Annotated in this window: 50 protein-coding genes, 1 tRNA gene and 1 pseudogene (2 of these 52 cut by a window edge); 19 read left to right on the top strand and 33 right to left on the bottom strand. The window is 72.5% G+C overall.

Annotation, left to right across the window (positions count from 1 at the left end; genetic code table 11):
- A protein-coding gene (locus CFRA_RS01425; RefSeq protein ID WP_075663140.1) for a UDP-N-acetylmuramate dehydrogenase crosses the window boundary here: on the bottom strand, positions 1-640 show its 5' portion. Its footprint begins 482 nt before the window's first position; 640 of the gene's 1,122 nt are visible here — the first part of the coding sequence; its start codon is at positions 638-640; the stop codon falls past the left edge of the window.
- A gap of 39 nt (positions 641-679) precedes the next feature.
- Between CFRA_RS01425 and CFRA_RS01420 the strand changes: the two genes are divergently transcribed.
- Complete coding sequence (locus CFRA_RS01420) at positions 680-1,183, top strand: DUF2505 domain-containing protein (protein ID WP_075663139.1); 504 nt, start codon at positions 680-682, stop codon at positions 1,181-1,183.
- A gap of 152 nt (positions 1,184-1,335) precedes the next feature.
- On the top strand, positions 1,336-2,262 hold the full coding sequence (locus tag CFRA_RS01415; RefSeq protein WP_075663138.1) for an LmeA family phospholipid-binding protein: 927 nt from the start codon (positions 1,336-1,338) through the stop codon (positions 2,260-2,262).
- A 236-nt stretch (positions 2,263-2,498) separates the two neighbouring features.
- On the opposite strand, the gene CFRA_RS01410 is transcribed toward CFRA_RS01415, so the two are convergent.
- The 8 genes from CFRA_RS01410 to CFRA_RS01375 all read right to left on the bottom strand — a co-directional run bounded on the left by CFRA_RS01410 (position 2,499) and on the right by CFRA_RS01375 (position 9,968).
- Positions 2,499-3,182, bottom strand: coding sequence for a beta/alpha barrel domain-containing protein (locus CFRA_RS01410; protein WP_075663137.1), 684 nt, complete (start codon positions 3,180-3,182; stop codon positions 2,499-2,501).
- Positions 3,179-3,469 (bottom strand): DUF2516 family protein, encoded by a 291-nt coding sequence (locus CFRA_RS01405; protein WP_415684513.1) that lies wholly within the window; start codon positions 3,467-3,469, stop codon positions 3,179-3,181. Before CFRA_RS01405 ends, CFRA_RS01410 begins: the two co-directional genes overlap by 4 nt.
- A 34-nt stretch (positions 3,470-3,503) precedes the next feature.
- Positions 3,504-4,142 carry a CGLAU_01105 family protein gene (locus CFRA_RS01400; RefSeq protein WP_075663135.1) on the bottom strand — a complete coding sequence of 213 codons (639 nt, stop codon included), beginning with the start codon at positions 4,140-4,142 and terminating at the stop codon, positions 3,504-3,506.
- Positions 4,143-4,243: 101 nt separating this feature from the next.
- Positions 4,244-5,650 (bottom strand): DUF445 domain-containing protein, encoded by a 1,407-nt coding sequence (locus CFRA_RS01395; protein WP_083666765.1) that lies wholly within the window; start codon positions 5,648-5,650, stop codon positions 4,244-4,246.
- A 333-nt stretch (positions 5,651-5,983) separates the two neighbouring features.
- The gene (locus tag CFRA_RS01390; protein ID WP_075663134.1) at positions 5,984-6,343 is read right to left on the bottom strand and encodes a hypothetical protein; all 360 of its coding nucleotides are present in this window, start codon (positions 6,341-6,343) and stop codon (positions 5,984-5,986) included.
- A gap of 44 nt (positions 6,344-6,387) precedes the next feature.
- Positions 6,388-7,137, bottom strand: a complete 750-nt coding sequence (locus CFRA_RS01385; protein WP_075663133.1) for a succinate dehydrogenase/fumarate reductase iron-sulfur subunit — start codon at positions 7,135-7,137, stop codon at positions 6,388-6,390.
- Positions 7,137-9,149, bottom strand: coding sequence for a fumarate reductase/succinate dehydrogenase flavoprotein subunit (locus CFRA_RS01380; RefSeq protein ID WP_075663132.1), 2,013 nt, complete (start codon positions 9,147-9,149; stop codon positions 7,137-7,139). Before CFRA_RS01380 ends, CFRA_RS01385 begins: the two co-directional genes overlap by 1 nt.
- Before the next feature lie 48 nt (positions 9,150-9,197).
- Entirely contained in the window at positions 9,198-9,968 is a 771-nt protein-coding gene (locus CFRA_RS01375) for a succinate dehydrogenase cytochrome b subunit (protein ID WP_075663131.1), read from the bottom strand.
- A 409-nt stretch (positions 9,969-10,377) separates the two neighbouring features.
- Between CFRA_RS01375 and ramB the strand changes: the two genes are divergently transcribed.
- Positions 10,378-11,838 carry an acetate metabolism transcriptional regulator RamB gene (gene ramB, locus CFRA_RS01370; protein ID WP_075663130.1) on the top strand — a complete coding sequence of 487 codons (1,461 nt, stop codon included), beginning with the start codon at positions 10,378-10,380 and terminating at the stop codon, positions 11,836-11,838.
- Between the two features lie 176 nt (positions 11,839-12,014).
- Here ramB and ybaK read toward each other — a convergent pair whose 3' ends face one another.
- The 3 genes from ybaK to lpdA all read right to left on the bottom strand — a co-directional run bounded on the left by ybaK (position 12,015) and on the right by lpdA (position 15,229).
- Entirely contained in the window at positions 12,015-12,533 is a 519-nt protein-coding gene (gene ybaK / locus CFRA_RS01365; RefSeq protein WP_075663129.1) for a Cys-tRNA(Pro) deacylase, read from the bottom strand.
- A 14-nt stretch (positions 12,534-12,547) separates the two neighbouring features.
- Positions 12,548-13,699 carry a hypothetical protein gene (locus tag CFRA_RS01360; protein ID WP_075663128.1) on the bottom strand — a complete coding sequence of 384 codons (1,152 nt, stop codon included), beginning with the start codon at positions 13,697-13,699 and terminating at the stop codon, positions 12,548-12,550.
- A 120-nt stretch (positions 13,700-13,819) separates the two neighbouring features.
- Positions 13,820-15,229 (bottom strand): dihydrolipoyl dehydrogenase, encoded by a 1,410-nt coding sequence (lpdA, locus tag CFRA_RS01355; RefSeq protein ID WP_075663127.1) that lies wholly within the window; start codon positions 15,227-15,229, stop codon positions 13,820-13,822.
- A gap of 556 nt (positions 15,230-15,785) precedes the next feature.
- Here lpdA and CFRA_RS01350 point away from each other — a divergent pair.
- From CFRA_RS01350 to CFRA_RS01320, 7 genes and pseudogenes are all read left to right on the top strand, one after another.
- The gene (locus CFRA_RS01350; RefSeq protein ID WP_075663126.1) at positions 15,786-16,916 is read left to right on the top strand and encodes an alpha/beta hydrolase; all 1,131 of its coding nucleotides are present in this window, start codon (positions 15,786-15,788) and stop codon (positions 16,914-16,916) included.
- Between the two features lie 203 nt (positions 16,917-17,119).
- Entirely contained in the window at positions 17,120-19,282 is a 2,163-nt protein-coding gene (locus CFRA_RS01345) for a prolyl oligopeptidase family serine peptidase (RefSeq protein ID WP_075663125.1), read from the top strand.
- 106 nt (positions 19,283-19,388) lie between these two features.
- Positions 19,389-20,648, top strand: a complete 1,260-nt coding sequence (locus CFRA_RS01340; protein ID WP_075663124.1) for a hypothetical protein — start codon at positions 19,389-19,391, stop codon at positions 20,646-20,648.
- Between the two features lie 10 nt (positions 20,649-20,658).
- The gene (locus tag CFRA_RS01335; protein WP_075663123.1) at positions 20,659-21,543 is read left to right on the top strand and encodes a glycosyltransferase; all 885 of its coding nucleotides are present in this window, start codon (positions 20,659-20,661) and stop codon (positions 21,541-21,543) included.
- A 14-nt stretch (positions 21,544-21,557) separates the two neighbouring features.
- Positions 21,558-22,271 carry a glycosyltransferase family 2 protein gene (locus tag CFRA_RS01330; protein ID WP_075663122.1) on the top strand — a complete coding sequence of 238 codons (714 nt, stop codon included), beginning with the start codon at positions 21,558-21,560 and terminating at the stop codon, positions 22,269-22,271.
- 8 nt (positions 22,272-22,279) lie between these two features.
- A pseudogene (locus tag CFRA_RS01325) lies at positions 22,280-22,603 on the top strand (DUF2304 domain-containing protein); the annotation flags it as partial.
- 140 nt (positions 22,604-22,743) lie between these two features.
- Positions 22,744-23,661, top strand: coding sequence for a DsbA family protein (locus CFRA_RS01320; protein ID WP_415684528.1), 918 nt, complete (start codon positions 22,744-22,746; stop codon positions 23,659-23,661).
- Positions 23,662-23,697: 36 nt separating this feature from the next.
- Here the strand turns inward: CFRA_RS01320 and CFRA_RS01315 are convergent, their stop codons facing one another.
- The 7 genes from CFRA_RS01315 to CFRA_RS01285 form a co-directional block, all read right to left on the bottom strand.
- On the bottom strand, positions 23,698-24,636 hold the full coding sequence (locus CFRA_RS01315; protein ID WP_075663121.1) for an NAD-dependent epimerase/dehydratase family protein: 939 nt from the start codon (positions 24,634-24,636) through the stop codon (positions 23,698-23,700).
- A gap of 26 nt (positions 24,637-24,662) precedes the next feature.
- Entirely contained in the window at positions 24,663-26,045 is a 1,383-nt protein-coding gene (locus tag CFRA_RS01310) for an MFS transporter (RefSeq protein ID WP_245797624.1), read from the bottom strand.
- A 176-nt stretch (positions 26,046-26,221) separates the two neighbouring features.
- Positions 26,222-26,857 (bottom strand): MBL fold metallo-hydrolase, encoded by a 636-nt coding sequence (locus CFRA_RS01305; RefSeq protein ID WP_075663120.1) that lies wholly within the window; start codon positions 26,855-26,857, stop codon positions 26,222-26,224.
- Complete coding sequence (locus CFRA_RS01300) at positions 26,857-27,951, bottom strand: S-(hydroxymethyl)mycothiol dehydrogenase (RefSeq protein WP_075663119.1); 1,095 nt, start codon at positions 27,949-27,951, stop codon at positions 26,857-26,859. Before CFRA_RS01300 ends, CFRA_RS01305 begins: the two co-directional genes overlap by 1 nt.
- A 204-nt stretch (positions 27,952-28,155) precedes the next feature.
- Positions 28,156-30,189: a glycoside hydrolase family 3 protein gene (locus tag CFRA_RS01295; protein ID WP_083666763.1), complete on the bottom strand. Its 2,034-nt coding sequence runs from the start codon at positions 30,187-30,189 to the stop codon at positions 28,156-28,158.
- Positions 30,190-30,421: 232 nt separating this feature from the next.
- A tRNA-Thr gene (locus CFRA_RS01290) sits at positions 30,422-30,497 on the bottom strand.
- A gap of 164 nt (positions 30,498-30,661) precedes the next feature.
- Positions 30,662-31,897 carry a DNA polymerase III subunit delta' gene (locus CFRA_RS01285; protein WP_245797622.1) on the bottom strand — a complete coding sequence of 412 codons (1,236 nt, stop codon included), beginning with the start codon at positions 31,895-31,897 and terminating at the stop codon, positions 30,662-30,664.
- A gap of 151 nt (positions 31,898-32,048) precedes the next feature.
- Here CFRA_RS01285 and CFRA_RS01280 point away from each other — a divergent pair, with 151 nt between their 5' ends.
- Positions 32,049-33,575: an adenylate/guanylate cyclase domain-containing protein gene (locus CFRA_RS01280; protein WP_075663118.1), complete on the top strand. Its 1,527-nt coding sequence runs from the start codon at positions 32,049-32,051 to the stop codon at positions 33,573-33,575.
- Positions 33,576-33,654: 79 nt separating this feature from the next.
- On the top strand, positions 33,655-34,251 hold the full coding sequence (locus CFRA_RS01275; RefSeq protein WP_083666761.1) for a methylated-DNA--[protein]-cysteine S-methyltransferase: 597 nt from the start codon (positions 33,655-33,657) through the stop codon (positions 34,249-34,251).
- Between the two features lie 129 nt (positions 34,252-34,380).
- Here CFRA_RS01275 and CFRA_RS01270 read toward each other — a convergent pair whose 3' ends face one another.
- Together CFRA_RS01270 and topA are read right to left on the bottom strand one after the other, a co-directional pair.
- Positions 34,381-35,493 (bottom strand): hypothetical protein, encoded by a 1,113-nt coding sequence (locus CFRA_RS01270; RefSeq protein WP_075663117.1) that lies wholly within the window; start codon positions 35,491-35,493, stop codon positions 34,381-34,383.
- A 70-nt stretch (positions 35,494-35,563) separates the two neighbouring features.
- Positions 35,564-38,575 carry a type I DNA topoisomerase gene (gene topA / locus CFRA_RS01265; protein ID WP_075663116.1) on the bottom strand — a complete coding sequence of 1,004 codons (3,012 nt, stop codon included), beginning with the start codon at positions 38,573-38,575 and terminating at the stop codon, positions 35,564-35,566.
- A 247-nt stretch (positions 38,576-38,822) separates the two neighbouring features.
- On the opposite strand from topA, the gene CFRA_RS01260 reads away from it, so the two are divergent.
- Positions 38,823-39,449, top strand: coding sequence for a DedA family protein (locus tag CFRA_RS01260; protein ID WP_075663115.1), 627 nt, complete (start codon positions 38,823-38,825; stop codon positions 39,447-39,449).
- A 186-nt stretch (positions 39,450-39,635) separates the two neighbouring features.
- On the opposite strand, the gene CFRA_RS01255 is transcribed toward CFRA_RS01260, so the two are convergent.
- Complete coding sequence (locus CFRA_RS01255; RefSeq protein WP_075663114.1) at positions 39,636-39,839, bottom strand: cold-shock protein; 204 nt, start codon at positions 39,837-39,839, stop codon at positions 39,636-39,638.
- 416 nt (positions 39,840-40,255) lie between these two features.
- Between CFRA_RS01255 and CFRA_RS01250 the strand changes: the two genes are divergently transcribed.
- Positions 40,256-42,592: a DEAD/DEAH box helicase gene (locus CFRA_RS01250; RefSeq protein WP_075664787.1), complete on the top strand. Its 2,337-nt coding sequence runs from the start codon at positions 40,256-40,258 to the stop codon at positions 42,590-42,592.
- Between the two features lie 56 nt (positions 42,593-42,648).
- On the opposite strand, the gene CFRA_RS01245 is transcribed toward CFRA_RS01250, so the two are convergent.
- The 7 genes from CFRA_RS01245 to ssd all read right to left on the bottom strand — a co-directional run bounded on the left by CFRA_RS01245 (position 42,649) and on the right by ssd (position 47,971).
- Positions 42,649-42,963, bottom strand: a complete 315-nt coding sequence (locus tag CFRA_RS01245; RefSeq protein ID WP_075663113.1) for an Rv3654c family TadE-like protein — start codon at positions 42,961-42,963, stop codon at positions 42,649-42,651.
- A 101-nt stretch (positions 42,964-43,064) separates the two neighbouring features.
- Positions 43,065-43,400 carry a hypothetical protein gene (locus CFRA_RS01240; RefSeq protein ID WP_245797620.1) on the bottom strand — a complete coding sequence of 112 codons (336 nt, stop codon included), beginning with the start codon at positions 43,398-43,400 and terminating at the stop codon, positions 43,065-43,067.
- Positions 43,401-43,497: 97 nt separating this feature from the next.
- Positions 43,498-43,692 (bottom strand): DUF4244 domain-containing protein, encoded by a 195-nt coding sequence (locus CFRA_RS01235; protein WP_075664785.1) that lies wholly within the window; start codon positions 43,690-43,692, stop codon positions 43,498-43,500.
- A gap of 286 nt (positions 43,693-43,978) precedes the next feature.
- Positions 43,979-44,656: a type II secretion system F family protein gene (locus CFRA_RS01230; RefSeq protein ID WP_075663112.1), complete on the bottom strand. Its 678-nt coding sequence runs from the start codon at positions 44,654-44,656 to the stop codon at positions 43,979-43,981.
- Positions 44,653-45,477: a hypothetical protein gene (locus tag CFRA_RS01225; RefSeq protein WP_075663111.1), complete on the bottom strand. Its 825-nt coding sequence runs from the start codon at positions 45,475-45,477 to the stop codon at positions 44,653-44,655. Before CFRA_RS01225 ends, CFRA_RS01230 begins: the two co-directional genes overlap by 4 nt.
- A complete protein-coding gene (locus CFRA_RS01220) occupies positions 45,474-46,718 on the bottom strand; it encodes a TadA family conjugal transfer-associated ATPase (RefSeq protein WP_083666759.1) in 1,245 nt (414 codons plus the stop codon). The genes CFRA_RS01225 and CFRA_RS01220 overlap by 4 nt, the downstream gene beginning before the upstream one ends.
- A complete protein-coding gene (gene ssd / locus CFRA_RS01215; protein ID WP_075663109.1) occupies positions 46,715-47,971 on the bottom strand; it encodes a septum site-determining protein Ssd in 1,257 nt (418 codons plus the stop codon). Before ssd ends, CFRA_RS01220 begins: the two co-directional genes overlap by 4 nt.
- Positions 47,972-48,556: 585 nt before the next feature.
- Here ssd and CFRA_RS01210 point away from each other — a divergent pair.
- From CFRA_RS01210 to CFRA_RS01200, 3 genes are all read left to right on the top strand, one after another.
- Positions 48,557-49,387, top strand: coding sequence for an HAD family hydrolase (locus tag CFRA_RS01210; protein ID WP_075663108.1), 831 nt, complete (start codon positions 48,557-48,559; stop codon positions 49,385-49,387).
- Between the two features lie 189 nt (positions 49,388-49,576).
- The gene (locus CFRA_RS01205; protein WP_075663107.1) at positions 49,577-50,080 is read left to right on the top strand and encodes a phage holin family protein; all 504 of its coding nucleotides are present in this window, start codon (positions 49,577-49,579) and stop codon (positions 50,078-50,080) included.
- A 33-nt stretch (positions 50,081-50,113) separates the two neighbouring features.
- Positions 50,114-51,100, top strand: coding sequence for an alpha/beta fold hydrolase (locus CFRA_RS01200; protein WP_083666757.1), 987 nt, complete (start codon positions 50,114-50,116; stop codon positions 51,098-51,100).
- 67 nt (positions 51,101-51,167) lie between these two features.
- Here the strand turns inward: CFRA_RS01200 and CFRA_RS01195 are convergent, their stop codons facing one another.
- The 4 genes from CFRA_RS01195 to nth all read right to left on the bottom strand — a co-directional run bounded on the left by CFRA_RS01195 (position 51,168) and on the right by nth (position 54,957).
- Positions 51,168-52,358 carry a MarP family serine protease gene (locus CFRA_RS01195; protein WP_075663106.1) on the bottom strand — a complete coding sequence of 397 codons (1,191 nt, stop codon included), beginning with the start codon at positions 52,356-52,358 and terminating at the stop codon, positions 51,168-51,170.
- Between the two features lie 210 nt (positions 52,359-52,568).
- Positions 52,569-53,285 (bottom strand): NUDIX hydrolase, encoded by a 717-nt coding sequence (locus CFRA_RS01190; RefSeq protein ID WP_156888027.1) that lies wholly within the window; start codon positions 53,283-53,285, stop codon positions 52,569-52,571.
- 158 nt (positions 53,286-53,443) lie between these two features.
- Positions 53,444-54,073, bottom strand: coding sequence for a TlpA family protein disulfide reductase (locus CFRA_RS01185; protein WP_075663105.1), 630 nt, complete (start codon positions 54,071-54,073; stop codon positions 53,444-53,446).
- Positions 54,070-54,957, bottom strand: a complete 888-nt coding sequence (gene nth / locus CFRA_RS01180; protein ID WP_415684444.1) for an endonuclease III — start codon at positions 54,955-54,957, stop codon at positions 54,070-54,072. Before nth ends, CFRA_RS01185 begins: the two co-directional genes overlap by 4 nt.
- Positions 54,958-55,175: 218 nt before the next feature.
- Between nth and CFRA_RS11960 the strand changes: the two genes are divergently transcribed.
- Both CFRA_RS11960 and glxR read left to right on the top strand, forming a co-directional pair.
- Positions 55,176-55,304 (top strand): hypothetical protein, encoded by a 129-nt coding sequence (locus CFRA_RS11960; protein WP_281247458.1) that lies wholly within the window; start codon positions 55,176-55,178, stop codon positions 55,302-55,304.
- 254 nt (positions 55,305-55,558) lie between these two features.
- On the top strand, positions 55,559-55,914 hold the 5' portion of the coding sequence (gene glxR / locus CFRA_RS01175; RefSeq protein WP_075663104.1) for a CRP-like cAMP-activated global transcriptional regulator GlxR. It continues 328 nt past the right edge of the window; 356 of the gene's 684 nt are visible here — the first part of the coding sequence; it begins with the start codon at positions 55,559-55,561; its stop codon lies beyond the right edge, outside the window.

The raw sequence follows: 55,914 nt of genomic DNA, 5'->3' as shown, positions 1-55,914 counted from the left end.
CCCGGGCCAGCGCACCGAAACGCAGCGGGGCGGAGAGCCCGTCGCAGGCCAGCTGCAGCTCGATCTCGAGCACCACGGCGCGGCCCGAGTACTTCAGGTTGGACCAGCGGTAGGCCAGCTCCAGCGAGGCCGCCGGCACCCACTCGTCGACGCGGCGGGCGCGGTCCCACAGGCGCACCCGGGTCAGCCGGTCGCCGACCTCCGCGCCGTAGGCGCCCACGTTCTGCACCGGGGTCGCCCCGGCCGAGCCGGGGATGCCGGAGAGGCACTCGATACCGCCCAGCCCCGCGGCCACCGAGGTCGCGACGACCTCGTCCCACACGGCGCCGGCCTGCGCGCGCACCAGGCCGCTCGCGGCGTCCACGGAGACCTCGTCGCACTCGAGGACGACGACGTAGAGGTCGAGCCCGCCGTCGGCGACGACGAGGTTGGAGCCGCCGCCCACGACGAGCACGCCCACGCCGGCGGCGTCGAGAAGCCCCACGGCGGCGCAGACGGCCTCCGGGCTCGCGCACCGCACGGTGGCGGCCGGGCGCCCGCCGAGGCGCAGGGTGGTCAGGTCGGCCAGGCGCGTCTCGGTGTCGACGCGCACCGCGTCGATCTCCCCGAGCCGGCGGATGAGCTCGTTGTCTGGTGTCACGGGTTCAGCACACACGCCTTTAACGGTAGTCTGAAGGCCATGGCTACCCGTAGCGAGACAACCGTCACCATCAACCAGCCGGTCGAGAAGGTCCACGCCGCCCTCACCAACGAGGAGTTCTGGAAGTTCGACGTGGCAAACCTCTCCCCCGAGCCGGGCGAGGTCCACGAGTACGCCGCCACCGACGGCGGCGGCGAGGCGACCCTCTTCGAGGTCCTGCCCCTGGAGGTCCTCCCCGAGGCCGTGCGCTCGATGATCTCCCAGGCACTCAAGGTCAAGCGCGTCGTCACCGTCGGCCCGCTCGAGGACGGCAACGTCAACCTCGACTACACCGCCGACGTCAAGGGCACCCCCGTCAGCTACGAGGGCGAGGGCACCGTCTCCGGCGACGGCGAGACCACCACCATCGACTACGACAACGAGGTCAGCGTCAACATCCCGTTCATGGGCGACGCCATCGAGCCGAAGGTCTCCGAGGCCCTCGGCGAGATCCTCGAGAACGAGGCCAAGCTCATCGAGCAGTGGATCGGCGACAACCTCTGATCCGCACCTGAACCGACCAGGCCGAGGCCCGGTCGCCTGCGCCGGGGGCATTTCCCGGGGTGGGTGACCGGGCTTTCGCGTGCAGTTCCCATGTGACTTTCAGGGGCACCACGTGGACCCGCGCGGGTCGGATGGGTCACACTGGTCGGGTGATGAAGACCCTGTGGAAGACCCTGCTCGTTGTGGCGGTGGTGCTCCTGGCGCTGCTGCTCGTCGCCGAGATCGGCCTGCGCTGGTACCTGGGCTCGCAGATGAAGACCCAGTTCCGCGAGGCCACCGAGGCCCAGGGCGTGACCGCCGAGGCGAACCCGGAGGTCTCCTTCGGCGTCAGCCCGCTGGTCCTCGGCGTGCTGCGCGGGGTGATCCCGCAGATGGACATCGACACCCCGGAGTCGCTCAAGATCACCGGCACCGACCAGGGCGCCCCCGAGGTCAGCGGCACCCCGGCGGCCAAGGTGCACGTGACCGACCTGGACCTGACCGACCAGGACAACCCCGTGGCCGGTCACCTGACCGCCTCGACGGACGTGCCCGACGAGTTCATGCTCGCCACCATCCAGCAGGCCTTCGAGCAGGCCGGCTCGGGCTCGACCTCCGGCTCCCAGGCCTCGGACGGGCAGAACCTGGCCGAGGGGATCATGCGCCAGCTGATCAAGGTCACCGACGTCACCTCGGACCCGGACACGCAGGCGCTCGAGCTCGAGTTCACCGACGGCGCGGCCACGCTGAAGATGCAGCCGAAGGTCGAGGACGGCGGGGTCACCTTCGACGTGCTGGGCACCACGTTCTTCGGCTTCGACCTGCCCGACGAGGTCACCGAGATGATCGAGCAGGCCCTCAAGGGCTCCGTCGACGACGCCGTCGACCCCGCCGCCACCGGCGGGATGCGCGTCGAGGAGTTCCGCGTCGTCGACGGCGGCGCGGTGGTCACCGTCAGCGGCGACGACGTCCCGCTCTCCGAGGCCGGCTCGGCCGCCGAGCTGGGCTCCGGCCAGAGCTCCCGGCGGGAGGCCGCGCACGCGCACGCGGCGGCCGTGCAGTCCCTGCGACCCGCTGTGCGCGTGCCGGCGGCCGCCTAGGTCGGTTGCGGCGCTGCGCGCCTGAATTGCCGACGCCCCCGCCGCGCCCCGGTGGGCGCGCGTGCGCGGCGTCGGCGGCGCGCAGCCGGGGTCACGCGCACGCGGGGGTCGTGCGGAACTTCGGCCCGGTGCACCCGGGCGAGAACGCGGCCTGCGCGCGACGCGGGGGTCGCGCATGACGGGGTCAGCGCGCGGCGGGGCTCAGCGCGCACGCGGGGGCCGTACGCGGACGGCGCTCAGCGCGCGGCGTCGGAAAGCAACGGATACGGGTCGGTGAGGAAGACGCGGCCGGCGCCCGCGTCGAGTGCGCCCGGCACGGCCGTGGCGTCGCCGAGCAGGGCGTCGACGCGGGTCGCGGTCCCGCCCAGGCCGGCGCGGCACTCGAGCACGCGGCGATCCAGGCCCTCGGCGGCGTCCCCGCGGGCGTCGAGCACCACGGCGTCGACGCCGGCGCGTGCGGCGGTGCGCACGAGGGCCTCGAGACCGGCGCCGGTGCCGCGCGCGGGCAGGAGCACGCCGAGCCAGACCTGCTCGGAGACGGCCTCGCGGGCGGTGACCAGGCGCGTGATCACGGCGTTCTCGCCGCCGTGGGCGACCGTCGCGGGGTCGAGCCCCAGGAGCACGCCGACGGCGCCGAACTGCACGGCCAGGCGCGCCTCGGAGGCGGCGACGAGGTCGTGCTGGCGGCCGTCGGGGAAGCCGCAGGCCGCGATGACGGGGGCGCCCGCGTCGTCCTCGCCGGTGTCCGGGGGCAGCCAGCCCGACGGCGCGAGCACCGCGCCCAGGCCCTCCTGGCCCGCACGCGCGGCGGCCTGCCGCACGGTCTGGACGGGCGTCTCCTCCGGGACGGCGCCGGGCGCCGTGAGATCGACGCCCAGCCGTGCCGGGTCGGAGCCGTCGGCGTTCGTTTCGGGGCTCACCAGCCGCCGGACCCGTTGATCAGGGAGCGCAACTGCGGGCGGACGTCCCACCAGTACAGGCCGATGATCACCAGCCCGATCCAGGACAGGAAGATCAGCGGCTGGCCGATGACCACGAAGAACGCGGAGAGCACGAGCAGCCCGACCCAGACCCACTTCTGCTGGCGGTCGGCCGCCGTGAACGCGTCCTCACGCGTCATCGCCGCCTGCGCGGCGCCGATCAGGCCGAAGACGCCCGCGAGCGCGTACAGGCCGAACTTGACCCAGCTCAGGCCCGTCAGCAGGATCCCCACTCCACCTACCGTCAACTGTCAACCTCTCCTAGTTAGCGGGACGGTCGTCGTCCACGACCTCGCCGTCGATGATATCGGGAGTCCCGGTGCCGCCGGCGGCCGCGTCGCCGGACGCACCCGCGCCCGCGCCGTCCGTGCCCTCCGTGCCCTCCGTGCCGCGGCCGAGGATCTCGTCGAGGCGGCGGCGCAGCTCGGTCAGGCGCTCGCTCACCCCGCCGTCGGAGGCGTCGTCGAGGCCGGCGCGCAGGCGCTCGAGCGCACCGTCGACGGCATCCCGCAGCGCGGAGGCGGCGTCCGCGACCGCCGCGCGGGCCTCGGCCGGGCGGCCGGACTCGGTGGTGCGGTCCCCGGCCTCGCGCAGGCGCGCGCTCAGCTCGGAGACGTAGCTCTCCGCCTCGTCGGCCAGGCGCGAGCCGGCGGCCTTGGCGTCGTCGATGCCGTGGATCTCACCGAGGGCGTCGCTGACCTGGCGCGAGACGTCCTTCAGGCGGTCGATCAGCCCGGTCCCCTCGGGTTCCTCCGCGGCGTGCCGGCCGGGCGGGCCCGCATCGTCACCGCGCAGGTTGCCCGCGAATTCACTGACGACGTCGCGCAGGCTGCGCGCCGCCTCCCCGATCCGTTCGCGGGCGTCGTTGCCGCGGCCCGGGCCGTCGGTGGGGTTGGTCATGGCGGAGTCCTTCCTCGGCCTCCGGCGGCGTCGGGTTCACCGGCGCCCCGGCTGCGTGTCGTTGCGGTGGTGGTGCGGACGGGAGGCGCCCCCGGCGCGGGTCACACGCCGAAGAGCAGCTGCGACCCAGTGTAAATAACAAGCCCGGCCAACGCCCCGACGACGGTTCCGTTCAGCCGGATGAACTGCAGGTCCTTGCCCACCATCAGCTCGATCTTGTCGCTGGCCTCCTTCGCGTCCCAGCCGTGGACGGTCTCGGCAATGATGCCGGTGATCTGGTCGGAGTAGTTCTCCGCCAGGAACGCGGCGGCGCCGACCACGCGCCGGTTGACCGAGTCGCGCAGGGCCGGGTCGGTCTCCAGGCGACCGCCCCACTCGCGGGCGAGGCCGGCGATGCGGCGGCGCAGCGCGGAGTCGGGGTCGGCGGCAGCCTCGGAGAGCAGCTCGGAGCCGCGGTCCCAGATGGCCGCGGCGGCCTCGCGCACGGGACGCGAGGTCATCACGCCGGTCTTCCAGCGCTCGACCCTCGCGATCATGGCGGGGTCGTGCTGCAGGTCCCGGGTGAACTCCACCAGGCGGCGGCGCAGCGCCTGCCGGGCGGGGTGGGCGGGGTCGGCGGCGACGTCGGCGGTGAACTTGGCCAGCTCGCGGTAGATCTTCTCGCCGACGAGGTTGTTGACGAAGCGCGGCGCCCAGACCGGCTTGCGCTGGTCGACGAGGTCTACGATGAGCTCCTCGGAGCCCTGGACGGCGCGGTCGGCCCAGCCGACGGCCTCATCGATGAGCGGGTCGAGCTTGCCCTCCTCGATCAGCTCGGCGAGCATGCGGCCGATCGGCGGGCCCCACTCGGGCTCGGCGATGCGCTGGATGACGCTGCGGTCGATGACCTCGCGTGCCTCCTCCGGGTCGACGGCCGCCACGGCGTTGCCCAGCAGGCGGCCGGCCTCGGCGGAGACCCGCTCGGCGCTCTCCGGGCGGGCCAGCCACTCACCGAGGCGCCGGGCGATGTCCGCGGCGGCGATCTTCTCGGTGATCAGCTCGGCGTTGAGGAAGTTCTCGCCGACGAAGCCGGAGAGCGCGTCGCCGAGCTGGTCCTTCTTGCGCGGGATCAGCGCCGTGTGCGGGATGGGCAGGCCCATCGGGTGGCGGAAGAGCGCGGTGACGGCGAACCAGTCGGCCAGCCCGCCGACCATGCCGGCCTCGGCGGCCGCGCGGACGTAGCCGACCCACGCCGGGGCCCCGTCCGGCTGCGCCTGCCACCAGGCGCAGCCGATGAAGATCGCGGCGGCGACCACGAGCAGCCCGGTGACGAAGGCCTTGTGCCGGCGCAGCGCGGCACGCCGCTCGGCCTCGACCTCGGGGCTGGGCCCGGGCATCGCGCGGCCGGTGCCGGCCGAACCGGTGCCGGCGGCCGCCACGACCCCGGAGCCGGACGCGGCTGCGCCCTCGGCCCCGGCGGTGCCTTCGGTGCCGGCGGTGTCGGCGGGCAGGAGTTCATGTCGTCCCATGCCGCCATTATCCCCCGCCACGGCGCGTGCACCGCGGGCGGCCTCAGAGCATGTCGACGCCGGCGACGATCAGCTGCACGGCGACGATCGCCGTGATCAGCGCGGCGCAGATGATCCCGATCTTGCGGAGCATCCCGGTCCTCCTCACTGCTGGTCCACGTCGCCCCCACGCTACCGGCACCGTGCGCGGCCCGCCCGCTTCGTCCGCCACGCCCGGTTCCTCCCTACTTCCACAACAGAAAGCGGCGCGGCCGATTCCCCTGAGGGAACCTGCCGCGCCGCCTGGAGGTGCCGGGACGAGCTCGACCCGGACGTTCGCGCCGGAGCGCCGGGCTAGTTCTTGCGCCCGGTCTCCTTCCGGTAGCGGAAGTAGTTGCTGCGTCCGCTGTAGATCAGGAAGGAGCCGACGCCCAGTGCGATGACCGCCAGGACGATACCGATGATGAGGTACGTCGTGGTCGGGAACTCGAAGGAGGCGCTACGCGTCTGCATGGCACCGATCCACAGCAGCATGCCGAGCGGGGCGAGACCCGCCAGGACCATGCCCATGCCGATCCAGGTGCGGGCACGCACGAGCGACGAGTGCGGAGCGGTGAAGCTGACCGGCTCGTAGCCCTCGATGTAGTGCATACGACCCGTGTACGCGGGGTGCGTCTCCGACGCCGTGTCGGCGACGACGCTGTGCTGGGACATCTGTCGACTTCCTTTTCTACTGTCCGCCGTTGTGTTACTTCAGCCTAGTCGTCCTTGCCGCGGAAGGCGGCACGGGCGCGTTCCTTGGTCACGGCCGCCACCGCCGAGAGCGGGATGCCCGCGGGGCAGACGTCGGCGCACTCGCCGTAGAGGGAGCAGTGGCCGAAGTCCTGCTCGAGCTGGTCGACCATGTTGCGGGCGCGGCGGCCGCGCTCCTCCTTGCCCAGCGGGAGCTTGGACAGGTGGGTCAGCTTGGCGCCGGTGAACAGGTGGGCCGCACCGTTCGGGCAGGCCGAGACGCAGGCGCCGCAGCCGATGCAGGCGGCGTGGTCCAGCGACCACTCAGCGAGCTGGTGGTTCTCGTGGAGGGTGTCGGCGTCCGGGGCGGTGCCCGCGTTGATCGAGACGTAGCCGCCCTGCTCCATGACCCGGTCGAGGGCGGAGCGGTCGACGACCATGTCCTTGATGATCGGGAACGCGGCCGAGCGGAACGGCTCGATCTTCAGCGTGTCACCGTCGTTGTAGTTGAACAGGCGCTGCTGGCAGGCCGGCGAGTTCTTGCCGGCGCCGTGCGGGCGACCGTTGACGGTCAGACCGCAGGTACCGCAGATGCCCTCACGGCAGTCCGAGGCGAAGGCGAAGGGCTCCTTGCCCTGCTCGATCAGCTTCCCGTTCACGTGGTCGAGAAGCTCCAGAATCGACATCTGCTCGACCGCGTCGTCGACGTCGAGGGACTCGAAGGCGCCGTCCTGGGTCGGCCCGGCCTGACGCCAGATCTCAAGATGAAGTTTCATTACTTGTAGTTCCTTGTCTGCAGCGGGATCGATTCGAAGTACAGGGGCTCGGCGTGGCGGACGAACTTGCCCTCGCCGGCGTCCTCCCACGCCGAGACGAAGCACCAGTGCTCGTCGTCACGCTCGGCCTCACCCTCGTCCGAGAGGTGGTCGAGGCGGTAGTGGGCGCCGCAGGACTCGTCGCGGTCCAGGGCGTCGACGCACATCAGCTCGGCGAGCGTGAAGTAGTCGTAGAGGCGCAGGGTGCGCTCCAGGACCTGGTTCATCTCGTCGCCGCGGCCCGGCACGCGCACGTTCTTCATGAAGTCGGCGCGCAGCTCGCGGATCTTCGCGATGCCGTCGCGGGTGGTGTGGTCCTCGCGGGCGACGCCGCACGCGTAGTACAGCAGCTTGCCCAGCTTGGTGTGGTAGTAGTCCGGGCCGTGCGGGTCCGGGCCCTCGTTGTTGAGGAAGTAGTCGATGTGCTTGCGGGAGCGGTCGACTGCCTCCTGGATGGCCGGGTCGTCCTCGTCGATGAGCGGCTCGTTGAGGTGGCCGGCCAGGTAGTTCGGCACGGTGAACGGCAGGGTGAACCAGCCGTCGACCGAGGCCGACAGCAGCGAGTTCGCGCCGAGGCGGTTCGCGCCGTGGTAGGTCCACGAGCACTCGCCGGCGGCGAACAGGCCGTCGATCGAGGTCATCTCGTTGAAGTCGGTCCACAGGCCGCCCATGGTGAAGTGGACGGTCGGGGCGATGCGCATCGGGCCGGTCAGCGGGTCGTCGCCGATGGCCTCGTGGTACATCTTGAACAGGTTCGAGTACCGCTCGACCACGGTGTCCTTGCCGAGGCGCTCGATGGCGTCGCGGAAGTCCAGGTAGACCGAGTTGTGGTTCGGGCCGACGCCCAGGTTCTTCTCGAGCTGCTGGGTGATGGCGCGCGAGGCGACGTCACGGGGGACGAGGTTGCCGAAGGCCGGGTAGCGGCGCTCCAGGAAGTAGTCGCGCTCGTCCTCGGGGATGTCGTTGGGGTCGCGGTCGTCACCCTCGGTGACCGGCGACCAGATGCGGCCGTCGTTACGCAGCGACTCGGACATCAGGATCGTCTTCGACTGCCAGTCCGCGTTGATCGGCAGGCCGGTCGGGTGGAACTGGATGAACGCCGGCGAGGCCAGGTAGGCGCCGCGCTCGTAGGCGCGCATCATGCCCGAGGAGTTCGAGTTGATGGCCAGCGTGGTCATGCCGTAGACGTTGCCGTAACCGCCGGTGGCCAGCACCACGGCGTGGCCGCGGAAGGTCTGGAGCTCGCCGTTGATCAGGTTGCGGGTCACGATGCCGCGGGCGCGCTTCACACCGTCGTGCTCGGTGATGATGAAGTCCTGCAGATCGTTGTGCGTGAAGATCTCGACGTTACCCAGGTGGATCTGGCGCTGCAGTGCGGAGGCGGTGGACAGCTGCAGCTGCTGACCCGTCTGGCCACGGGTGTAGTAGGTGCGGGAGACCTGGACGCCGCCGAAGGAGCGGGTGGCCAGGGATCCGCCGTACTCACGGGCGAACGGGGCGCCGATGGCGTTCATGTGGTCGATGACGCGCACCGACTCGTAGGCCAGGCGCCAGCAGTCGGACTCGCGGCAGCGGTAGTCGCCGCCCTTGACGGTGTCCTTGACGTGGCGGTAGGCGGAGTCGTTGTCGACCTTCTTGCCGCGCGCGGCGTTGATGCCGCCCTGGGCCGCGACGGAGTGGGCGCGGCGCGGGGCGTCGTGGTAGGTGAAGGACTTCACCGTGTAACCGAGCTCGCCGAGGGCCGCGGCCGCGGCACCGCCGGAGAGACCGGTGCCGATGACGAGGACGGTGAACTTGCGGCGGTTCAGCGGCGAGACCAGGTTCATGTGGTCCTTCTGGTACTGCCACATGTCCTTGCTCGGCACGCCCTTGGGCTCGTGCGAGTCCAGGACGCTGCCGAGGCTGACGCCCTCGACGCTGCTGTCCGGTGCGGTGAACTCCGGACGTTCCTGGGTTTCAGTGTGAGTGCTCATGGAATTCCTTTTTCCTTAGTCGTCCCTTGATGGTCGCTGTCGCGTTACCTAGCTGACCCAACCGACGGCGACGGAGAGCGGCAGGATGATGTTGCCGATCACGACGATCGCGGGGACGAGGTAGGCGAGGAACAGGATGACCTGACGGGTGCGCTTGCCCGTGATTCCCAGGTCGCTGGCGGCGAGCCAGATGCCGTGGGTCAGGTGCAGGAACAGCATCAGCATCGCGAAGATGTAGAAGATCGCGACCGGCCAGCGCGAGAAGCTCGCGACGACGTTGGCGTAGACCTCACCGTGCTCGAAGACGTCCGAGGCCGCCGGCTGCGCGCCGATGGTCAGGTCCATCAGGTGGAAGATGATGAACAGCAGCAGGACGACACCGGTGACCAGCATCGTGCGGGTGGCGAACGAGTTCATGCCGCCCATCAGGTTGCTGCGGCTGAACTTGCCGCGGGAACGACGGGAACGCCCGTGCAGCGCGAACGCACCGTAGATGTGGATGATCAGGCACGCCAGCAGGACGATGCGCAGGATCCACAGCAGCGAGGTGCGCGGGAACATGGGCTCGCCGACGGTGCGGAAGAACTCGCCGTAGATGTCGAGCGCGGGGCGCACGACACCGTGGGCGTCCTCGTGGGCGGGCAGGTAGAGCTTCAGGTTGCCCACCATGTGCACGACGACGAATGCGCAGAAGATCAGGCCGGTGACGGCCATGCCGAGCTTCAGCGCCCAAGACGGGACGGCCGGCTTGTCGCGCAGCGGCTCGGTCGAGATTTTGCCGTGACGGATTGCTTCACGGTCCGGGTTCTTGACAGTCATGACACCTCCAATGTCCCCTTCAACTCTAGGGGGTCCCAGGGCGCCACACCCACCCGTTAACGGGGGTGCCCGATGCGTCCACCACCTCCCCCCATTTTTCCTAGGGCAGGCTTACCTAGAGGTTTGGTCCCGTAGGTCCTAAAGACCGAAAATAACGGCGCGGACGGCATGAGACGCAGTAGGTTTTTACTAAGAGTGAGATTGGTCACTATTTCAGCGTCTTTCTTTTGCGTCACCCCTAAAGGTGTCAACCTTTAGATTGAAACACCGCCGTTTCCTCCCAGTTGCCTGACACCCGCCCCGGTGCCGCCTCCCGGCGACCCCACAGTCCGCGGAGAGCCGGCGCCCGGGGACCGCCCTCGACCTAGGGCCCACGACGCGGACCCGCCGGCGGCTAAGATGACGGGCCATGGGAAAGGTCTACGTGGGCAGCCGGCTGCGCCAGCTGCGCCGCGAACGCGACCTCAGCCAGGCGGCGCTCGCGGAGGCGCTCGGACTCTCCGCCAGCTACGTCAACCAGATCGAGCACGACGTCCGCCCACTGACCGTCGCCGTCCTGGCGCGCGTGACCGAGACCTTCGGCGTGGACGCCGCCTTCTTCTCCAGCGACGACGACTCCCGCCTCGTCGCCGAGGTCCGCGACGTCGTCCTCGACCAGGAGCTCGGCGCACGCACCCCGGACATGCAGGAGCTCTCCGAGTTCGTCCGCCAGCACCCGGGCCTCGCGCGCACCTTCGTCGAGATGCACCGCCGCTACCGCAACGTCAGCGACAAGCTCTCCCTGGCCACCGACACCCGCCGCCTGCCCGACGACGCGGGCGGAGGGGACGCCCCCGGCGGCAGGCTGGGGCGCCGCAACCTCGGGATCCTGTCGGCCTCCATGCCGCACGAGGAGGTCCGCGACTTCTTCTACACGCGCCGCAACTACATCGACGCCCTCGACCGCGTCGCCGAGGACACCGCCGCGGAGCTGGGCGTGCGCCGCTTCGGGGTCGCCGAGCTCGCCGAGACGCTGGCCCGGCGGCTGCGCGAGCGCCACGGCGTGGGCATCGAGTACGTCGACCCCGCCGGCGGGGTGCTGCACAGCTTCGACCCGGAGACCCTGACGCTGCGTCTGTCCCGGCTGCTCGACCCCGGCCAGGCCGCCTTCCGCATGGCCGCGGAGCTGGCCCACCTCGAACAGTCCCCGCTGATCGAGCCGTTGCTCGACGACGACGCGCTGACCGGCGAGGACTCCCGCGACCTCGCCCGCCGTGGCCTGGGCCTCTACTACGCGGCGGCGCTGACGCTGCCTTACCGGCTCTTCCACGCGGAGGCCGAGCGCACCGGCTACGACGTCGAGCTGCTCTGCCAGACCTTCGGCCTGGGCTACGAGACGGTCGCCTCGCGCCTGTCGACGCTGCAGCGCCCGCGCCTGACGGGCGTGCCGTTCACCTTCATCCGCGTCGACCGGGCGGGCAACGTCTCCAAGCGCCAGTCCGCCACGAGCTTCCACCTCACCCAGGCCGGCGGCACCTGCCCGCTGTGGAACGTCTACGACGCTTTCTCCCAGCCACGCCAGATCTCCCGGCAGTTCGCGCAGATGCCCGACGGGCGCACCTACCTGTGGATCGCGCGCACCGTGCGCCACCACCAGGGCGCCTTCAACACCCCGGGCAAGCTCTTCGTCATCGGGCTCGGCTGCGAGACCCGCCACGCGCACCGCACCGTCTACGCCGACGGCTTCGACTTCGACGACGTCTCGACGGCCGCGCGCATCGGCACCGGCTGCCGCGTGTGTACCCGGGCCGGCTGCCCGCAGCGCGCCTTCCCGCCGATACAGTCCGAGCTGTCGATCGACCCGCACCGCTCCTCGATCGCGCCGTACTGACCGCATTCAATTTCCGACGTCCCGGTGCGCGCCCCCGGCGCGCACTGCTCCGCCTTTCCGCGTCCCCGGCGGAGGCCCGTCCCGGTGCGCCCCCGGCGCGCACCCGCGCCCCGGGTTCGTGGCGCCCGTCGGTGCGTGGCGCAGCCACGGCGACCGACGGGACGTCGGCAATCGGGCTAGTGGTGGTGGCGGGTGAAGTCCGCGATCGCGGCGTAAGCGCCGTGCTCGCCGACGGCGGCGAGCAGGTCGTCGGGGGCGAGCGCCAGGGACCAGCCGCGGCGGCCGGCGCTGACGAAGATCTGCTCCTGCAGGATGGCGGACTCGTCGAGGAAGACGCGGTGCGGGTGCTTCTGGCCCAGCGGGGAGATGCCGCCGGCGACGTAGCCGGTGACCACCTGCGCGCGGTTGCGGTCCATCATCTCGGCGTGCTTGCCGCCGGCGGCGCGCGCAAGATTCTTGAGGTTCAGCGTCGCGGTGGCGGGCACGATCGCGATGAGCGCCTCGTCGTTGTCGAGGACGGTCATCAGCGTCTTGAACACGGCCGCCGGGTCCACGCCGAGGTGCTCCGCGGAGTCGAGCGCGAAGCCGTCGGCGGAGTGGGCGTCGGCGGAGTAGCGCTCGAGGCGGTACCCGATGCCCGCGGCGTCGAGCAGCTCGAGGGCGGGAGTGGCGGCGGCGGTTTTCTTCTTCGACATGGTGTCGTCTGATCTTACCCCCGTGCCGGCTGCGAACCGTCGTCCTCGTCGTAGTAGCCGGAGCGCACGCGCCGGGCGTACTCGCGCTTGGAGTAGGTCGCGCTGCGGATGGTCACGTCCCGGTCGAAGTTGGAGCCCAGCGCGCCGCCCATCGTGCCCAGGCAGGCGGCGAACCAGGCGATGGCCAGGTAGGTCGTCGGGCCCACGGGCGCGGAGATCTGCTCGGCCAGGTAGTCCGGCGGGACGACCACCACGGCGAGGAAGAGCATCATCGCCACCGCCGCCAGGTAGATCGCGCAGGTGGCCAGGCCGACGGTGCCGAGGGTGGACAGGTTGTCCAGGCGGCGCCGCCACGGCGAGACCCGCCCGCCGCGGTGCCACATGCCGTTGTGGAAGACCAGCCAGCCGCAGAGCACGGCCACCGAGACCAGCGCGGTCAGCGCCAGGCGCCACGGAGGGATCGAGTGGGCCATCTGCCAGATCGAGCCGTAGAAGATGCCGAAGCCGCCGGTCGCGGCGACCGCGGCCAGGCAGCCGGTCAGCGCGCGCAGCAGCGTCGCGGGGCGGTTGCAGCGGATCATGCCGGCCAGCAGCCGCAGCCGGGCCAGCGGTCCGCGCAGGACGTGGGTGGCGGCCAGCTCGTCGTCGGAGCCCTCGCCGTCGTCGCCGGTGTCGGTGGTGGTCTCGCTGTCGTCCTCGGCCTCCTCGGCGAAGGCGTGCAGCGCGGCGAGCTGGCGGCGCAGCCGGCGGGAGACGCCGAGGACGCCGAGCGCGGGCAGCGAGACCACGGCCACGGAGCCGTCGGGGCGCGCCTGGCGCACCACGGGGCGGTGCTCGGCCGTCAGCGGCAGGTCGGTGACGTAGATCAGCCGCGACCAGCCCTCCTCGCGGCGCATCCGCTCCCCCGCCCCGGCCAGGTCCAGGTCGCCGTCGGAGTTGAGCGGCACGGTGCCGACCACCGTGCGCACCCGGTCGCGCTCCTCGACGGCGCCGCCGACGCGGGCGGCGGCCAGCCCGTCGTCGGAGACGATGCCCACCGCGATGTCCGTGCCGGCGTCGGCGTTGTCGCCGGTGCCGGAGGCGGTGCCGGTGCCGGTGCCGGTTCCGTTCGCCGCGGGCGGGTCGTCGGGCGGGTCGTTCGGGGGCGTGTCACCGGTGGATCTCATGCCCCCAGGCTAAGAGAGCCGGCCGGGCCCGCGGTTGCGGGCCCGGCCGGCGTCTGTTCCCGGGAGGGACCGGCACGCTCCCGCGGCCGGTCCCCGGAGGTCAGTTCCCTGTGGGGCTGATCAGAGGTTGATCATGTGGCCGAGGGTGCCCTCGGCGGCCTCCTTGACGGCCTCCGACATCGTCGGGTGGATGTGGACGTTGCGTCCGATCTCCTCGGCGGTCAGGTCGAAGCGCTGGGCCAGGGTCAGCTCGGCGAGCATCTCGGAGACGTTCGCGCCGACGAGGTGGGCGCCGACGATCTCGCCGAACTCCTTGTCGACGATGACCTTGGCGAAGCCGGCGGGCTCGCCCATGCCGACGGCCTTGCCGTTCGCGCTGAACGGGAAGGTCGCGGAGACGATCTCCCGGTCGGCCCACTTCTCCTTGGCGGCGTCCTCGGTGTAACCGAAGGAGGCGACCTGCGGGTTGCAGAAGGTCGCGCGCGGCATGAACTGGTAGTCGCCCAGCTCCTGGGTCTCGGCGCCGGCGATGGTCTCGGCGGCGACCACACCCTGGGCCTCGGCGACGTGCGCGAGCTGCAGCTTGGCGGTGACGTCACCGATGGCGTAGACGTGCTCGACGTTGGTGCGCATGCGCTCGTCGACGTCGATGGCGCCGCGCTCGGTGAGCTCGACGCCGGTGTTCTCCAGGCCGAAGCCCTCGACGCGCGGGGCGAAGCCCACGGAGACCAGGACGCGGTCGACGGTCAGGGTGTCCTGCTTGGAGCCGTCCTTGCTCTCGACGTCGACCTCGACGGAGTCGCCGTTGTCGCGCACGGCGGTGGTCTTATAACCGGTCAGCAGCTTCACGCCGAGCTTCTTGTACTCCTTGGCGATCGCCTTGGAGACCTCGGGCTCCTCGTTGGGCAGCACGCGGTCCATGAACTCGACGATGGTCAGCTCCACGCCGTAGTTGGCCAGGACGTAGGCGAACTCCATGCCGATGGCGCCGCCGCCGACGATGACCATCTTCTTCGGGGCCTCGGGGTTGAGGATCTGCTCCTCGTAGGAGACGACGTTCTCGGAGAGCTCGACGCCGGGCAGCGTCTTGACCACCGAGCCGGTCGCGATGATCACGTCGTCGAACGTGAGGGTCTTGCCCTCGTCGTCGCCCTCGGTGATCTCGATGGTGTGGGCGTCCTTGAAGGAACCGGCACCGTGGATCTCGGTGATCTTGTTCTTCTTCATCAGGTAGTGGACACCCTTGACGATGCCCTCACTGACCTTGCGGGAGCGCTGGTGCGCGACGCCGAAGTCGAAGGAGACGTCTCCGGAGATGCCGAAGGTCTTGGCCTCGTGGTTGAAGGTGTGGGCCACCTCGGCGTTCTTCAGCAGCGACTTGGAGGGGATGCAGCCGACGTTGAGGCAGACCCCGCCCCAGTACTGCTTCTCCACCACGGCTACCTTCTTGCCGAGCTGGGCTGCGCGGATGGCGGCGACGTACCCTCCGGGGCCGGCACCGAGGACTACAACATCATAATTCTCACTCACGCGGCCAAGGATACGTACTGCGGCTCACAATTGCCGCACTCTGCGGTCCGGGCGGGGGTGACGTCACGCGTGAGGTGCGTGCCGCACGGGCCGCGGGGCGGCCCCGGGAGGGTGGCCGGTGGGCGTGCCGCGGGTCGGCGGGGTTCGGACGCCCCCACCGGAAGTCCGGCCTAGAACAGGCCGAGGCTGAGCGCGAGCTCCGAGGAGCCGGAGGACATCAGGTGGAGGACGGGGCCGAGGAGCTCGTTAACGGCGACGACGATCTGCTCGATGGGGTTCATGTCGGACCTTTCTCGGAGAATTTCCTGGGGAGTTCTGCAATTGGGTACTGCGGTCAGTTCCGGTGTCCCGCCGGAGAAATTGACTGCTCACCAGACACAATTTCCCCTTGCGTAACATCCGCCGCGATATTACCGTAACCTGGGGCAAAGCGCACCGGCACCTGTGCAGGTTCCCGCATACACGTTAAGATAACCCGAGTACAGTAGGTCACCCTTTCGGGAGGGAGACCGCAGCACCCGTCACCGAACTCGTCTCACGGAGGTATCCCGAGCTCATGAAGGTCTCCCGCCGAATCGTCGCGGCCGTCGCCGCCGCGACCCTGTCGTTCACCACGCTCGGCGTGCACTCCGCCGCGGCCGACCCCGCCGCCGAGGGCGCCCCCGTCGAGGGCGAATCCACCGCCGCGCAGGCGACCATCAGCACCGAGAAGGTCAGCGACGAGTACCTCAAGAGCACCGGCGGCGTCGTGCCGGACTGGCGCGCACGGGTCAAGGCCTACGAGGACAAGTACAGCGACCGCGTCCAGGAGCTGACCGCCCACTCGCCGTCGATGGACCGCGACATCCCGCTGGTCACCGTCAAGGCGAAGTCCGAGGGCCGCCCGACCTTCTACCTGCTCAACGGCGCCGGCGGCGGCGACCAGCAGTCCCACGACTGGGTCCTGAACACCAACGTGATCGACTACTTCGTCCAGGAGGACGTCAACCTGGTCATCCCGATGGCCGGCAAGTTCTCCTACTACATCGACTGGGTCAACGAGCCCGGCGGCAGCCTGAAGGGCCCGCAGAAGTGGGAGACCTTCCTGACCAAGGAGCTGCCCGCCCCGCTGGAGTCCCACTTCGGCGCCAACGAAAAGCGCGCGATCGCCGGCATGTCGATGTCCGCGACCTCCTCGCTGCTGCTGGCCCAGCACAACCCGGGCTTCTACCAGGCCGTCGGCTCCTACTCCGGCTGCGCCGAGACCTCGACCCCGATGGGTAACCTCTTCGCGGACATCACGGTCAACCGTTCCGGCAACACCGCGGCGCAGATGTGGGGCCCGCAGGGCTCGGAGACCAACCGCTACCAGGACGCCCTGATCAACGCCGAGAAGCTGCGCGGCACCGACCTCTACATCTCCAACGGCTCCGGCCTCATCGGCGAGCGCGACACCGCCGGCTGGCTGGAGAGCAAGGGCATGGACCCGAACAAGGCACTGGCCGGCTCGTCCACCCTGCTCGTCGAGGGCGGCGGCATCGAGGGTGCCACCAACCTGTGCACGCACAACCTCGAGGCCAAGCTGAACAGCCTGGACATCCCGGCGACCTACAACTTCAACAACGTCGGCACCCACACCTGGACCTACTGGTTCGACGACCTGCAGCGTTCCTGGACCGAGGTCATCAAGCCCTCGCTGGAGGCCTGATCCTCCCGGAGGCCTGATCCCCCCCCCACCCGCCCGCCGGGTGGGCACCGGCCCCGCCGTCCCCTCCCGGGGAGGCGGGGCCGTCGGCGTCTCCTGGGCCGCCACCGCCGACCGCGTGCCGGCCCCGTCTCCGCCGCCTGACGCCACCGCACCTCACCGCTGCCCGGCGTGACGCGGGCGGGCGCCACCTACACTGGGTCGGCATGACCACGCGCGCAGAGATCGACCCCACCGTCCTGGAGTCCATCGAGGACCCGACCGCCCTCGCCTGGGCGTCCGACTGGTCGGCGCAGACGGAGTCCGCCGCCGCGGCCGCCCCCGGCCACGACGCGCTCGAGGCCCGCATCCGCGCCGCCCTCGACGCCGACGACCGCATCCCCTACGTCAACCGCCGCGGCGAGCGGCTGTTCAACTTCTGGCGCGACGCCCAGCACCCGCGTGGCCTGTGGCGCTGCTGCGACGAGGCCTCCTACCTCGCCGGCTCCCCGGACTGGCGGGTGCTCGTCGACGTCGACGCGCTGGCCGCCGCCGAGGACGAGAGCTGGGTGTGGAAGGGCGCGCAGGTGCTGCGCCCGGACTGCGACCGCGCCCTGGTGCGCCTCTCCCGCGGCGGCGCCGACGCCGTGGTGCTGCGCGAGTTCGACCTGAGCGCCGGCGCCTTCGTCACCGACTCCCCCTTCGAGGTGCCCGCCGCGAAGACCTCCGTGAGCTGGGTCGACCGCGACCGCCTGCTCATCGGCACCGACCTCGGCGAGGACAGTCTCACCGAGTCCGGCTACCCGCTGCAGACACGCCTGTGGCGGCGTGGCACCCCGCTTGCCGACGCCCCGGTGGTCGCCGTCGGCGAGCGGCGCGACGTCGCCGCGGGGGCGTGGGCGGACACGGCGCGCGAGCCGCGCCGGCTGCTGTTCTCCCGGGCCCTGGACTTCTACCGCTCGCGGGAGTGGGTCGCGCCGCTCGACGCACTCGACGCCTTCGAGGCCGAGGGCGCCGAGATCCCCTGGCGGCCGGTCGAGGTGCCCGAGGACTGCGAGACCGTCATCCGCGGGCGCTGGCTGTTCGTCTGGCCGCGCACCGGCTTCGCCGGGGTGCCCGCCGGCGGGCTGGGACGCTGCGCGCTCGAGGACTTCCTGGCCGGCTCCCGCGAGTTCACGCCGGTCTACACGCCCGACGGGCACGCCTCGCTGCAGTCGGTGGTCAGCACCCGGAACCACCTGGTGCTCACCGAGCTGCGCGACGTGGTCACCCGGGTCCTGGTGACCCCGCTCGAGCCCGACAGCACCTCAGGCCCCGCCGCCGGCGACGGCACGGGCGAGGCCGCCCCGCTGACCGAGCTCGAAATCCCCGGGATGGTCACCGCCGCGGTCATCGCGGCCTCGGAGTGGGACGGCGACGAGCTGTGGATCAACACCTCCAGTTTCACCCGGCCGGCCACGCTCTACCGCGTCGCCGACGCCGGGGACCCGCGCCTCGAGGAGGTCCGCCGGGCCCCGGAGCGCTTCGACGCGACCGGCGTCGAGACCCGCCAGCACTGGGCGCGCTCGGCCGACGGCACGGAGATCCCCTACTTCGTCGTCGGCCGCTTCGGCGGGGCCACCGAGAACGGCAGCGCCCACGACGCCGGCGGGGACGCCACCACCGGCGGCCCCGGCTCCGCTCCGCGGCCGGCCCCGACGCTCGTCGGCGGCTACGGCGGCTTCGAGGTCTCGCTGGTGCCCGGCTACTCCGCGGTGCGCGGCATGGCCTGGCTCGAGCGCGGCTTCACCTACGTCCAGCCCAACCTGCGCGGCGGCGGGGAGTTCGGCCCCGAGTGGCACACCCAGGCCACCAAGCTGAACCGGCGCCGCGTCTTCGAGGACCACCGCGCCGTCCTCGAGGACCTCGTCGCCCGCGGCTACACCACGCCCGACAAGCTCGCCGTGCGCGGCGGCTCCAACGGCGGCCTGCTGACCTCCGGGGCGCTCACCCAGTACCCGCAGGACCTGGGCGCCGCGGTGATCCAGGTGCCGCTGACGGACATGCTGCGCTACCACACGCTCTCGGCCGGGGCGTCCTGGATGGCCGAGTACGGCGACCCGGAGGTCCCCGAGGAGCGCGAGGTCATCGCCTCCTACTCCCCGCTGCACAACGTCGCGGCCCACTCGGAGCGGGCCTATCCCCCGGCGCTGGTGACCACCTCGACGCGCGACGACCGCGTCCACCCCGCCCACGCCCGGCTCTTCGCCCGCGCCCTGGCGGAGGCCGGCCAGCCCGTCGACTACTTCGAGAACACCGAGGGCGGCCACGCCGGCGCGGCCGACAACGGGCAGGTCGCCCGTGTGGAGGCGCTCATCTACTGCTGGCTCTACACGGCCCTGGGGCTCTGATCCGGCCCCACCCGGCACCGCGTCCCCCGCGTCACCTCGGCCCCGCCGCGGGCGACCCCCGCGGCGACTCGGCCCGGGCGGGCGCACGGGGTAGGTTCTAGTCCTGATGCGTTCGCTCTCCCTGGCCACAGTCTTCGCCGCAGCCAGCGGCTTCATCGTCATCTGGCTCGCGTCGTTCACCGTCGACGCCGCCTCCTACGCCGAGTTCCAGGCGTACTGGGGCCTCTTCTTCGCGCTCACCGGAGCCATCGACGGCGTGATGCAGGAGACCACCCGCGCCGTGGCCGACTCCCGCGAGACCGGCCGGACCTCGAAGGCCTCGCCCTGGCGCCTCGGCGCCGTCGTCGCCCTGGTCGCCGCCGTCGTCGCCGGCGTCGGCGGGGCCCTCGGCATGGACCGGATCATGGCCGATCCCCCGGCGGCGGCCACCGGGCTGCTCGCCGCCGGCCTGGCCTCCTACACTCTGCAGGCCGTCCTCTCCGGCGTGCTCTCCGGGCTGAAGCTGTGGGGCCGCTACGCCACCCTGGTCGCCCTCGACTCCGGGGTGCGCCTGCTGGCCGTGGTCGCCGCGTGGGCCCTGGGCCTGGGCGGCGGGGCGCTGCTGTGGGTCACCGTCATCGGCACGGTCAGCTGGCTGGTCGTGCTCGGCACCGACCCGCACGCCCGCGAGCGCCTGAGCACCCCCGTCGACGTCGACGCCCGCCGCCTGACCCGACGCGCGCTCTCCGCCATGGTGGCCACCGGCGCGTCCGCCGCGCTGATCACCGGGTTCCCCGTCTTCGTCCAGGCCAGTTTCAAGGACGCCGGGGCCGCCGCGCACGCCGTCGGCTCCGGGGAGGGCGCCTCGGTGACCGTCGCCGGGATCATCCTCGCGGTCACCCTGACCCGCGCGCCGATCCTGGTGCCCCTGCAGCGTTTCCAGTCCGCGCTCATCGTGCGCTTCGTCGCACACCGCGCGACCCTCTACCGGGCGCTCGGCACCCCGCTGGCGGCCACGCTGGCCCTGGGCGTGGTCGGCGCGCTGGCCGCCTGGGCTCTCGGCCCGTGGATCCTCGAGGTGGCCTTCGGCAAGGAGGAGCTCATGGTGCCCGGCGGGGTGCTGGCGATCCTGACCTTCGCCTCGGCCTTCACCGGCTGCCTGGTGATCACCGGCGCGGCCACCCTGGCCGTGGAGCGCCACGGCAGCTACGTCGCCGGCTGGGTGACCGCCTCGGTGGTCGCCTTCGCCGTCCTGTTCACCCCGCTGGCCCTCGTGCCCGCGGTGTGCACCGCGCTGGTCGCCGGCCCGACGGCCGGCGCCGCCGTGCACCTGGTCGCGCTCGGCCGCCGCCCGGCGCACCACCCCGCGACGGGCACCATGACCTAAGATTCTGCCCATGCCCACCCTCGCCGCCCTGATCACCTACTACCGGGGCACCGACGCCGACGACATGGCCGCGGCGCTGGAGTCGCTGGCCGCGCAGACGCGTCCGGCCGAGAGCATCGTCATCGTGCGCGACGGGCCCGTCGAGGCCGCCACGCGCGACGTCGTCAAGCGGTTCCTGGACGCCCACCCCGAGGCCGACCACGTCAAGCTCACGCAGAACCGGGGCGCGGGCCCCGCGCTCGTCGAGGGCATGCGCCACGTGGACGCCGAGTGGGTCGCCCGGCTCGACTCCGACGACGTCGCCACGCCCGGACGCTTCGAGCGCCAGCTCGCCTACCTCGAGGAGCACCCCGGCGTCGACGTGCTCGGCACCGCGCTGCGCGAGTTCGACGACGAGGTCTTCCGGGAGACCGGCTCGCTCGAGCGCGCCGCCCGCGGCGTGCGCACCCTGCCGGAGAACCACCCGCAGATCGTCCGCTACGCCCGCCTGAACTCGCCGGTCAACCACCCCTCGGTGATGATGCGCACCGCCGCCGCGCGCCGCGCGGGCGGCTACCGCGACGTGCACCTGATGGAGGACTACGACCTGTGGGCGCGGATGCTGGCCACCGGCGCGCGCTTCCACAACCTGCCCGAGCCGCTGACGTGGTTCCGCACCTCCCCGGCGCAGACCGGCAGGCGGACCGGTTGGGACATGTTCGCCGCGGAGCGCACCATGCAGCGCAACCTCGTCTCCTACGGGCTGGTCTCCAAGCCGCGCGCCATCCTGAATTGCCTGGTCCGCAGCGCGTATCGTCTGTTGCCGACGGCCCTGCTCGAGCGCGCCTACGCCCTGCTCTTCCACCGCCGCGGCACAACGGACGCCGCATCCGGCGCGGGCGAGGCGGCCGACTAGCCCGGAAGGAGACCATGGAATCCACCAGTGACCCGGCGGCGTTCGCCGACACCTGGCTGATCATCCCCTGCTTCAACGAGGCCACGGTGATCGGCGAGGTCATCGCGAACGCGCGCAAGACCTTCCCGAACATCGTCGCGGTCGACGACGGTTCGGCCGACGGCTCCGCCGAGCAGATCCACGCCGCCGGTGCCCACCTGGTGCGCCACCCGGTCAACCTGGGCCAGGGCGCGGCGATCCAGACCGGTGTCGAGTACGCGCGCGCCCAGCCGGGCTCGCGGTTCTTCGTCACCTTCGACGCCGACGGCCAGCACCAGGTCAAGGACGTCGTCGCGATGGTCGGCCGGCTGCGCCGTGAGGACCTGGACATCATCGTGGGCACCCGCTTCGGCCGGGCCCGCAGCGCCGACGACCAGGTGCCGCTGCTCAAGCGCATCGTGCTCAAGACCGTCGTCGCGCTGTCCGCGCGCACCCGTCGGCTGGGGCTGACGGACGCGCACAACGGGCTGCGCGCCTTCGACCGCAAGGTCGCCGAGGAGCTCAACCTGCGCATGAACGGCATGTCGCACGCCAGTGAGTTCGTCGCTCTGATGGACGAGCGCGACTGGAAGGTCTCCGAGCACCCCGTGGACATCCTCTACACCGAGTACTCGATGTCCAAGGGCCAGTCCCTGTTCAACGGCGTCAACATTCTCGCCGACGAGCTGCTCGCCAGGAGGCTCCCGTGACCGTCGTTATGCAGATCCTGCTGCTGGCCGCCACCCTCGGGCTGGCGTGGTACCTGTTCAGCAACCGCCGCAAGGCTCGGGCGAAGGCCAGCGCGAAGCTGTTCTTCCTCGTCTTCTTCATCGTGTGCATCTGGGCGGTGCTGCGCCCGGACGACCTGACCGTGATCGCCAACGCCGTGGGCGTCTCCCGCGGCACCGACCTGCTGCTCTACGGCCTGGTGGTGGCCTTCATGTTCACCACCGTCAGCGCCTGGGTGCGTTTCCGTGAGCAGGAGCTGCGCTACGCCCGCCTGGCGCGCGCCGTCGCCCTGCGTGGTGCGGTGCCGCCCGAGGCGACGAGCGTGCCCGGCCCGATTGCCGACGTCCCGGCGCGTACCGTGGGCGGGACCGGGCGCGCGTCCGCGTCCGCCGCCGGCGCGGGGCGCGCCGCCGGCACCAACCGTGCCGGGACCGATGACGAGGAGACCGCTGAGTGACCGACGAGCACACCGACCCCACCGAGCCGCAGCGGACCGACCGGCCGCAGGAGCCGCAGGAGCCGCCGCGGGACGCTGATCCCGCGCGGGACGCCGACGGCGCCCCGCAGCCGGAGGCCACGCCCGCGGATCCGGGGCAGCGCCCGGCCGGCGAGGTCGGCTGGGCCGCCGAGGGTACTGAGGCTGAGGCCCCCGAGCGCGGCCGGCGCAGCTGGCTGGCGCCGGTCCTCGCCGGTGGGCTCGTGCTCGCGGTGGTCGCCGGTCTCGGCGGCTGGGCGCTCGGCCACTGGCAGGGCACCCGCTCGACCGAGCAGGCCCAGGCGGCCCACATCGTGGGCCCGGGCCGCGCCATGCAGGGCTTCGACGACCTGCCGCGGCGCATCGAGAACGACCCCTTCGCCGTGGGCAAGGTCGACGCCCCGGTGGTCATCAGCGAGTTCTCGGACTTCGAGTGCCCCTTCTGCGCGAAGTTCGCCAACGAGACCGAACAGCAGATCCTCGACGAGTACGTCGCCACCGGCAAGGTGCGCATCGAGTGGAACGACATGCCGATCAACGGCGACAAGGCGCACCTGGCCGCCGAGGCCGGCCGCGCGGCCGCCGCGCAGGGTCGCTTCCAGGAGTTCAAGGACGTCCTCTACGAGGCGTCGAAGGACGTCGAGGGCCACCCCGAGAACGACATCGACGACCTGGTCGGCTTCGCCGAGAAGGCCGGCGTGCCGGACATCGAGCGCTTCCGCGGCGAGATCGAGGACGGCACCTACGGCGCCGACGTGGACCGCGCGATGGCCATCGGCACGGTGCTGGGCGTCAACGGCACGCCCACCTTCGTCGTCGGCGAGCAGCCGATGAGCGGCGCGCAGCCCTTCGAGGAGTTCAAGAAGACTATCGACGCGGAGCTCGACAAGAAGTAGTCGGACCCGCCCTTCGTCATACCGGCAGCGAAGACGTCAGTCTTCGCTGCGGAAGTAGTCCACGGTGCGGGCCACGCCCTCGGCGATGTCCACCTCGGGGGTCCAGCCCAGCACCCGCCGCGCCTTGTCCGCCGACAGCGCGGAGCGCGGGACGTCGCCAAGCCGCGCCGGGGCGTACTCGGGGTCGTCGGGTGCGCCGGCGGCCTCGGCGACCAGGGTGTGCAGCCGCCGGTCGGAGGTCTCCACGCCGGTGCCGATGTTGAACCGCTCGCCGTCGCCGGTCTCGCCGGAGGCCAGGTAGAAGGCACGCACGACGTCGCCGACGAAGACGTAGTCGCGGGTGTTGCCGCCGTCGCCGAAGACGCGGGTGGGCTCGCCGTTGAGCAGGCGCTCCGAGAAGATCGCGACCACGCCGGCCTCGCCGTGCGGGTTCTGGCGCGGGCCGTAGACGTTGGCCGGCGCGATGAAGGAACACTGCAGGCCGTAGAGGTTACGGAAGGTCCTCAGGTAGACCTCGCCGGCGTACTTCGAGGCGGCGTAGGGCGAGTGCGGGTCGACCGGCACGGACTCGTCGACCGGGAAGTCCTCGGGCTCGCCGTAGATGGACCCGCCCGAGGAGGTGTGCACGATCCTGCGCACCCCGGCCCTGCGGGCGGCCTCGGCCAGGCGGATCGTCGCCAGGATGTTCAGCTCGGCGTCCGCGACCGGGTCGGCCACCGATTTGCGCACGTCGATCTGGGCGGCCAGGTGGAAGATGACCTCCGGGGCGACCTCGGCGACCAGCGCGTCCAGGTCCACGGAGCGCAGGTCCTCGACCCGGAGCTCGACGTGTCCGCCCGCCAGCGCGGCGGTGAGGTTCTCCCGTCGCCCGCTCGACAGGTCGTCGACGACGGTGACCTCGTGGCCCTCCGCCACGAGCAGATCGACGAGATGGGACCCGATGAAGCCGGCGCCGCCGGTGACGAGAGTTCGCATATCGTCCGATTCTACTTCGGCCGAGCTCAGTTGGGCTCGGACAGGCGGGAGCGTCGCTCACGGGCCGCCCGGCGCGCGGCCGGCACGGCGACCGCCATGCACACGAAGGCCATGAAGATGCCGAAGCCGAGCATGACCGGGTACGGGAAGACCCCGGAGAAGAACGTCAGCAGCGCCGGGAAGAACATGCCGACGTAGGTCGCGCAGTAGAAGAAGCCGGTCAGCCCGCCCAGGTCGTCGGCCGGGGCGATGCGCTGCGTCTGGGCCAGGCCGATGTACATGCCCAGACCGTAGGCGAGGCCGAGGATGACCGAGGAGGTCACCGACAGCGCCGCGGACGGGAAGAGCGTGGTGACCATCGCGATGGTCATGCCGCAGGCGGCCAGCAGCATGCTCAGGAACGGGCCGCGGGCGGCCTGGTCGTCGATGCGGGGGCCGAACTGCTGGATCATGAAGCCGACGCCCATGGTGATCAGCGAGATCATGCCGGCGTAGGCGACCGGGTGGGAGAGCTGGTCGTAGATCTGCGTGGGCAGGATCGTCTGCGAGGTGAACGAGGTGCCGAAGACCCAGGGGGCGCACGGCAGGACGATCAGCAGGAAGCGCTTGTCCGTCAGCGAGGGCACGGCGATGTCGCGCATCAGCGAGCCGCGGGAGTCGCGGCGCTCGCGCGGGCGGCCGTCGGGGCCGAGGCGGTAGGTCTCCGGCACCTTGAACATCAGCGGGTAGACCAGCAGCGTGATCACGATGTGGATCACGTAGATCAGCTGGCCGGGCAGCGCCGCCCACTGGGCGAGCATGCCGCCGGTGAACGGGCCCATCGCCAGGCCCAGGGTGAAGGACATCGAGAAGCGCTTGGCGCCGGAGGAGGAGGCCGACTTCGGGTCGAAGGGCGCGCCCGAGAGCTCCTTGACCCAGGCGCCGCCGGCGGTCATCGCCAGGCCGAGTGCCACGCCGGCGACGAAGCGGCCGCAGGCCATGAGGACCTCGACGTGCTCGCCGGTGGCGATGAGCAGGCTGCCGACGATCGCGAGCGCCGGCGCGGGCAGCATGATCGGCCGGCGGCCGTAGTGGTCGGTCAGGGCGCCGCCGATGAGCAGCGCGCCGCCGACGCCGACGGCGTAGATGGCCAGCATCGAGTCGACGAAGAGGTCGGCGAACTCGCCGCGGCCGCGGTAGAAGACCAGCATCGAGGTGAACTGGTTGCCGCCCCAGGCGACGGTGAAGACGTTGAGCACCACCAGGAACCACAGCTTCGGGTTCGGCGACACCGCGGGGGTGCGGCCCGCACCCGGGCCCGTGGCGCCCGCGTCGCCGGGGGCGCCCGCGGGGGCCGTGGAAGCAGCGGAGGCCGCGGGTCCCCGGGAACCCGCGGCCGTGGTCTCGCCGTCGGTGCTGCGCTTCATCATGCGCGCAACGCTACTCCGCTGTGTCCGAGGACACAGAATTTTCCGTACGTGACTGTGATTTCCCCACCCCCGGAAAGGTGGCCCGGGGTGGCCCGGGTCCCGAGACTTCTGGCCCTGGGCCAGGCCCCCGAGACCGGGGCCCGGGTTCCTCCGGGCGCACCGGAGCTCACCGGGACTCAGTAGCCCCGGCGGATCCACTCCTCGAGGTGCGGGGCCTCCGAGCCGACGGTGGTGTGGTCGCCGTGGCCGGTGCGCACGGTCGTCTCCGCCGGCAGGTCCAGGATCGAGGTCTTCAGCGACTCGATGATGGTGTCGAAGGAGCTGTAGGACCGGCCCGTGGCGCCGGGGCCGCCCTGGAAGAGCGTGTCACCGGAGAAGAGCTCGTCCGCCTCGGGCAGGTACAGGCAGCAGGAGCCGGGCGAGTGGCCGGGCGTGTTGAGCACCCGCATCTCGGTGCCGGCGACGTCGAAGACCTGGTCGTCGGCGAGGTCCCGGTGGGCGACGCCGGGCAGCGTCTCGTCCCAGAGCATCTGGTCGCCGGGGTGCACCCACACCGGCGCGTCGATCTTCTCGAGCAGCGCGGGCAGCGCGTTGATGTGGTCGTTGTGCGCGTGGGTGCAGATGATGCCGCGGACCTCGCGGCCGTCGACGGCGTCGAGGATCGGGGCGGCGTCGTGCGCGGCGTCGATGATGTAGACCTCGTGGTCGTCACCGACGAGCCAGATGTTGTTGTCCACCTCCCACTCGCCGCCGTCGAGCTTGAAGGTGCCGGAGGTCACGGCGTGGTCGATGCGCAGATCGGGGTGTGCCATCAGAGGACCACCACCGAACGCAGCACGTCGCCGGCCTTCATCGTCTCGAAGGCCTGCTCGACCTCGTCGAGGCCGATGCGCTCGGAGACGAACTTGTCCAGCGGGAAGCGGCCCTGCAGGTGCAGGTCGACGAAGGCCGGGAAGTCACGCTCCGGCAGGCAGTCGCCGTACCAGGCCGGGCGCAGCGAGCCGCCGCGCGAGTAGAAGTCGATGGCCGGGACCTCGATCTTGTCGGTCAGGTTCGGCACGCCGACCATGACCATGCGGCCGGCGTGGTCGCGGGAGTAGAAGGCCTGGCGCCAGGTCGGCATGATGCCCACCGCGTCGATGGTCACGTCCGCGCCGAAGCCGTCGGTGATCTCGCGGACGGCGTCGATGACCTCCTGCTCGCTCAGGTCCGAGGAGTCGATGGTGTGGGTCGCGCCGAACTCGCGGGCGCGGTCCAGCTTCCGGGCGTCGATGTCGACGGCGATGATCGTCGAGGCGTTGTTGAGCTCGGCTCCGGCGAGCGCGGCCATGCCGACGCCGCCCAGACCGAAGACGGCGACGGACTCGCCGCGGCGCACCTCGGCGGTGTTGACGGCGGCGCCGAGGCCGGCCATCACACCGCAGCCGAGCAGCCCGGCGGCGGCCGGGTCCTCGTCGGGGTTGACCTTGGTGCACTGGCCCTCGTGGACCAGCGTCTTCTCCGCGAAGGAGCCGATGCCCAGCGCCGGGGTGAGCTCGGTGCCGTCGGTCAGCGTCATCTTCTGCGAGGCGTTGAAGGTGGCGAAGCAGTACTGCGGCTCGCCGCGGCGGCAGGCGCGGCACTCGCCGCAGACCGCGCGCCAGTTCAGGACGACGAAGTCGCCCTCGGCGACGTGGGTGACCTCGGAGCCGACCTGCTCGACGCGGCCGGCGGCCTCGTGGCCCAGGAGGAACGGGAAGGCGTCCTCGATGTCGCCGTCGCGGTAGGCGAGGTCGGTGTGGCACACCCCGCAGGCCTCGATCTTGACGACGACGTCGTTCGGGCCCGGGTCGGGGATGACGACGTCTACCTGTTCAACCTCCGCGCCCTTCGCGCGGGCGATGACTCCGGTGACGGTCTGGCTCATGCGTGGCTCCTGTCGGTCGGGTGCTTGGTGCCCCGACCCTACCGACGGTGCGCGACGTTTCGCCTGCTGAAAACCGTTTTCAGGCCCCACGGCTCAGCGGCGCGGGACCCGTCCCCGCCGTTCCGGGGCGCCGGTTCGGCGGGCCCGGTTCCGGCCGTTCCGGGCCGCGGCTTCGGCGGGCCCGGTTCCGGCCGCCCGTCCGCGCTAGAGGCGGCGGCCGTAGCCGAGGGTGTAGGCCACGCCGTCGCGGTCGTGGTAGACGTAGCCGTTGTCCAGCTCGCAGCCGGGCGCGTCGCGCGGGGCGTCCTGCACGGCCTTCTCCGAGGCGGGCAGCACCATCGGCAGCACGCCGGCCGGGCCGCCGTCCTCGCCGGCCAGGGAGCGCAGCAGGTTCTCCGGGGTGACGCCGAAGGTGGCCACGAGCGCACGGGCGCCCGGCTCGATCTCGCGGAGCAGCCACGGGTTGCTCATCTCGACGGCGAGCACCGTCGGCAGCACGCGCTCGATCTGCTGGATCTGCTCGACGTCGACGCCCGCGGCGCGCGGGTCCAGGCTGAGTTCGAAGCCCTCCTGGTCGTCCTCGAAGAGGCGGATCTCCGGGCGCGCCCACACGATCGCGAGGTCGGCGTCCTCGACCTTGTCGGTCACCCGGGCGTGCGGCCAGACCTCGCCGACGGCCTTCGCCAGGCGCTGCTCCACCTTGCCCGGGTCGACCCGGCCGGTGACCTTGACGTAGACCATCGGCGAGGACTCCAGGTCCAGCGGCAGCAGGAACTTGTCCGAGCGCAGCAGGGTCACCGACCGACGCTGCGTCCTCGCGCCGAGCTTGGCGACCTCGGTGCCGCCGACCTCGCGCCCGGCGACGTCCTCGTCGACGTAGGGGTTCTCGAAGAGACCCAGCTCCACCATCTCGGCGGCCAGGCGGGTCACCGAGGCGTCCAGCGCGGACTCGTCGAGGTGGCCCTCCTTGACCGCGGCGATCAGCTGGGTCGGGTCGGCCATGTCGGAGAAGATGTCGGTGCCGGCCCGGACGGCGGCGGCGAAGCGCTCCGGCTCGCTGAGGTCCTCGACGCCCCACGGCATCGCGTCGATGACGCCGGAGTCGGAGTTGACGTAGCCGTCGAAGCCGAGGCGGCCGCGCAGCAGCCCCTTGATGACCGGGGCGTTGTAGGCGAAGGCGACCTCCTCGAACTGGCCGTCCGCACCCTGCAGCTCCGCCGGCAGCTGGCGCGCGGAGGTGTTCACGGGCCTGGCGTAGTACGGCATGATCGACGAGACCCCGGCGCGCACGGCCGCCTCGAACGGCGGCAGGTGGTACTTCTCCAGGGCGCCGTCGGTCGGGTACTCGTTGGACTGGCCCCAGGAGAAGTGCGGGTCGTGGCCGTCGGTGCGCACGCCGCCGCCCGGGAAGTGCTTGACGGTGGTGGCCACCGAGCCGGCGCCGAGACTCTCGCCCTGCATGCCGCGCACGACCGCCTCGACGTAGCGGGAGACCATGTCGACGTCCTCGCCGAAGGTGCCGCTGAAGCGCGACCAGCGCGGCTCCGTGGGCAGGTCGGCCATGTAGCCGTAGATCTTGTGGATGCCGGCCGCGCGCCACTCGCGGGCGATGCGGCGGCCGAACTCCTCGACCAGCTCCGGGTCGCGCAGGGCGGCCAGGCCGAGCTCGCCGGGCCACTCGGAGAAGACGCCGGCGGACTCGTTGACGCCGAACTGGGCGACGAGCGCGACGTGGTTGCGCGGGTTGGAGGCGAAGACCGCGGGCACGCCCAGGCGGGTCTTCTCGGCGGCCTCCTGCACGGCGTTGGTCCAGTGGGCCAGGTCGCGGGCCGGCGGGTTGTCGCGGACGATGAAGAAGTGCTGGAAGCGCTCGTTGAGCGCCTTGTCGGTCGCCGAGGTCACCAGCACCGGGCGCGGGTAGGGCTGGCCGGTGATCGGGTTGTTCTCGCGCCAGACGTCGCGCGGGTTGAGCAGCGTGTTCTCGTCGGGCTCGGGAAGGAAGGCGGAATAGCCCGGGTAGTGCGAGCCGATGATCATCATCCCGGCCTTCTCCTCGAGCGTCATCCGGGAGACCAGGTCCGCGGCGCGCTCGGCGGGGCTCAGGCGCCAGTCCTCGTAGGGCTCGAGGGTGCCGTTGCCGTTGAGGTCGCGGAACTTCAGGCCGTCGACCTCGATCACCGCATCGGCACGGGTGCCGATCTCGGGCTGGCCGTGGTTGTCGTGCTGGATCTCGGACATGTCTGGGACAAACCTCCTGATTCTCCGGGCGACCGACTGGCGCTCCGCTCTTAATCACCCCAGGATACGTTGCATAACCCCATGAACCATATGACATATCTCACTGACTGGGACACATCACCCCTCCCCCACGCGACGCTCCGGCGCCCCCGGACGCCCCCGTCAGACCCCGGACAGACCCCGGCAGCACGAAGCCCCTCCCGGCGGGAAACCGCTCGGGAGGGGCCTTTGATGGAGCCGCCTGCGAGAATCGAACTCGCGACCTATTCATTACGAGTGAATCGCTCTACCGACTGAGCTAAGGCGGCGCGTGCACGCGTTCGCGCCCCGTCGAGGGTGCGATGGCACGGTTGCACAGCCTAGCGCAGACGCGCCCGGGAACGAAAACGCCGGGGCACCGGCCCCGGGGCGGCACGTGGGCGCCGCTCGGGGCGCGTCACCCGGGCACGCCGCCCGCGCTCCGCCGCCCCCCTCAGCGCACCCCGTGGGCCATGCGCAGCCTGCCCAGCAGACCGTCGAGGGCGATCTGCGGCGACACGTTCTGCTTGATGTGCTCGCGGCACCGCCCGATCGCCTCGAGGCAGTCCGCCAGGCCCGCGGCCCCGACCTGTTCGGCGACCTCGCCGGCCAGCTCGGCGAAGTCGGGGTGCACCGGCTCGCCCGGGGCGTCGACGGCCCGCAGGAAGGCGTCGCGGTAGAGCCCGGAGAGGTCGATCAGGCACAGGTCGATCAGGTCCCGGTGGATGCGCTGGTGGCGCCTCTTCTGCTCGTCCTCGAGACTCTTGACCGCCCGCTCGGCCTCCCGGGCGATCTTGGCCACGCCCTTACCGCGCCCGCCGGCGCCGAAGGAGCGCCGCAGCGCCTCGGCCTCCTCGGCCTCCTCCTCGGCGTGCAGCTCGTTGGCTTCCTTCTTTGTCGCCGCGACGAGGGCGCTGACCTCGCGGAAGGCGACGTCACCGTGGTTGACCAGCTCCGCCAGGCGCAGCACCCGGGCGCGTCGGCGCTGCATGCCCTCGTCGGTGACCAGCAGGCGCGCCCGCCCGATGTGCCGCAGGGAGGCCTGGGCCGCCAGCGCCGCGTCGTGCTCCGTGGCACCCTCCTCGCGCACGAGCAGGCGCACGATGCGCTCCACCGACGGCGGCGGGACGTAGATGTGCCGGCAGCGCGAGCGCAGCGTCACCGAGAAGTCCTGCGGGTCGACCGACGGCGCGCAGAAGAGCACCACCGACTGCTTCGAGGGCTCCTCGACGGTCTTGAGCAGCGCGTCGGCGGCCTTGCCGGTGAGCCGGTCGGCGTTGTCGACGATGACCACGCGCCACCGCCCCACCGTGGGCAGCTGGATGACCGCGGGCACGATGTCGTCGCGCACGGTGTTCACCTGGATGGCGTAGTTGCGGGTGCTGAACTCCTTGACGTCGGTGTGCGAGCCGTTCATCACGGCCCGGCACGCCTCGCAGCGCCCGCAGCCCGGGGTCTCCGGGTCGGTGCACTCCAGGCCCGCGGCGAAGGCGCGGGCGACCTGCATGCGCCCGGAGCCGGGGCCGCCGGTGATCACCCAGGAGTGCGTCATCGCCGAGCGCTCCCCCGCCCCGACGGCCTCCTCCCGGAAGCCGGAGGCGGCGCGGGCTCGCGCCGCAGCCACGGCGGCGTGCACGACCTCCCGGACACGCGGGGCGTCGGAAAGCGCCTCCTCGACCAAGTTCGTCACAACCGCCCACCCTAGTGCACGCCGGACCCCCGTCCCGCCCGTCCGGTGCCGCACGCGGCCGGGGCGCCGCCCGCCCGGGACGCCCCGTCCGGGGCGGTGTCTCCCCCGCACCCGGCACACCCGGCGGGCGGGGCCGATAGAGTGGGAGACCATGAGACGACTGCTGCGCGCGCTGCGCTGGGTGTTGACCACCTCGTGGCCGCTGTACGCGGCACTCGTGCTCGGCGCGAACGTGCTCGGCGCGGCCGCGATCATGCTGTTCATCCGCTTCATGATCCCGATGCCGGAGATCGCCGAGTTCGACACCGACATCTCGGACCTGCCCGCCGTCGGCGTCGCCTACGTCATCTTCGCGATCGTCGTCGGTGTGGTGGTCACGCTCCTGATGTTCCGCCCCGTCCTCGAGTGGCAGCGCGACCCCGACGGCCACGACCCGAACATGGTGCGCACGCTGGTGCTGCGCCTGCCCGTCTACCAGGCGGGGGTGTGCGCGATCGTCTGGGCGATCGGCATCGTCCTCGCCGTCTCCGTCGCCGCCACCAGCTCGGGGCGCCTGGCGGTGGTCATCGGCGTGGCCACGCTGCTCGCCGGCGCCGTCGTGGTGCTGCTGACCTACCTGTGCGCCGAGCGCATGGTGCGCCCCGTCGCGGCGATGGCGCTGTCGCGCCGCTTCGAGGACTCGACCCTGGAGCCGCCGATCAAGCAGCGGCTGCGCATGACGTGGCTGCTGACCTCGGCGGTGCCCTCGGTCGGCGTGCTGCTGCTGATCCTCGGCCAGGAGGCCGGGTACTTCACCGACAACGCCGCCGACATCATCCCGGCCACCCTGTGGCTGATCCTGGCGGCGCTGGTGACCGGGTTCTTCGGCACCACGCTGTCGATCATGAGCGTCGTCGACCCGATCCAGGAGCTGCAGCAGGCGATCAACCGCGTGCGCCGCGGCGACTCGGAGACGCAGGTCGACATCTACGACGGCTCCGAGATCGGCGTGCTGCAGGCCGGCTTCAACGAGATGATGCGCGGGCTGCGCGAGCGCGAGCGGGTGCGCGACATCTTCGGCCGCTACGTCGGCGTCGAGGTCGCCCGCCGCGCCCTCGAGGAACGCCCCACCCTCGGCGGCGAGGACCGCAAGGTCGCCGTGCTGTTCATCGACGTCATCGGCTCGACCGCCTTCGCCGTCAGCCACACCCCGGAGGAGGTCGTCGCCGAGCTCAACCGGTTCTTCGAGCACGTCGTGGAGACCGTGCACCGCAACCGCGGCATCATCAACAAGTTCCAGGGCGACGCCGCGCTGGCCGTCTTCGGCGCCCCGCTCGCACTCACGGACGCCAACTCGATGGCGCTGACCGCCGCGCGCGAGCTGCGCGAGGAGCTCAAGGGCCTGCAGCTGCAGGCGGGCATCGGCGTGGCCGCCGGGCACGTCGTCGCCGGGCACATCGGCGGCGCGGACCGCTTCGAGTACACCGTCATCGGCGACGCGGTGAACCAGGCCGCGCGCCTGACCGAGCTGGCCAAGGACACCCCCGGCCGGGTGCTCACCAACGCCGCCACCCTGCGCGGCGCCAACGAGGCCGAGCGCGCCCGCTGGACGATGATGAAGTCCATCGAGCTGCGCGGCCGCCACGAGATGACGCAGCTGGCGCGCCCGATCCGCCAGACACTCGCCGACCGTTCCTGACGCTTTCCGACGCCGCGTCGCGCGACGTTTTCGCCGACCTCACCGAGCGAGCGAAAAACGGCTGTCTTAGGCTCGGGGTATGTCGAGTCTCGCCATCGGAACCCCTGTCGGTACCTTGACGATCGTCGTCGAAAACGGCCTGCTCACCGCCGTGAAGTTCGGCGCTGACCAGGAGACCCCCGTCATCGGCACCGTGCCCACGACCGGCGAGGTCGCCACCGCCCTCGACACCGAGCGCACCGGTGACCTCGACGACCTGGACGCCTACGCCTCCGGGGTGGTCACCGCCGTCGCCGAGCTGGGGTACGAGCCCGAGGACACGGCCGCCCTGATCAACACCGCCGTGCAGTTCGGCGACTACTTCGCCGGCCTGCGCCGCGTGTTCTCCCTGCCGGTCGCCTACGCCCGCGGCGAGCGGGTCCGCGACCGCGCCCAGCGCCGGCTCTCGCTGATCGGCTACGGCAAGACGGCCACCTACGGCGAGATCGCCGAGGCCATCGGGAACCCGAAGGCCGCCCGCGCGGTGGGCAGCGCCTGCGCGAAGAACCCCCTGCCGATCGTGGTGCCCTGCCACCGGGTGCTGCCCTCGGGCGGCTCGGTGGACGGCAACATCGGCGGCTACGCCGGCGGGCCGGACACCAAGCGCGCGCTGCTGCGCCTCGAGCGCATGCGCTGAGGCGGCGGTTCAACCCGGCGGCGTCGCGGCCGGCGTGACGGCGCTCCGGCGGCGGCGCGCAGTGTGACGACGGTCCAGCGCCGCCAGCCTGACGGCGCTCCCGCGCCGCCGCCGGTGAGGTCTGGGCCCCTAGCGCCGTTCGAGTCCGGACACCATGAGCAGGTGCGCGAAGATGTGCGCCTCGCGGGACAGCGCGTCGACGACGCGCGCGCCGAAGCCGCTGCCCGAGGCAGCCCCGAACGCTCCGCGCAGCAGCTGCACGGCCTGCACGCCGAGCAGCAGGTTGCCCGCGTGCCCCAGGCCCATCGCGGCCACCGCCGACGGCGAGTCCAGGCCCACACCGGCGCGGGTCACGCTGCGCAGCGCGCTGCGCCCGGACCCCTGGGCGTCGACCAGGCGGCGGTCGTTGGCCAGGGCCGCGGTCAGCGCGACCGCGGGCCCGGCCACCACGGTCGGGGCCACCAGGACCGGAACCTTCACCGCGGCCAGGCCGACGCCGGCCGCACAGGCCGCGCCGTAGCCGAGCGCGCGCGGCGCGCTCAGCCGCGCACCGCGGCGGAAGAGCAGCCAGGAGTAGATCGCGTGCTGGCCGGCCAGGGCGAGCGCCCCGGCCACCGGGCGCGCCGCCGGGCCGTCGGCCTTGCCGGGCTCGCCCGGCTTCTTGTCGGCCTGCTCGGAGGCCTTGTTGACCTTGGCCGCCGGGTCGTGCGGCTGCTCCTCGGGCAGCCGGCGGGTCTGCTGGGCGTCGGCGAAGGCGCCGAGCAGCAGGGCCCCGGCCAGCGGGCCGCGCGGGGCGGCGGCCTGCGCCGGGGGCTCCGCGTCAGCGGCGCCTGCGCTGGCGGCGCCAGCGGTACGCCCGTCGGAGAGCACCGCGGCGGCCAGCACCGACTGCGCCACCGGCGCGAGCACCCGGGTCGTGCGCCGCAGGCCGAACAGACGGGTCCAGCCGGACGCCTCGCCGAGGGCGATCGCGCCCAGGCGCGTCGGGTCGACGACCGCGCGGCCCAGTGCCTGGCCCAGGGCGGCCACGCCCTCGGCGGTGCGCCCCACCGCGTCGTCGGTGGCGTCGGCGGCACGCCGGCCGTTCTCGTGGCCGGCCACGGCGGCGACGGCGTCGCCCACGACGCCGCCGGCGGTGTGCGCGGCGTCGGCGATCGAACGCGCGCCGGAACCCAACGCGCCCTCGATGGTGCGCGCGGCGTCGGCAAGCGAGGCGCGCCAGGCGGAGGTGTTGAAGGACATGGGCGAAACTCCTGTTCGTGCGGGCCGGGCCCGCACGAACGCGCGCCCCGCCGGGTCTGCTCGGTTCGGCCTACTTGCGGCGGCTGCCGGCGCGCACCACGTTGCGGGTGGTCTGCGGCGGCTTCTTGGCGGCCTTCTTCGAGGTCTTCTTCGAGGTCTTCTTCGTCGACTTCTTGGTCGACTTCTTCGAGGACTTCTTCGAGGACTTCTTGCCCGCCTTCTTGGTGGACTTCCTGCCGCCACCGTCGGCGGCGACCTTCGCGCGGCGCTCCGAGAGCAGCTGGTTGGCGCGCTCGTCGGTGATCGTCTCCGGCGTGTCGCCGCGCCGCAGCGAGGCGTTGGTCTCGCCGTCCGTGACGTACGGGCCGAAGCGGCCGTCCTTGACGCTCATCGGGCGGCCCGAGACGTCGTTGTCACCCAGCTGCTTCAGCGGCGGACGCGCCGCCTGGCGGCCGCGGCGCTTCGGCTCGGCGTAGATGCGGCGGGCCTCGTCGAGGGTGATCGTGAAGATCTGGTCCTCCTCGGCCAGCGAGCGCGAGTCCGAGCCTTTCTTCAGGTACGGGCCGTAGCGGCCGTTCTGCGCGGTGATCGTCTCACCGTCGACCGGGTCCACGCCCACCTCACGCGGCAGGGAGAGCAGCTTGAGCGCCTCCTCGAGGGTCACCGAGGCCGGCTGCATCGACTTGAACAGCGAGGCCGTCTTGGGCTTCAGCTCCGCGTCGACGATCTCCGCGATGCGCTTGTCCTTCTGCTTCGCGGCGGTCTTGGTCTCCCAGTTCTTCTTGCGCTTGCCCTCCTCGGCGCGCTGGCGGTCCTCCTCGGCGCGCTCGGCGGCGACGATCTCCTCGGCGTGCGCCTCGGACTTCTCGCGCTCGTCGTCGCGCACGACCTCGGTGACGTAGGGGCCGTAACGGCCCTCCTTGGCCACGACCATGCGCCCGTTGGCGGGGTTCTCGCCCAGCTCACGGCCGCCCTGCGGGGTGGCGAAGAGCTTCTCGGCGTACTCGAGGGTCAGCTCGTCCGGCGTGGTCGCCTCCGGCAGGTTGGCGCGCTGGTACTCCGGCTCGCCCTCCTCGGTGGTGCCCACGCGGCGCTCGATGTAGGGCCCGTAGCGGCCCACGCGGACCACCACGGCGCGGCCCTCGGAGTCGTCGAAGAGGTGCAGCGAGTTCACCTTGCGGGCGTCGATGTGCTCGAGGTTCTCGCCGACCAGCGACTTCAGGCCGCCGCGGCGCGCGATGGCGTCCGCGAGGTCCTCCGGGGCGTCGGCGTCGCCGAAGTAGAAGCCCGTCAGCCACTCGGTGCGGTCCTCCTCGCCGGCGGCGATGTCGTCGAGCTCGTCCTCCATCGAGGAGGTGAAGTCGTAGTCGACCAGCGCGGCGAAGTTCTCCTCGAGCAGGCCGACGACGGCGAAGGCCACCCAGCTGGGCACCAGGGCGTTGCCGCGGGCGAACACGTAGCCGCGGTCCTGGATCGTCTTGATGATCGAGGCGTACGTCGACGGGCGCCCGATGCCGAGGTCCTCCATCTTCTTGACCAGGCTGGCCTCGGTGTAGCGCGACGGCGGGTTGGTCGAGTGGCCCTCGGCGGAGATCTCCGCGGCGGTCAGGAAGTCGCCCTCGTCGAGGCGCGGCAGCCGGCGCTCGGCGTTGTCGGCGACCTTGCGGCCGTCGGAGAGCTGCGAGGTCTCCACGTAGACGCGCAGGAAGCCGGGGAAGGTGATGGTGCGACCGGTGGCGGTGAACTCGGTGTCCTCGCCGTCGGCGGTGGCCGCGGTGATGTTCACGCGCATCGAGGTGCCCTTGGCGTCGGCCATCTGGCTGGCGACGGTGCGCTGCCAGATCAGCTCGTAGAGCTTGTACTCCTCGGCGTCGAGGCGGCCGTGCAGGGAGCCCGGGGTGGCGAAGGACTCGCCGGCGGGGCGGATGGCCTCGTGGGCCTCCTGCGAGTTCTTGACCTTGCGGTCGTAGTGGCGCGGCTTGGCGGCGACGAACTCCTCGCCGTAGAGCTGGCGGGCCTGGGTGCGCGCGGCGTTGAGGCCCTGCTGCGACAGCGCGGTGGAGTCCGTACGCATGTAGGTGATGAAGCCGTTCTCGTAGAGGCGCTGCGCGATGCGCATCGTGCGCTCCGAGGTGAAGCGCAGCTTGCGCCCCGCCTCCTGCTGCAGCGTCGAGGTCATGAACGGCGCGTACGGGCGGCGGGTGTACGGCTTGTGCTCGACGTCGGCGACGGTGAACCGCGCGTCGGCCAGGCCGGCCTTGAGCGCCTCGGCGCGGGCGGAGTCGACCACGACGACCTCGTCGCGGGACTTCTTCAGCTGCCCGCGGTCGTCGAAGTCGCGGCCCTGGGCCACACGGCGGCCGTCCACGGCGGACAGCCGGGCCGGGAAGGTCGAGGGGTTGTCCGGGTCGGCGTCGCTGGCGCCGGTGTCCAGGGTGGCGGCCAGGTCCCAGTAGTCGGCGGAGATGAACGCCATGCGCTCGCGCTCGCGCTCGACGATCACCCGGGTGGCCACGGACTGCACGCGCCCGGCGGACAGGCGCGGCATGATCTTCTTCCACAGCACCGGGGAGACCTCGTAGCCGTAGAGGCGGTCGAGGATGCGGCGGGTCTCCTGGGCGTCGACGAGGTTCTCGTCGAGGTCGCGGGTGTTCTCCGCGGCGGCGAGGATGGCCGGCTTGGTGATCTCGTTGAAGACCATGCGCCGCACCGGCACCTTGGGCTTGAGCACCTCGAGCAGGTGCCAGGCGATGGCCTCGCCCTCGCGGTCGGGGTCGGTGGCCAGGTAGAGCTCGTCGACCTGCTTGAGCTTCTTGCGGAGGTCGGCAACCTTCTTCTTCTTGTCCGGGCTGACCACGTAGAGCGGGGCGAAGCCGTGGTCGGTGTCCACGCCGAGGCGCGCCCACGGCTCCTTCTTGTACTTCGCGGGCACGTCGGCGGCCCCGCGCGGGAGATCGCGGATGTGGCCCACGGAGGCCTCCACGATGTAGTCGTCGCCGAGATAGGGCTGGATCTTCTTCGCCTTCGTCCCCGACTCGACGATGACCAGGCGCTTGACGCCCTTACCGCCGTTGTCTGCCACGCGGTCTCATCCCTCTCGTTTTTCTCTGCTGAGGTCGGCGGCGGCGCGGGCCCCGGGGCGGGGGCGAACTTCGGCCCCGCGCCCGGCGGCCGACCCCGACCCTCGGGGCGCGCCGCGCTGACCGGCCGGTACACCCGGCCCGGGAAATTCTGTTCTACACCGTACACAGTTATCTTTACGTCGCACGCAGCCGCATTAGAATCAGCCGAGTACCACCCGCCCTCTTCACCCCCGCCGGAGGCCCCCAATGGCAGACCAGCTCACCGTCCTCATCGAGGCTGTGCTGGGCTCGTGGTGGTTCTATCCGCTGCTGGCCTTCTTCATCGTCGGCGACGCCCTGTGCCCCCTGCTGCCCAGCGAGACCATCATCACCGCGGGCGCGGCGTGGTCGGCCAGCCGCGGGGTGCCGGACATCTGGGCGGTGTGGACGATCGCCGTGGTCGCGGCCGTTCTCGGCGACAACATCTGCTACCTGCTGGGCACCCGCCTGGTGATGTTCGTGCGTTCCATGCCGCCGAAGTCGAAGATGGGCCGGGCGGTCGACTGGGTGGAGAAGTCCATCCGCACCCGGGCGGCGATGACGATCATCGTGGCCCGCTTCGTGCCCTGGGGCCGCTGGGTGCTCACGATCATGCTGGGTGCGATGAAGTACCCCTGGTGGCTGTTCTTCCTCATCGACTCCGTCGGCGTGCTCGTCTGGGTCAGCCAGGCGGTGCTCATCGGCTACCTCGGCGGCTGGGTGCTGCAGGACTACCCGATTCTGGGCATGATCCTCGGCGTCACCCTCGGCGCGCTGGTCGGCGTGCTCATCGACCGGGTGCGCCAGTACTTCTCCGACGCCCACCAGGTGCGCACGGGCACCTCGCGGGCTTAATCCCTCAATTTCCGACGTCCCGGTGGTCGCCGCCGGCGCGCCCGCGCGACGTCGCCGGTGGCGCGCGCCTGCGGCGCGCCTCAGGCGCAGGATGCGCCGGGCCTCCGGCGCAGAAAACCCCGGCGTCCCACTCGGGGACGCCGGGGTCTCGGCTGCGCGGGGATTCAGACCCCGCGGCGGCGCGGTTTAGAGGGCGCGGACCTGCTGGGCCTGCGGGCCCTTGGTGCCCTCGCCGATCTCGAACTCGACCTTCTGGTTCTCCTCGAGGGTGCGGAAGCCGCTGCCCTGGATCTCGGAGTAGTGGACGAAGACGTCGGAGGAGCCGTCATCGGGGGCGATGAAGCCGTAGCCCTTCTCAGCGTTGAACCACTTCACGGTTCCCTGTGCCATTTCAGTACCTCTTTTTCGGTGGCTGGTGGTGGATGGTGGTCATACCGAACTTCCAGGTACGACTCCACCGCCTGAAAGGACTCCGGAGACCGGAGGGCCTTGAAGGGGGAAGAAGCATCTGGACGCCCGCGTCAAGCTTTTCTGCGAGCGCCGTGTGAAACATGAAACACTGCGCGAAAAATCTGCGACCAGCCCTCAGTGTTCCACAAAAGGTCGCGCGGCGATAGGATCAGGTCCACCGAATAGGCAGAAATCGCCCCCACCCGGGGTCTCCCGGGCCGGGGGCGGCCGGTCACGCCCAGCGCGCGGACCGGCTTCCGGGACAGCGAGGCGGCGGTACGAGGGTGGACGAGGCGACGCACGCCGGCACGCACGACGGCACCACGACCGGCACCCCCACCGGGCTCGGTGCGGAGCTGACCGACCTGATCCTGCGCCGCTTCCCCGAGTCGACGTGCACCTACCGCGGCACCATCCCGGCGCGCCCCGCGCGGTACGCCGACTGGCCGGGGTGGGTGCACCCGGGGCTGCGCGCCCACCTGGAGGAGCGCGGCGTCGGCAAGCCGTACACGCACCAGGCGGAGGCGGCGCAGCTCGCGCACGACGGCCACGACGTCGTCGTCGCCACGGGCACCTCCTCGGGCAAGTCGCTGGCCTACCAGCTGCCCGTGCTGACGGACCTGGCCGCCGACGAGACCGCCTGCGCGCTCTACGTCACCCCGACGCGCGCGCTGGGCTCGGACCAGCTGGCCGCCACGCTGCGGCTGACCCGCGCGGTGCCGGGGCTCTCCGGGGTGGCACCCGCCCCCTACGACGGCGACACCCCCACCGAGGCGCGCCCCGGCATCCGCGACCACTCGCGCTGGGTGTTCACCACCCCGGACATGCTGCACGTGTCCGTGCTGGCCAACCACCCGCGGTGGGCGCGGCTGCTGCGGCACCTGCGCTACGTCATCATCGACGAGTGCCACACCTACCGCGGCGTCTTCGGCGCGAATGTGGCGCTCGTGCTGCGCAGGCTGAGCCGCATCGCGGCGCACTACGGGTCGCACCCGACGTTCGTGCTGGCCTCGGCGACGACCGCGGAGCCGGCCGCGCACGCCAGCCGGCTGACCGGCCGGGAGGTCACCGCGGTGACCGAGGACGGCGCGCCGACGGGCCGGCGGACCCTGATGCTGTGGGAGCCGGGCTTCATCGAGGGCGCCGAGGGCGACAACGGCGCGCCCGTGCGCCGCGCGGCGACCACGGAGGCCGCCGACATCATGGCCACGCTGATCGCCCAGGGCGCGCGCACGCTGACCTTCGTGCGCTCCCGGCGGGCCGCCGAGACGGTCGCCCTGCGCGCCGCCGAGGGGCTCTCCGCGCAGGGCCGGCCGGACTTCGCCCGCCGGGTGGCCTCCTACCGGGCCGGCTACCTCGCCGAGGACCGCCGCCGGCTGGAGCGCGAGCTCGACGAGGGCACGTTGCTGGGTGTGGCCACCACCAACGCCCTCGAGCTGGGCATCGACGTCGGCTCGCTGGACGCGACGGTCACCGCGGGCTTCCCCGGCACGGTGGCGTCCTTCTGGCAGCAGGCCGGCCGCGCGGGGCGGCGCGGGCAGGAGTCGGTGGTGGTGCTCGTCGGCCGTGACGAGCCGATGGACACCTACCTGGTGCACAACCCGGACGTGCTGCTGGGCCGCCCGGTCGAGCGCAGTGTCTTCGACCCGGCCAACCCCTACGTGCTGCGCGGCCACGTCTACTGCGCGGCGGTGGAGAAGCCGCTCTCCGACGCCGAGGTGGACGCCCTGGGTGCCCGCGACGTGGTGGCGGGACTCGCCGCCGAGGGACTTTTGCGCCACCGCCCGCGCGGCTGGTTCCCCGCCCCGGTGCCGGCGGGTACCGGGCAGCTGAGCCCGGAGACCGCGCACACCCAGGTCTCGCTGCGCGGCTCGGGCGCCGAGGAGGTCATGATCGTCGACCAGACCGACGGGCGCCTGCTGGGCACCGTCGAGGGGGCGCGGGCGACGGCGCAGGTGCACCCCGGGGCGGTCTACCTGCACCAGGGCGAGTCCTTCGTGGTCGACGAGCTGGACTGGGATTCGTCGCTGGCGCTGGCGCACCCGGAGACCCCGGAGTACTCGACGCACTCGCGCGGGCAGACGGCCATCCGCATCATCGGCGGGCCCGACGACGACGGCATCTTCAACCCCTCCCCGGGACTGTGGGTGGCCTCGGTGGAGGTCGAGGTCACCGACCAGGTCACCGGCTACGTGGTCAAGCTGCCCGACGGCTCGACGGTGGACAACATCCCGCTGGACATGCCGCCGCAGGTGCTGCACACCCGGGCGGTGGCCTACACCGTGGACCCGCTGGTGCTCTCGGCGGCCGGGATCGCCGCGGCCGACGTCCCGGGCACGCTGCACGCCGCGGAGCACGCGGCGATCGGCATGCTGCCCCTGATCGCCACGTGCGACCGGTGGGACCTCGGCGGGGTGTCCACCGCGGAACACGCGGACACCGGCCTGCCCACGGTCTTCGTCTACGACGGGCACCCGGGCGGGGCCGGCTTCGCGGACTGCGGCTTCGAGCGCTTCGCCGAGTGGATCGAGGCGACCTTCGAGGCGGTGCGCTCGTGTTCCTGCGAGTCGGGTTGCCCCTCGTGCGTGCAGTCGCCGAAGTGCGGCAACGGCAACCAGCCGCTGGACAAGGCCGGGGCGATCAAGCTGCTCGGCGCGATGGTGACGATGTGCGCGGGCGGCGCGGGGCGCTGAGCCCTGCGCGGAGGCGCTGAGGCTGCGCAGGAGCACTGAGCCGCCCGGAGCGTGCCTCAGAGCGGCCCGGCGCGGGCCACGCCGCCGCGCCCGGAGACGGTCACGGTGACCACCACGTCCTCGCCGTCGACACGGCAGGCGGACGGTTCGGCGTCGTTGAGGCGCGCCGTGGACTCGGCGACCGGGCAGGCGGGCTGTCCCTCGGCCAGCGCGGTGGCCGCGGCGACGGCGGCCATGTCGGCGGCGACCTGGGCGCGGTGCAGGGCGATCAGGGTGGCCGCCACGGCGGCGAGGATGACGATGACGCCGGTCAGCGCCGCGGCGAGGCTGGCGGCCAGGATCGTGGCGTAGCCCTCCTGGTCACCGAGCACGCCGCGGACGGTGGGTGTGCCGGGTCCGCCCCGCCTGGCGGACCGGGCGGGGCGAGCGGGGCGAGCGGGGCAATCGGCACGCCGTAGGCGCACGGGGCCGTTCACCGGTACTCCACCGGGTAGGCGGCCTGCGCGGTCAGCTCCCCGATCGGGGCCCGGACGGTGGCGGTCGCGGTGACCACCCCGCCGGACTCGCGGACGGTGAGACTGCCGCGGTCGAACTGCACGCCGTCGACCCCGATGGCGTGCGCCCGGGCGGCGGCACCGGCGGCGTCGACGGCGGCGAGGTAGCCGGCCAGCGTGACGGCCCCGCCGACGAGCGCCGTGAAGACGATGACCAGGCAGGCCACCCCCACCGCGGCCTCGACGGTGACCGAGCCGGCCTGGTCGGCCAGCTCAGCCCGGCCGCCGGTGCGCGACGCGGGGATGTTCGGCACGCCCCCTCGCCGCCCGGGGTCCGGCTGCCCGGGGCTGGTCTGCCCGGGGCTAGGCTGCCCGGGCCCTCGCGACGGTGTCGACGCCACGGTGCCCACCTCAGTTCGGGGTGCTCGAGAGCGCGTCGTTGATGATGCCCTCGAGGGCGTCGCTGACCGCGTCGCTATTGATGATCATGTACAGCACGGCCGCCAGCGCCGCGGCAGCGAGCGTGCCCATGGCGTACTCGATCGTCGAGAGCCCGTACTGGTTGCCGAGGATGCCGCGCACCTCCTTCGACTCGGCATCGGGAATCGGCTGGTCAGCGGCAATGACGCGGTCACGGGTGCCGGCGCCGGCGGTGGCCGCGGAGGTCTGGGCCCCGGCGTTCGCGGGGCTCTCGCCCATTGCCCGGGCGGTGGGTACGGCGGCGGTCGAGGCGGTCGTGGTCTGGTCCGTCGTGGTCTGGTCGGTCGCGTGGATCGTGGTCGTCGTCATGGTGGGTGTCCTCTCGGATCGGTCGGGCCGGCGTGGCCCGCGGTGGTCAGTCCAGGTCAGTCGGTCAGGTTCAGATCGGTCAGGTCGAGGTCGGTTCCCTTCTTCAGCCCAGGATGTTCCCGGCGAGGCCGAGGACCACGGGGGCCAGCCCGAGGACGAAGAAGGCGGGCAGGAAACAGAACGTGAGCGGCATGGCGATCAGGACGCCGGCCCGCTCGCCTGCGGCCGTCGCACGGTCCTCGGCGCGGCGGCGCAGACGCTCGGAGATCCGCCCGGCGGCGGCGGCCACCCGGGTGCCGGAGGCCGCCGATCCCGCCGCCAGCGCGGCGAGGTCGGACAGCCCCGGCACCCCGGCCGTCGGCTCCCAGGCCCGCTCGGGCTCGGCGCCGACGGCCAGGAGGCTGGCCACCGTCCGCCAGGTCCCGGCCAGGGGCTCCCGGCTCGCCTCCCCCGCGATCTGTGCTGCGACCGCGGGCGCGAGCCCGGCGGCGGTGCACGCGGCGTACAGGTCGATGTCGGCGGCGATGTCCAGCAGCAGCCGGTCCCAGCGGCGGGTGCCCTCCTCACCGAAACCCAGGCGTCGGGCCAGGGCTCCGGCTGCGGCGGGCAGCCGGGCGGTCTTCTCCGGGTGCGTCACCCGCGACGGTCCGTCGCGGGCACGCGGACCTCCGGCCACTCCCCCGCTGGCCCCGGCGGCCCCGTCGGCGGCGTCGAGCCTGCCGCCCGGCGTGGGCGGCGCCCAGCAGACCAGCGCGAGCGCGAGCGCGAGTGCGGTGATCATCGCGCCACCCCCGAGGCCCGGGCGATGATCACCCGCGACCAGCCCAGCCCTGCGGCGATCAGGGCGATCCCGGCGACCAGGAGCAGCCCGCCGGTCCCACCGCCGGTGAGCACGGCCAGGGGGTTTGCCCCCATCGCGGTGCCGAGCCCGATGCCTGCCAGCGGCAGCAGCGCGAGGATCACGGCCGTGGACTGCGGGCCGGTCAACGCCGCGGCCGTCGACTCGCGGTGGCGGCGGCGTTGCTCGACGCGGGCGCGGGCCTGCTCGACCAGGGCGGCCGTGGGCAGCCCGTGGTCCTGCGCGGCGTGCCACAGCCCGGCCAGCTGCTCGGCGTCACGGTCGCCGTCCCCGACGGCGTCTCCGCCCGCGCTCTTGGCCCCGCCGCCCGCAGCCGCGGCGCCACCGGTCAGCGCGAGGGCGAGCGCGGCGACGTGGGCGGGGTCCTTCTCCCGGGCCCCGCGGGCGGCCGCCGCCACGGCCCGCGACGCCGGCGCACCGGCCTCGAGCTGTCCGGCGAGCAGCCCCAGGAACGTAGCGGTGGCCTCCTCCCGGCGCTCCCGCGCCCGCCGGGTGCGCCAGGTGCGCCAACCGGCGACCGCGGCGGCGACCGCGACGGCCCCGGCCAGCGCGGTGGTGGTCTGCCCGGCGCGCACAACGACCACGGCCACCCCGGTCACGCCGAGTACCGCGGGCAGGATCCGCACCGAGAACCTCCCCGTACCGGCACGCCGCGACAGCGCACGCAGCCGGATCCGCGGGGCGGGTAGCCACGCGACGCAGACACCGGCAGCGAGCAGCAGGGCGAGCTGGACCGTGCTCATGGCTCTCCCCTCCCCCGGTGGCGCCCGCGGTCCAGCCCCGGGGCGGCCGGTCCGGCCGGTCCGGCCGGCGCGGCGACCGACCCCGTCCCGACCAGCTCGGGGGCGTCGGCGCCGTCGCGGTCCAGGTCCCAGGCGGGCACGAACTCGACCGCCGCGTCGGCGCGGGTGCGCGCCACGCCGATCTGGGCGAGCCGGCGCACCCCGTCCGCGCCGCGGCGCATGACCAGCACCGCGGTGACGGCCGCGGCCAGCTGGGAGTGGGCGGCCACCCGATCCAGCCCGCCCATGGCGGCCAGGGCCTCCACCCGCGCGGGCACCTCCCCGAGCGAGTTCGCGTGCAGCGTGCCGGCCCCGCCGTCGTGGCCGGTGTTCATCGCGGCGAGCATGTCCACGATCTCGGCGCCGCGGATCTCGCCGACGACGATGCGGTCCGGGCGCATGCGCAGCGCCTGGCGCACCAGATCGGTCAGGGTGATCTCGCCGCTGCCCTCGACGTTGGCGCGACGCGCGGACATCGAGACCACGTGCGGGTGACGCGGACGCAGCTCCGCGGTGTCCTCGATGCAGATGACCCGCTCGCCGGCGCCGACCTCCCCGAGCAGCGCGGAGAGCAGCGTGGTCTTGCCGGAGCCGGTGCCGCCGACGATGAGCAGGCTGCGCCGGGCGGCGACCAGCCCCCGCAGCCGCCCGGCGGTCACGGCGCTGACGGTGCCGGCGGCGACGAGCCCGTCGAGGTCCAGGTTGGCCTGGCGCAGCACGCGCAGGCTGATCAGGGTGCCGGTCTCCGAGGGCGGGGCGAGCACCGCGTGCACGCGCACCACGGTGCCGTCGTCGCGGCGCAGCCGGCCGTCGGCGAAGGGCTGGGCATCGTCGAGGCGCCCGCCGGAGGCGACGGCCAGGCGGGCCGCCAGGCGACGCACCTCGGCGTCGTCGGTGAAGCGCACCCCGGCGCGCTCGAGGCCTGCACCCCGGTCGAACCACACCTTCTCCGGGCCGTTGACCAGCACGTCGGTCACCCCACGCAGCGCGAGCACCGGCTCGAGCGGCCCGAGCCCGGTCGCCTCGTCGCGCAGCGCGCGCAGCACCTCGAGCAGGTCGAGGTCGCTGATGACCCCGGCCTCCTCACGCACGGTCTCGGCGACATGCGCCGGATCCCCCGCCCCGAAGGCGTCGCCGGGGCCGCGCTCGCGCGCGAGCCTCGCCTGGACACGCTCGACCAGTTCACGCCGTTCCACGCTCATCGCGCACCCCGCAGCTCGTCGAGGACCAGCCCGGCCACCCGCGCCAGCCCGCGCGGCGGACCGCCCAGCCCGCCGAGCTCGGCGCGGCGGGCCAGGCCACGGTGCGTGGGCAGCTCGCCGAGGACGCGCGCCCGGGTGAGCCCCGCGACGTCGTCAAGCGTCAACGACGACCATCCGCGGTGGCGCACGAGCACGCACGCGCCGGTGCGCCGGGACTCCAGGCGCGCGCAGAGGCGCGCCGCGGCGGCGGTGGGGCGCACCTCGGCCGGGGTGAGCACGACGACGAGGTCGCAGGCGTCGCTGACCTCGTCGGTCATCGGGCCCCACGGCGGCAGGTCGACGACCACGGTGGCGGCCTCGCGGCGCAGCACCCCGAGGGCGGCGACGACCTCCCCGGGGCCGGGGCCGGCCGCGGCGGCGAGCACGGAGCGCCCGGCGGTGAGCAGCCACACACCCTCGCGGGTCTCGGGCAGGGCCTCCACCAGGTCGCCGGCGGGGATCTCGCCGCGGGTGAAGTCGACGTCGCCCCAGCGCAGGCCCGTGGTGTCCTCGTCGCCGGTGAGCAGGTCGAGCCCGCCGGAGTTGGCCACGGCGTCGACGAGCGCGGCCGTGCCGTCGGCCGCGGCGACCACCGCGCAGGCCGCGGCCAGCGTACTCGCCCCGGCCCCGCCGCAGGCCCCGGCGACGCCCAACACCCGTCCGCGTCCCGGTTCCGCGGCCGCGCGGGGTGCACGTGGTGCGTCACCGCCACCCGGGCCCCGTCGATTTCCGACGCCGCGCCTGCGCCCGTCGCGCTCCGAGGTGCCGTCGTGCGGGGCGCGCCCGGGGCGGGCGCGCGTGGAGTCGGTGCCGGCGGCGTCGACGGGCGCTGAGGTGGCGCCGCGCAGGGCGGCGCCGAGGGCGGCGAGCAGCTCGGGCGACTGGGCCGGGACCACGAAGCCGGGCACCAGGGCACCGCCGACCTCGACCTCGGGGGCCGGGCCGGGGTCGGCGGCGACGGCGAAGACGCCCGGGCGGGCTGTGACGGAGTCGAGGTCGGCGGCCGCGGCGGCGTCGAGGATCACCGCCGCCGCCCGCGGGAGGTGGCGGGCCAGCTCGGCGGCGCGTTCGGCCTCGTCCTCGACGTCGACGAGCAGGTCGAGCAGCGGGCGGCCCGCGGCGGCGGCGACGTGGACGGCCTCCGGGTGGGCGGCCGGCTCGGCGACGGCGACGAGGATGAAGCGCTCGCGGCCGGGCGACGGTGCAGTGTTCATGGCCCCGATACTCGCGGTCCCCGCGCCCACGTGACGGGTCCGCCTGCGGGCCTGTGGAACACCCCCACAACTTGCGCATGTGTCACCGAAAATCTGTGGAGAACGCTCCGGCGCCGGGCGCGGATGCGCTACGGCGTCGCACCACTCGGGGAGCCTGCGTGACCTGCGGGACCGGACACCCACCCGGGAAACCCGCGTGACCTGCGGGGCCGGGTACCCGGGTGCGGACATAAAGGACGGCCCGCGCCTCGGGGGGGGGTGTGCGCGGGCCGTCGGTAACCCGGCCTCGGGGGGATGGCCGGGGCAGGCCGCACGGTATATCGGGGCCTTGCAGAACCGATTATGGCACAGCGGGGGTGAACGAGGCAAGACGTGGAACGAATTTCTTCGAAATTATCTTCGGCGCCACACGGCCGGCCTCCCCCGACCGTCCGCCCCGGCCTCCCCCACGGGCGTACGCCCCGCTCAGCGCGACCCCGCACCCCTCCCGACACCCCGCCGCCGGCACGCCCCAAAAACCACAATGCCCCCACACGCCACAGGCGTTTCGCGGTCGACGGAGTGAATCTGGCTAGACTGTGCCCCATGACGTCGACGCAGAGGAACGCGGGCGGGGCACTCCGTCGCGCCGGCCGGGTGGCCGCGTTCTTCGACCTGGACAAGACCGTCATCGCCACATCGTCGACCTTCGCCTTCGGCCGCGAGTTCATGCACAAGGGCCTGATCTCCCCCGTCGAGGCCCTGCAGATGACCCTGGCCAAGACCAACTTCATGATCTCCGGCATGTCCGCCGAGCAGATGGACTCCACTCGCGACCAGCTGACCGCGCTGATCGCCGGCTGGTCCGTCGAGGAGGTCCGCCAGATCACCGAGGAGACCCTGCACTCGGTGCTCGTGCCCACCATCTACGCCGAGGCCCGCGAGCTCATCCGCTTCCATCAGCTGGCCGGCCACGACGTGGTCATCGTCTCCGCCTCCGCGGCCGACCTGGTCCGTCCGATCGCCGCCGAGCTCGGCGTCACCGATGTGGTGGCCACCGAGCTCGAGGTCCGCGACGGCCGCTACACCGGCGAGATCCTCTCCTACAACAAGGGCGAGGCCAAGGGCGAGGCGCTCGCCGAGCTGGCCCGCAGCCGCGACTACGACCTCTCGGCCAGCTACGCCTACTCCGACTCGGCGACCGACCTGCCGATGCTCCAGGCCGTGGGCAACCCCGTGGCCGTCAACCCCGACCGCGCACTGAAGAAGCACGCGCTGGCCGAGGGCTGGGAGATCCGCGCCTTCAAGGACCCCGAGCCGCTGTTCACCGCGCCGACCGCCCGCGAGGTCGGCATCGGCACCGGGGTGGTCGCCGCCGTGGCCGCCGCCGCGGTGGGCGGCTGGTGGCTGCTGCGCGGGCGAGACTCGGGATCCTGAGGCCCCCGCGACCCGCCCGGGCGGGCCCTTCCCCCGCGGTCCGGACCACGTGACGGCTACCATGGTCGTAAAGTGATGCGGGACAACGGCGCGCGGACGCCCCGCCCGTGGCACCATCGACAACGTTAGAATCAGCTGCGGCACCGGCCCCGGCCGAGAACAAAGACCCCCAACGGGAGGAACCCAATCGTGAGCAAGCAGGACGGACTCTTCACCGAAGGCGCGGACAACTTCGCCCCGCGCGCCGACAGCATTCCGCTGAGCGACGTCGACGCCTCGAACGGCCAGCAGTCGGTGGGCACCCTGGTCAGCAACGCGACCGCGCAGATGTCCTCGCTGTTCCGCTCCGAGCTGGAGCTGGCCAAGACCGAGCTGGCCGCCGAGGCCAAGAAGGGCGCGATCGGCGGCGGACTGTTCTCGGTCGCCGGCGTGATCGCCCTGTACAGCTCCTTCTTCTTTTTCTTCTTCCTCGCCGCGCTGATCTCCGTCTGGCTGCCCTGGTGGGCCGGCTTCCTGATCGTCTTCCTGATCATGCTGGCCACCGCCGCCGTCCTGGCGCTCTTCGGCTGGCGCAAGGTCAAGAAGATGGGCGCACCGAAGCGCACCATCAACTCCGTCGGTGAGCTGAAGAACCTCGTCCCGGGCAAGGCCCAGGACAAGCTCGAGGGCGCCAACCGCGGCCTCTACAGCTAGCCGACCCCGAAAAACAGCCGGAGCCCCCGCACCATGGCCGCAGCACGCGACGCCGCAGGTGACGGGGGTTCTTCCGTGCCCGCCCAGCCCAGCGCCGCGAGTGCGGGCGCCGGCGGGGGCCTGTCGCCCTCGACCGTCGAGCTGGCCGGGCCCTTCACCCACCGCTTCGTGCACCTGCGCGGGGTGCGCCTGCACGTCGCCGCCGCGGGCGACGTCAAGGACCCGCTGGTCATCCTGTTGCACGACGCCTTCGGCGGCTGGTTCGACTACCGCGACGTGCTCGCGCCGCTCGCGGCCGCGGGCTTCCACGTCGTCGCCCTCGACGCGCGCGGCTACGGCATGTCGGACAAGCCCCCGGCCGGCGCCGGGCTCGACGTGCTGACCGCCGTCGGCGACGTCACCGCGCTGATCCGCGTGCTCGGCCACGATGACGCCGTGCTCGTCGGCGCCGACTCCGGCGGGGCCGTGGCCTGGTGCGCGGCCACCGCGCACCCCGGCCAGGTCCGCGCGCTGGTCTCCGTCGCCGCCGCCCACCCGGTCGACATGCGCCGGGCGATGGCCGCCCGCCCGGTGCGCTTCCTCCCGGCCCACCTGCGCGCGGGGCTCGCCCGCCTGCCCGGCGCGCACCGCCTGCCGGACCGCCTCGCCGCCTGGCTGCAGCGGCGCATCCTGGACCGTTGGACCGCCCCGCAGTTCCACGGCACCGCGCTGTACGACGCCGCGTTGGACCTGCGGGTGCGCGCCATGCGCATCGCCTCCGCCCTGCCGGGCGCGGCGCGCTACGCGCGCCTGACCACCAGCGTGGTCCCCCCGAAGTGGCTGGGCACCCCGGTGACCGTGCCCGTGCTGGCCCTGCAGCCGGACCGGCCGACCTTCCGGCACCTCGCCCGGCGCGCCCGTAAACGGTGCACCGCGCGGATGAACGTGCGCGAGCTGCCCGGCACCGCGCGCCTGCCGCACGTGGAGGCCCCCGGGACCTTCGCCGCGGCCGTGGCCGCGTGGCTCAACGAGCTGGACTGACGGCGGCGACGGGACCGCCCACGCCGCACGGCGCGGGCGTCGTCAATCCCGGTCAATCCCGCGTGACTCAGTGCGCGACGCACTCGCCGGTGCCCACCGGCGTGGTCAGCCGGGAGACGTCGCCGACGCGCGCGTGCACCTCGGCGGCGGTGAGCGCGTAGCCGGTGTCGGACTCGTCGAGGCTGGCGCCGAAGACCACGCCGAGGACGTTGCCCTCGGCGTCCGTCATCGGGCCGCCGGAGTTGCCCTCGCGGATCGTGCCGCGCACGGTGTAGGCCTCGCGCTCGACACGCCCGGTGGCGTAGATGTCCGGCCCGGCGATGGTCAGCTTGCTGCGGATGCGCGCCGGCGCGGCCTCGAAGGGGCCGGAGGCCGGGAAGCCCATCACGATCGCGTCCTGGCCGGTGATCGCCGGCTCCTCGGCCCACTGCAGCGGCTCGAGGCCCAGGTCGGGCGCGTAGAGCACGGCGATGTCGACCTCGGGGTTGTAGTAGACGACGTCGGCGTCGCGCAGCCCCAGCACCGTGTCCAGGCGCACCGTCTCGGTGCCGGCGACCACGTGGGCGTTGGTCATCACGTGGTCGGGCCCGACGACGAAGCCGGAGCCGAGCAGGCGGCGCCGGCAGCTGTCCGCGTCGCCGAGGACGTGGATGACGCTCGGGCGCAGCTTCTCCACCAGCTCGGTGTTCTCCACCTCGATGCGCGGGGCCTCGACCTCGGGGGAGTCGACGGGCTCGAAGGGCGACAGCGGTGGCAGGCCGGAGTCGTTGAGCATCGCCGCGATCTTGTTGGGCAGCTGGTTCCAGGACTGCGGGGTGACGCGGTCGACGCCGGAGAGCACCTTCGAATTGTGCACGCCGGTGGCCACCCGCCCGCCGAGGCCCGCGGCCAGCGGCAGGGAGACCAGCCAGGCGACGAGGAGCAGCGTGACGGCCTGGAAGAACGCGCCGATGCAGGAGTCGATGCGCAACGAGGAGCGCATCTTGAACGAGCGGCGCAGCTGGCCGCCCACCACGGCGCCGGCGACGTTGCCGATCGCCACGAACAGGATGAGGATCGCCGCGGCCAGCAGCAGGCGCAGGCCGACGGAATCCGTCAGGCGCAGGGCGACGGGGATCAGCCCGGCGCTGACCACGAGCCCGGAGACGACACCGAGGGTGGACAGGACCGAGGTGGTCGCACCCTGGCGCCAGCCGGTGATGAACGCGGCGAGCGCGGCGATGACGACGACACCGTCGACGATGAGTCCGGCTGTCACGTGGTTGTACTTCCTCGTCCGTGCGTCGGGTGCGGATTAACTGCCGTCACCTTACTCTTAACGCCTCCGCGTGTGGGTCCTCCCCGTGTGCGCCCCTCCCCCGCGCGGCGCGCTCGCCCACCGCCCCGGCCGGTGCGGGAACGCGCACGCTCAGCACGCCGGCCGGCGCAGCGCTCAGCACGCCGCTCAGCGCACCGCTCAGGGCACCGCTCAGCGGAGGGTCTCGTTGTTGCGGGACTCGGCCAGCGCCTCGCGCAGCGGCCGGGCGGGGCGTTGCGACCACGGCCGCTCCCAGCCGGCGGTGCGCAGCATGCCGTCGAGCACCGCGGCGGTGAAGCCCCAGACCACGTAGCCCTCGACGGCGAAGGCCGGTCCCCGCCACGGCCCCCAGGCCACGGTGAAACGGCGCCCGGGGTCGACGAGCTCGGCGATCGGGGCGGAGAAGACGTGGTCGGTCTCGGCGGGGCTGGCCACCCCGACCTCGGCCGGGGTGTGCCACCAGGCCAGCACGGGGTGGACGGGCCGGCCGGTGCGTCTGACCGGCACCGCACCGAGTTCGGCCAGGGGGCTGACGGCGGTGCGGTCCAGACCGGTCTCCTCCCAGGCCTCGCGCAGCGCCGCGTCGACGGGGCCCGCGTCCCCCGGGTCGATGCGCCCGCCGGGGAAGGCGATCTGGCCGGCGTGCGAGCGCATGTGCGGCGAGCGGTGCGTGAGCAGCACCGAGGCGTCCGCGGCGGTCTCGCCCGAGACGGCGACGAGCACCGCCGCCCCGCGCGTGTCGCGTGCGGTCTCCGCTTGCCGACGTCCCGTGCGCCCCGCCGGGCGCACTGAGTCACCGTCGCCGGCGCGGCCGGTGAGCCGCTCGCGCAGGCGGCGCACCTCGCGGCTGCCGCCCTCGCCGTCGAGGCCCGTGACCAGGCGATGCATCCAGTCCGGGGCGACCTCCGGGCGCAGGGTGACGTTGTGGCCGGGCCGGTCGGCGGCCGGACCGGGGCGCGGCGCGGCGCCGGCGGGGTCGGCGCCGGCGGGATCGGTGGCGGCGGGATCGGTGGCGGCAGAGTCGGCCGCGGGGTCGCGGTAGTCCATCAGGCCTCCAGGTCCGCCTCGAGCTCGGCGAGCGAGGTGTACGGCTTGGGCAGGGTCTTCGTCACCTGGCCGTCCTCGACGAGCAGGGTCACGGGCACGACCGCCGGCAGCGAGAGGCCGCCCTGGAAGGCGCCCGAGTCGTCCTGGAAGCTGGGCAGGTCCACGCCGAGCTCCTCGAGCAGCGCGGCACCGCGCGCGCCGTCGGGGTCGGCGTGCACGCCCACGACCCGGTGGTCCGGGTGCGCGGCGGCGTACTCGGCGATGACGGGCAGCTCCTCGCGGCACGGCGCACACCACCAGGCCCAGACGTTGACCACGGTCGGCGTGCCCGCGGAGACCTCGCCGTCGGATTCGGCGCCGCCCAGGCAGTCGAGGTCGACGCCGGCGACCGTGGCGCCCGGGCAGTCCGGGCGCGCGGGCACGTCCGCCCGCTCACCGGCGGCGTCACCCGGGCCGGGGCCGCCCGGGCCCTCGGGGCCGGACTGGTTCGCCGGGTCGGCCTGGCCGGCCGCGCCGGGGGTGTCGCCCGCACCGCCGTCGCCGGCGGACTGCATGCGCGGCACGAGCGCGGCGATCAACGCCACGCTGGCGACGATGACGATGACGTAGGCGAGAAGGTGTCGTTTCATCGCGCGGCCTCCTTGTCGTCGGTGCTTCCGTCCACGCCACCGGCGACGTCGGCGGTACCGCCGGCGTCGGCCACCGGGGCGTCGGAAATTCCGGCCATGGCCAGGATGTGCTCCCGGTTGTCGCCGCTGACCAGCTCGGCGGCGGCCTCGGGGTCGACGGGGCCGGCCGCACCGAAGGCGGGGCAGTCGTAGGCGACCGGGCAGGCGCCGCAGGCCGCGCGGCGGGCGTGGCAGACGCGGCGGCCGTGGAAGATCATGCGGTGGGAGAACATCGTCCACTCGCTCTTCTCGATCAGCCCGGCGATCTCCCTCTCGACCTTGACCGGGTCCTCCTGCTCCGTCAGCCCCATGCGCCGCGCGAGCCGGCCGAAGTGGGTGTCAATGGTCAGGCCGGGCAGCCCGAAGGCGTTGCCGCGGACCACGTGCGCGGTCTTGCGGCCCACGCCGGGCAGTTTCACCAGCGCGTCAAGGTCCCGGGGCACCTCGCCGCCGCGCTCGGCGACGAGTGCCTGGGACAGGCCGACGATGTTGCGGGCCTTGGCGCGGTAGAAGCCGGTGGGGCGGATGATCTCGGCGACCTCGGCGGTGTCGGCGGCGGCCAGCGCGGCCGCGTCCGGGTAGCGGGCGAAGAGCGCCGGGGTGACGGAGTTGACGCGCACGTCGGTGGTCTGGGCGGACATCACCGTGGCCACGAGCAGCTCGAAGGCGTCGCGGAAGTCGAGCTCGGCGTGCGCGTCGGGGTAGACGGCGGCGAGCGTGCGGTTGATGCGGCGGGCCCTGCGGGTGCGGCCGAGGTCGGTCTCGCGACCGCGGGCGGCCGGGTGCGCGCCCGGGCGCCGGCGCTTGCGCGGGGTCAGGGAGCCAGAGCGGGCGGTGGTGGACACGGACGCCATCCTACCGGGCACACGTGGGCAGCCACGGGAGGTCTGACCACCGCATAATCGGGCATGAACGGACACGAATGTTGTACCCCCACAGGCCTGACCAATGGCCCCGATCGGCTCTGACCATGCTTTTTGGTCTAGAACTGAACAATGTTCCACCAAATTCGGGTGCCCGTTTTCTTGGTATCGCGTGCCACTCTTCTGTAGTATTGGGAGTCATGTCCATCGTCGCCGCATTTGTCGCACCGTGTCTGCTGGGGGTGTTCGCCCTCGGACTGGAACAGCTCGAGCGCGCCGCCTTCAGTACCGGGTCCGCCAGCGCGGGCTCGACAGAGGCACCGGCCTGACCGGAGAGACTCTGGACTGCACGGCCAGAACCGAATGCCCGGGCCGCCGAGAAATTCATTCAGTTGCATGTGACCGGCCAGCGTAAAACCTGGCGGTGTGACCGACCTGACGGTAGGGTGTACCCGGACGTGCACCTGCCCCTGCAACCTACTTCCGCTCACGCCCGACTGACACGAAGCGCGGGAGGAACCCGCCACACGGCAGTGCCGGAAACGGTTGCGTTGAGAAACAGATATTTATTGAGGAGTTCATTGTGGAAGGCGTTCAGGAGATCCTGTCCCGCGCGGGCATTTTCCAGGGCGTTGACGCGACCGCCGTCAACAACCTGATCAAGGACATGGAGACGGTCCGGTTCCCCCGCGGCACCACGATCTTCGACGAGGGCGAGCCCGGTGACCGCCTGTACATCATCACCGCCGGCAAGGTGAAGCTGGCCCGCCACGCCTCCGACGGCCGCGAGAACCTGCTGACGATCATGGGTCCGTCCGACATGTTCGGCGAGCTGTCCATCTTCGACCCGGGTCCGCGCACCTCCTCCGCCGTCTGCGTGACCGAGGTCCGCGCCGCCACCATGGACTCGGCGATGCTGAGCCGCTGGGTCTCCGAGCA

This window comes from Corynebacterium frankenforstense DSM 45800 (assembly GCF_001941485.1).
GTDB lineage: Bacteria > Actinomycetota > Actinomycetes > Mycobacteriales > Mycobacteriaceae > Corynebacterium > Corynebacterium frankenforstense.
This window is presented reverse-complemented; position numbering and strand designations above follow the sequence as displayed.

Excerpts from the sequence above, each read along its gene's own strand:
- CFRA_RS01420 (WP_075663139.1), top strand. The coding sequence starts at position 680 with ATGGCTACCCGTAGCGAGACAACCGTCACCATCAACCAGCCGGTCGAG.
- CFRA_RS01415 (WP_075663138.1), top strand. The coding sequence starts at position 1,336 with ATGAAGACCCTGTGGAAGACCCTGCTCGTTGTGGCGGTGGTGCTCCTG.
- CFRA_RS01400 (WP_075663135.1), bottom strand. The coding sequence starts at position 4,142 with ATGACCAACCCCACCGACGGCCCGGGCCGCGGCAACGACGCCCGCGAA.
- CFRA_RS01395 (WP_083666765.1), bottom strand. The coding sequence starts at position 5,650 with ATGGGACGACATGAACTCCTGCCCGCCGACACCGCCGGCACCGAAGGC.
- CFRA_RS01390 (WP_075663134.1), bottom strand. The coding sequence starts at position 6,343 with ATGTCCCAGCACAGCGTCGTCGCCGACACGGCGTCGGAGACGCACCCC.
- CFRA_RS01385 (WP_075663133.1), bottom strand. The coding sequence starts at position 7,137 with ATGAAACTTCATCTTGAGATCTGGCGTCAGGCCGGGCCGACCCAGGAC.
- CFRA_RS01380 (WP_075663132.1), bottom strand. The coding sequence starts at position 9,149 with ATGAGCACTCACACTGAAACCCAGGAACGTCCGGAGTTCACCGCACCG.
- CFRA_RS01375 (WP_075663131.1), bottom strand. The coding sequence starts at position 9,968 with ATGACTGTCAAGAACCCGGACCGTGAAGCAATCCGTCACGGCAAAATC.
- ramB (WP_075663130.1), top strand. The coding sequence starts at position 10,378 with ATGGGAAAGGTCTACGTGGGCAGCCGGCTGCGCCAGCTGCGCCGCGAA.
- ybaK (WP_075663129.1), bottom strand. The coding sequence starts at position 12,533 with ATGTCGAAGAAGAAAACCGCCGCCGCCACTCCCGCCCTCGAGCTGCTC.
- CFRA_RS01360 (WP_075663128.1), bottom strand. The coding sequence starts at position 13,699 with ATGAGATCCACCGGTGACACGCCCCCGAACGACCCGCCCGACGACCCG.
- CFRA_RS01350 (WP_075663126.1), top strand. The coding sequence starts at position 15,786 with ATGAAGGTCTCCCGCCGAATCGTCGCGGCCGTCGCCGCCGCGACCCTG.
- CFRA_RS01345 (WP_075663125.1), top strand. The coding sequence starts at position 17,120 with ATGACCACGCGCGCAGAGATCGACCCCACCGTCCTGGAGTCCATCGAG.
- CFRA_RS01340 (WP_075663124.1), top strand. The coding sequence starts at position 19,389 with ATGCGTTCGCTCTCCCTGGCCACAGTCTTCGCCGCAGCCAGCGGCTTC.
- CFRA_RS01335 (WP_075663123.1), top strand. The coding sequence starts at position 20,659 with ATGCCCACCCTCGCCGCCCTGATCACCTACTACCGGGGCACCGACGCC.
- CFRA_RS01330 (WP_075663122.1), top strand. The coding sequence starts at position 21,558 with ATGGAATCCACCAGTGACCCGGCGGCGTTCGCCGACACCTGGCTGATC.
- CFRA_RS01315 (WP_075663121.1), bottom strand. The coding sequence starts at position 24,636 with ATGCGAACTCTCGTCACCGGCGGCGCCGGCTTCATCGGGTCCCATCTC.
- CFRA_RS01310 (WP_245797624.1), bottom strand. The coding sequence starts at position 26,045 with ATGATGAAGCGCAGCACCGACGGCGAGACCACGGCCGCGGGTTCCCGG.
- CFRA_RS01305 (WP_075663120.1), bottom strand. The coding sequence starts at position 26,857 with ATGGCACACCCCGATCTGCGCATCGACCACGCCGTGACCTCCGGCACC.
- CFRA_RS01300 (WP_075663119.1), bottom strand. The coding sequence starts at position 27,951 with ATGAGCCAGACCGTCACCGGAGTCATCGCCCGCGCGAAGGGCGCGGAG.
- CFRA_RS01295 (WP_083666763.1), bottom strand. The coding sequence starts at position 30,189 with ATGTCCGAGATCCAGCACGACAACCACGGCCAGCCCGAGATCGGCACC.
- CFRA_RS01280 (WP_075663118.1), top strand. The coding sequence starts at position 32,049 with ATGAGACGACTGCTGCGCGCGCTGCGCTGGGTGTTGACCACCTCGTGG.
- CFRA_RS01275 (WP_083666761.1), top strand. The coding sequence starts at position 33,655 with ATGTCGAGTCTCGCCATCGGAACCCCTGTCGGTACCTTGACGATCGTC.
- CFRA_RS01270 (WP_075663117.1), bottom strand. The coding sequence starts at position 35,493 with ATGTCCTTCAACACCTCCGCCTGGCGCGCCTCGCTTGCCGACGCCGCG.
- CFRA_RS01260 (WP_075663115.1), top strand. The coding sequence starts at position 38,823 with ATGGCAGACCAGCTCACCGTCCTCATCGAGGCTGTGCTGGGCTCGTGG.
- CFRA_RS01255 (WP_075663114.1), bottom strand. The coding sequence starts at position 39,839 with ATGGCACAGGGAACCGTGAAGTGGTTCAACGCTGAGAAGGGCTACGGC.
- CFRA_RS01230 (WP_075663112.1), bottom strand. The coding sequence starts at position 44,656 with ATGATCACCGCACTCGCGCTCGCGCTCGCGCTGGTCTGCTGGGCGCCG.
- CFRA_RS01225 (WP_075663111.1), bottom strand. The coding sequence starts at position 45,477 with ATGAGCACGGTCCAGCTCGCCCTGCTGCTCGCTGCCGGTGTCTGCGTC.
- CFRA_RS01220 (WP_083666759.1), bottom strand. The coding sequence starts at position 46,718 with ATGAGCGTGGAACGGCGTGAACTGGTCGAGCGTGTCCAGGCGAGGCTC.
- ssd (WP_075663109.1), bottom strand. The coding sequence starts at position 47,971 with ATGAACACTGCACCGTCGCCCGGCCGCGAGCGCTTCATCCTCGTCGCC.
- CFRA_RS01210 (WP_075663108.1), top strand. The coding sequence starts at position 48,557 with ATGACGTCGACGCAGAGGAACGCGGGCGGGGCACTCCGTCGCGCCGGC.
- CFRA_RS01200 (WP_083666757.1), top strand. The coding sequence starts at position 50,114 with ATGGCCGCAGCACGCGACGCCGCAGGTGACGGGGGTTCTTCCGTGCCC.
- CFRA_RS01190 (WP_156888027.1), bottom strand. The coding sequence starts at position 53,285 with ATGCATCGCCTGGTCACGGGCCTCGACGGCGAGGGCGGCAGCCGCGAG.
- CFRA_RS01185 (WP_075663105.1), bottom strand. The coding sequence starts at position 54,073 with ATGAAACGACACCTTCTCGCCTACGTCATCGTCATCGTCGCCAGCGTG.
- CFRA_RS11960 (WP_281247458.1), top strand. The coding sequence starts at position 55,176 with ATGTCCATCGTCGCCGCATTTGTCGCACCGTGTCTGCTGGGGGTGTTC.